The 56,821-nt window shown below is 65.8% G+C and carries 52 protein-coding genes, 1 tRNA gene and 1 pseudogene (1 of these 54 running past the window's edge); 29 read left to right on the top strand and 25 right to left on the bottom strand.

From position 1 onward, the window contains the following. The 3 genes in view from C489_RS15875 to C489_RS15865 are tightly spaced (at most 21 nt apart) and all read left to right on the top strand, a layout consistent with a single transcriptional unit that may run on beyond the window. Positions 1 to 1,120, top strand: the 3' portion of a protein-coding gene (locus tag C489_RS15875) for a long-chain fatty acid--CoA ligase (protein ID WP_006432340.1). The gene continues 551 nt to the left of window position 1, outside the view; 1,120 of the gene's 1,671 nt are visible here — the last part of the coding sequence; its start codon lies off the left edge, out of view; its stop codon occupies positions 1,118 to 1,120. Positions 1,121 to 1,141: 21 nt separating this feature from the next. Next, positions 1,142 to 2,410, top strand: coding sequence for an acyl-CoA dehydrogenase family protein (locus C489_RS15870; protein WP_049890946.1), 1,269 nt, complete (start codon positions 1,142 to 1,144; stop codon positions 2,408 to 2,410). 6 nt (positions 2,411 to 2,416) lie between these two features. Further along, complete coding sequence (locus tag C489_RS15865) at positions 2,417 to 3,823, top strand: amidase (RefSeq protein ID WP_006432338.1); 1,407 nt, start codon at positions 2,417 to 2,419, stop codon at positions 3,821 to 3,823. A 66-nt stretch (positions 3,824 to 3,889) separates the two neighbouring features. On the opposite strand, the gene C489_RS15860 is transcribed toward C489_RS15865, so the two are convergent. Further along, positions 3,890 to 4,675, bottom strand: coding sequence for an SDR family NAD(P)-dependent oxidoreductase (locus C489_RS15860; protein WP_006432337.1), 786 nt, complete (start codon positions 4,673 to 4,675; stop codon positions 3,890 to 3,892). Between the two features lie 161 nt (positions 4,676 to 4,836). Between C489_RS15860 and C489_RS15855 the strand changes: the two genes are divergently transcribed. The 4 genes from C489_RS15855 (at position 4,837) to C489_RS15840 (ending at position 8,596) form a co-directional block, all read left to right on the top strand. Further along, entirely contained in the window at positions 4,837 to 6,063 is a 1,227-nt protein-coding gene (locus C489_RS15855) for a thiolase family protein (protein ID WP_006432336.1), read from the top strand. A gap of 170 nt (positions 6,064 to 6,233) precedes the next feature. Beyond that, a complete protein-coding gene (locus C489_RS15850; protein ID WP_049890955.1) occupies positions 6,234 to 7,484 on the top strand; it encodes an acyl-CoA dehydrogenase family protein in 1,251 nt (416 codons plus the stop codon). A gap of 169 nt (positions 7,485 to 7,653) precedes the next feature. Further along, positions 7,654 to 7,935, top strand: coding sequence for a hypothetical protein (locus tag C489_RS15845; RefSeq protein ID WP_006432334.1), 282 nt, complete (start codon positions 7,654 to 7,656; stop codon positions 7,933 to 7,935). Positions 7,936 to 8,020: 85 nt separating this feature from the next. Further along, the gene (locus tag C489_RS15840; protein WP_006432333.1) at positions 8,021 to 8,596 is read left to right on the top strand and encodes an RDD family protein; all 576 of its coding nucleotides are present in this window, start codon (positions 8,021 to 8,023) and stop codon (positions 8,594 to 8,596) included. A gap of 15 nt (positions 8,597 to 8,611) precedes the next feature. Here the strand turns inward: C489_RS15840 and C489_RS15835 are convergent, their stop codons facing one another. The 7 genes from C489_RS15835 to C489_RS21930 all read right to left on the bottom strand — a co-directional run bounded on the left by C489_RS15835 (position 8,612) and on the right by C489_RS21930 (position 16,497). Next, positions 8,612 to 9,697, bottom strand: a complete 1,086-nt coding sequence (locus tag C489_RS15835) for an ABC transporter ATP-binding protein (RefSeq protein ID WP_006432332.1) — start codon at positions 9,695 to 9,697, stop codon at positions 8,612 to 8,614. 44 nt (positions 9,698 to 9,741) lie between these two features. Next, the gene (locus C489_RS15830; RefSeq protein ID WP_006432331.1) at positions 9,742 to 10,614 is read right to left on the bottom strand and encodes a carbohydrate ABC transporter permease; all 873 of its coding nucleotides are present in this window, start codon (positions 10,612 to 10,614) and stop codon (positions 9,742 to 9,744) included. Then, complete coding sequence (locus tag C489_RS15825) at positions 10,611 to 11,564, bottom strand: carbohydrate ABC transporter permease (RefSeq protein ID WP_006432330.1); 954 nt, start codon at positions 11,562 to 11,564, stop codon at positions 10,611 to 10,613. Before C489_RS15825 ends, C489_RS15830 begins: the two co-directional genes overlap by 4 nt. A gap of 103 nt (positions 11,565 to 11,667) precedes the next feature. Further along, positions 11,668 to 13,035 carry an ABC transporter substrate-binding protein gene (locus C489_RS15820; RefSeq protein ID WP_006432329.1) on the bottom strand — a complete coding sequence of 456 codons (1,368 nt, stop codon included), beginning with the start codon at positions 13,033 to 13,035 and terminating at the stop codon, positions 11,668 to 11,670. 302 nt (positions 13,036 to 13,337) lie between these two features. After that, on the bottom strand, positions 13,338 to 14,873 hold the full coding sequence (locus tag C489_RS15815; RefSeq protein ID WP_006432328.1) for a molybdopterin-dependent oxidoreductase: 1,536 nt from the start codon (positions 14,871 to 14,873) through the stop codon (positions 13,338 to 13,340). A gap of 73 nt (positions 14,874 to 14,946) precedes the next feature. Beyond that, entirely contained in the window at positions 14,947 to 16,251 is a 1,305-nt protein-coding gene (locus tag C489_RS15810) for an MFS transporter (RefSeq protein ID WP_006432327.1), read from the bottom strand. Between the two features lie 90 nt (positions 16,252 to 16,341). Next, positions 16,342 to 16,497 carry a hypothetical protein gene (locus tag C489_RS21930; RefSeq protein WP_006432326.1) on the bottom strand — a complete coding sequence of 52 codons (156 nt, stop codon included), beginning with the start codon at positions 16,495 to 16,497 and terminating at the stop codon, positions 16,342 to 16,344. Positions 16,498 to 16,787: 290 nt separating this feature from the next. On the opposite strand from C489_RS21930, the gene C489_RS15805 reads away from it, so the two are divergent. Next, the gene (locus tag C489_RS15805; RefSeq protein WP_006432325.1) at positions 16,788 to 17,804 is read left to right on the top strand and encodes an FAS1-like dehydratase domain-containing protein; all 1,017 of its coding nucleotides are present in this window, start codon (positions 16,788 to 16,790) and stop codon (positions 17,802 to 17,804) included. A gap of 18 nt (positions 17,805 to 17,822) precedes the next feature. On the opposite strand, the gene C489_RS15800 is transcribed toward C489_RS15805, so the two are convergent. Further along, positions 17,823 to 18,248 (bottom strand): Zn-ribbon domain-containing OB-fold protein, encoded by a 426-nt coding sequence (locus tag C489_RS15800; protein ID WP_006432324.1) that lies wholly within the window; start codon positions 18,246 to 18,248, stop codon positions 17,823 to 17,825. Next, the gene (locus C489_RS22660; RefSeq protein WP_239642064.1) at positions 18,245 to 18,748 is read right to left on the bottom strand and encodes a thiolase C-terminal domain-containing protein; all 504 of its coding nucleotides are present in this window, start codon (positions 18,746 to 18,748) and stop codon (positions 18,245 to 18,247) included. The genes C489_RS15800 and C489_RS22660 overlap by 4 nt, the downstream gene beginning before the upstream one ends. Positions 18,749 to 19,561: 813 nt before the next feature. On the opposite strand from C489_RS22660, the gene C489_RS15790 reads away from it, so the two are divergent. The 3 genes from C489_RS15790 (at position 19,562) to C489_RS15780 (ending at position 23,122) form a co-directional block, all read left to right on the top strand. Beyond that, positions 19,562 to 21,121, top strand: coding sequence for a class I adenylate-forming enzyme family protein (locus C489_RS15790; protein ID WP_006432321.1), 1,560 nt, complete (start codon positions 19,562 to 19,564; stop codon positions 21,119 to 21,121). A 3-nt stretch (positions 21,122 to 21,124) separates the two neighbouring features. Next, positions 21,125 to 22,063, top strand: coding sequence for a D-2-hydroxyacid dehydrogenase (locus tag C489_RS15785; RefSeq protein ID WP_006432320.1), 939 nt, complete (start codon positions 21,125 to 21,127; stop codon positions 22,061 to 22,063). 69 nt (positions 22,064 to 22,132) lie between these two features. Next, positions 22,133 to 23,122 (top strand): TIGR03617 family F420-dependent LLM class oxidoreductase, encoded by a 990-nt coding sequence (locus C489_RS15780; RefSeq protein WP_006432319.1) that lies wholly within the window; start codon positions 22,133 to 22,135, stop codon positions 23,120 to 23,122. On the opposite strand, the gene C489_RS15775 is transcribed toward C489_RS15780, so the two are convergent. Both C489_RS15775 and C489_RS15770 read right to left on the bottom strand, forming a co-directional pair. Further along, positions 23,095 to 24,090, bottom strand: a complete 996-nt coding sequence (locus tag C489_RS15775; protein WP_006432318.1) for an MBL fold metallo-hydrolase — start codon at positions 24,088 to 24,090, stop codon at positions 23,095 to 23,097. The two genes, C489_RS15780 and C489_RS15775, sit on opposite strands and share 28 nt — an antisense overlap. Positions 24,091 to 24,097: 7 nt before the next feature. Continuing rightward, the gene (locus tag C489_RS15770; RefSeq protein ID WP_006432317.1) at positions 24,098 to 25,294 is read right to left on the bottom strand and encodes an acyl-CoA dehydrogenase family protein; all 1,197 of its coding nucleotides are present in this window, start codon (positions 25,292 to 25,294) and stop codon (positions 24,098 to 24,100) included. 194 nt (positions 25,295 to 25,488) lie between these two features. Here C489_RS15770 and C489_RS15765 point away from each other — a divergent pair, with 194 nt between their 5' ends. After that, positions 25,489 to 26,262, top strand: a complete 774-nt coding sequence (locus C489_RS15765; RefSeq protein ID WP_006432316.1) for an IclR family transcriptional regulator — start codon at positions 25,489 to 25,491, stop codon at positions 26,260 to 26,262. Positions 26,263 to 26,873: 611 nt separating this feature from the next. On the opposite strand, the gene C489_RS15760 is transcribed toward C489_RS15765, so the two are convergent. After that, the gene (locus C489_RS15760; protein ID WP_006432315.1) at positions 26,874 to 28,256 is read right to left on the bottom strand and encodes an MATE family efflux transporter; all 1,383 of its coding nucleotides are present in this window, start codon (positions 28,254 to 28,256) and stop codon (positions 26,874 to 26,876) included. Positions 28,257 to 28,483: 227 nt separating this feature from the next. Between C489_RS15760 and C489_RS15755 the strand changes: the two genes are divergently transcribed. After that, the gene (locus tag C489_RS15755; RefSeq protein ID WP_006432314.1) at positions 28,484 to 29,242 is read left to right on the top strand and encodes an SDR family NAD(P)-dependent oxidoreductase; all 759 of its coding nucleotides are present in this window, start codon (positions 28,484 to 28,486) and stop codon (positions 29,240 to 29,242) included. A gap of 27 nt (positions 29,243 to 29,269) precedes the next feature. On the opposite strand, the gene C489_RS15750 is transcribed toward C489_RS15755, so the two are convergent. Continuing rightward, on the bottom strand, positions 29,270 to 30,241 hold the full coding sequence (locus C489_RS15750; RefSeq protein ID WP_006432313.1) for a succinylglutamate desuccinylase/aspartoacylase family protein: 972 nt from the start codon (positions 30,239 to 30,241) through the stop codon (positions 29,270 to 29,272). Between the two features lie 146 nt (positions 30,242 to 30,387). On the opposite strand from C489_RS15750, the gene C489_RS15745 reads away from it, so the two are divergent. The 5 genes from C489_RS15745 (at position 30,388) to C489_RS15725 (ending at position 33,357) form a co-directional block, all read left to right on the top strand. Continuing rightward, positions 30,388 to 30,906 carry a peptidylprolyl isomerase gene (locus tag C489_RS15745; RefSeq protein ID WP_006432312.1) on the top strand — a complete coding sequence of 173 codons (519 nt, stop codon included), beginning with the start codon at positions 30,388 to 30,390 and terminating at the stop codon, positions 30,904 to 30,906. 196 nt (positions 30,907 to 31,102) lie between these two features. Then, complete coding sequence (locus C489_RS15740) at positions 31,103 to 31,747, top strand: peptidylprolyl isomerase (RefSeq protein WP_006432311.1); 645 nt, start codon at positions 31,103 to 31,105, stop codon at positions 31,745 to 31,747. Positions 31,748 to 31,822: 75 nt separating this feature from the next. Further along, positions 31,823 to 32,812, top strand: coding sequence for an oxidoreductase (locus C489_RS15735; RefSeq protein WP_006432310.1), 990 nt, complete (start codon positions 31,823 to 31,825; stop codon positions 32,810 to 32,812). Between the two features lie 32 nt (positions 32,813 to 32,844). Beyond that, positions 32,845 to 33,186, top strand: coding sequence for a hypothetical protein (locus tag C489_RS15730; protein ID WP_006432309.1), 342 nt, complete (start codon positions 32,845 to 32,847; stop codon positions 33,184 to 33,186). A gap of 87 nt (positions 33,187 to 33,273) precedes the next feature. Next, positions 33,274 to 33,357: transfer RNA gene (locus C489_RS15725), tRNA-Leu, on the top strand. Positions 33,358 to 33,852: 495 nt separating this feature from the next. On the opposite strand, the gene C489_RS15715 is transcribed toward C489_RS15725, so the two are convergent. Both C489_RS15715 and C489_RS15710 read right to left on the bottom strand, forming a co-directional pair. Next, positions 33,853 to 34,290 (bottom strand): hypothetical protein, encoded by a 438-nt coding sequence (locus C489_RS15715; protein WP_006432308.1) that lies wholly within the window; start codon positions 34,288 to 34,290, stop codon positions 33,853 to 33,855. A gap of 108 nt (positions 34,291 to 34,398) precedes the next feature. Beyond that, complete coding sequence (locus C489_RS15710; RefSeq protein ID WP_006432307.1) at positions 34,399 to 35,139, bottom strand: DUF5806 family protein; 741 nt, start codon at positions 35,137 to 35,139, stop codon at positions 34,399 to 34,401. A 171-nt stretch (positions 35,140 to 35,310) separates the two neighbouring features. Between C489_RS15710 and C489_RS15705 the strand changes: the two genes are divergently transcribed. Beyond that, a complete protein-coding gene (locus C489_RS15705; protein WP_006432306.1) occupies positions 35,311 to 36,447 on the top strand; it encodes a thiolase family protein in 1,137 nt (378 codons plus the stop codon). A 197-nt stretch (positions 36,448 to 36,644) separates the two neighbouring features. Next, positions 36,645 to 36,962, top strand: a complete 318-nt coding sequence (locus C489_RS15700; RefSeq protein WP_006432305.1) for a hypothetical protein — start codon at positions 36,645 to 36,647, stop codon at positions 36,960 to 36,962. A 187-nt stretch (positions 36,963 to 37,149) separates the two neighbouring features. Here C489_RS15700 and C489_RS15695 read toward each other — a convergent pair whose 3' ends face one another. After that, positions 37,150 to 38,835, bottom strand: coding sequence for an aldehyde ferredoxin oxidoreductase family protein (locus tag C489_RS15695; RefSeq protein WP_006432304.1), 1,686 nt, complete (start codon positions 38,833 to 38,835; stop codon positions 37,150 to 37,152). A 233-nt stretch (positions 38,836 to 39,068) separates the two neighbouring features. Between C489_RS15695 and C489_RS15690 the strand changes: the two genes are divergently transcribed. Both C489_RS15690 and C489_RS20940 read left to right on the top strand, forming a co-directional pair. Then, complete coding sequence (locus C489_RS15690; protein WP_006432303.1) at positions 39,069 to 39,482, top strand: EamA family transporter; 414 nt, start codon at positions 39,069 to 39,071, stop codon at positions 39,480 to 39,482. Further along, positions 39,479 to 39,841, top strand: a pseudogene (locus C489_RS20940) (magnesium transporter); the annotation flags it as partial. The gene C489_RS15690 and the pseudogene C489_RS20940, both read left to right, overlap by 4 nt. Positions 39,842 to 39,890: 49 nt before the next feature. Here the strand turns inward: C489_RS20940 and C489_RS15680 are convergent. The 4 genes from C489_RS15680 to C489_RS15665 all read right to left on the bottom strand — a co-directional run bounded on the left by C489_RS15680 (position 39,891) and on the right by C489_RS15665 (position 46,095). Next, positions 39,891 to 41,780, bottom strand: coding sequence for a cation:proton antiporter domain-containing protein (locus tag C489_RS15680; protein ID WP_006432301.1), 1,890 nt, complete (start codon positions 41,778 to 41,780; stop codon positions 39,891 to 39,893). Between the two features lie 199 nt (positions 41,781 to 41,979). Continuing rightward, entirely contained in the window at positions 41,980 to 43,938 is a 1,959-nt protein-coding gene (locus tag C489_RS15675; RefSeq protein ID WP_006432300.1) for an AMP-dependent synthetase/ligase, read from the bottom strand. Between the two features lie 219 nt (positions 43,939 to 44,157). Beyond that, positions 44,158 to 45,078: an MBL fold metallo-hydrolase gene (locus C489_RS15670; RefSeq protein WP_006432299.1), complete on the bottom strand. Its 921-nt coding sequence runs from the start codon at positions 45,076 to 45,078 to the stop codon at positions 44,158 to 44,160. A gap of 102 nt (positions 45,079 to 45,180) precedes the next feature. Further along, the gene (locus C489_RS15665) at positions 45,181 to 46,095 is read right to left on the bottom strand and encodes a cation diffusion facilitator family transporter (protein WP_006432298.1); all 915 of its coding nucleotides are present in this window, start codon (positions 46,093 to 46,095) and stop codon (positions 45,181 to 45,183) included. 338 nt (positions 46,096 to 46,433) lie between these two features. On the opposite strand from C489_RS15665, the gene C489_RS15660 reads away from it, so the two are divergent. From C489_RS15660 to C489_RS15645, 4 genes are all read left to right on the top strand, one after another. Further along, positions 46,434 to 46,841: a CrcB family protein gene (locus tag C489_RS15660; protein WP_006432297.1), complete on the top strand. Its 408-nt coding sequence runs from the start codon at positions 46,434 to 46,436 to the stop codon at positions 46,839 to 46,841. Then, on the top strand, positions 46,838 to 47,257 hold the full coding sequence (gene crcB / locus C489_RS15655; RefSeq protein ID WP_006432296.1) for a fluoride efflux transporter CrcB: 420 nt from the start codon (positions 46,838 to 46,840) through the stop codon (positions 47,255 to 47,257). The genes C489_RS15660 and crcB overlap by 4 nt, the downstream gene beginning before the upstream one ends. A gap of 131 nt (positions 47,258 to 47,388) precedes the next feature. After that, entirely contained in the window at positions 47,389 to 47,964 is a 576-nt protein-coding gene (locus C489_RS15650) for a magnesium transporter (RefSeq protein ID WP_006432295.1), read from the top strand. Then, positions 47,964 to 48,545 carry a magnesium transporter gene (locus C489_RS15645; RefSeq protein ID WP_006432294.1) on the top strand — a complete coding sequence of 194 codons (582 nt, stop codon included), beginning with the start codon at positions 47,964 to 47,966 and terminating at the stop codon, positions 48,543 to 48,545. The genes C489_RS15650 and C489_RS15645 overlap by 1 nt, the downstream gene beginning before the upstream one ends. Positions 48,546 to 49,185: 640 nt before the next feature. On the opposite strand, the gene C489_RS15640 is transcribed toward C489_RS15645, so the two are convergent. Further along, complete coding sequence (locus C489_RS15640) at positions 49,186 to 50,394, bottom strand: potassium channel family protein (RefSeq protein ID WP_006432293.1); 1,209 nt, start codon at positions 50,392 to 50,394, stop codon at positions 49,186 to 49,188. A gap of 123 nt (positions 50,395 to 50,517) precedes the next feature. Between C489_RS15640 and serS the strand changes: the two genes are divergently transcribed. Then, on the top strand, positions 50,518 to 51,897 hold the full coding sequence (gene serS / locus C489_RS15635; RefSeq protein ID WP_006432292.1) for a serine--tRNA ligase: 1,380 nt from the start codon (positions 50,518 to 50,520) through the stop codon (positions 51,895 to 51,897). 76 nt (positions 51,898 to 51,973) lie between these two features. Then, entirely contained in the window at positions 51,974 to 52,120 is a 147-nt protein-coding gene (locus C489_RS22265; protein WP_006432291.1) for a hypothetical protein, read from the top strand. A gap of 137 nt (positions 52,121 to 52,257) precedes the next feature. Here C489_RS22265 and C489_RS15630 read toward each other — a convergent pair whose 3' ends face one another. Next, positions 52,258 to 54,444, bottom strand: coding sequence for an elongation factor EF-2 (locus tag C489_RS15630; protein ID WP_006432290.1), 2,187 nt, complete (start codon positions 54,442 to 54,444; stop codon positions 52,258 to 52,260). Positions 54,445 to 54,729: 285 nt separating this feature from the next. Here C489_RS15630 and C489_RS15625 point away from each other — a divergent pair, with 285 nt between their 5' ends. After that, a complete protein-coding gene (locus tag C489_RS15625) occupies positions 54,730 to 55,485 on the top strand; it encodes a DUF5781 family protein (RefSeq protein WP_006432289.1) in 756 nt (251 codons plus the stop codon). Between the two features lie 82 nt (positions 55,486 to 55,567). Here the strand turns inward: C489_RS15625 and C489_RS15620 are convergent, their stop codons facing one another. Then, positions 55,568 to 56,176: a 30S ribosomal protein S7 gene (locus tag C489_RS15620; protein WP_006432288.1), complete on the bottom strand. Its 609-nt coding sequence runs from the start codon at positions 56,174 to 56,176 to the stop codon at positions 55,568 to 55,570. 2 nt (positions 56,177 to 56,178) lie between these two features. Further along, complete coding sequence (locus C489_RS15615) at positions 56,179 to 56,607, bottom strand: 30S ribosomal protein S12 (protein WP_004267302.1); 429 nt, start codon at positions 56,605 to 56,607, stop codon at positions 56,179 to 56,181. Positions 56,608 to 56,821 lie beyond the last annotated feature (214 nt).

Raw genomic sequence — 56,821 nt, 5'->3', positions numbered from 1 at the left:
GCCGAAGGGGGTCCCCTACTCCCACCGGGCGATGTACCTCCACAGCATCATGGGCGGCCACGTCGACGCCAACGCGATCGGCGAGCGCGACACGGTCCTCCCCGTCGTCCCGATGTTCCACGCCAACGGCTGGGGAATTCCATACGGCGCGACGCTCGTGGGCGCGAAGCAGGTCTTCCCCTCGGTCCACACCGACCCCGAGTCGATCGCCCGCCTGATCGACGAGGAAGGCGTGACCTTCTCCGCGGCCGTGCCGACCATCTGGCTCGAGATGGCGGAGTTCTTGGACGAGAACCCCGAGGTCGACATCTCGAACATCGATCGACTGACCGTCGGCGGCTCCGCGCCGCCGGAATCGCTCATCCGGCGGTACGACGAGGAGTACGACGCGCCGATCATCCAGGGGTGGGGGATGACCGAGACCTCGCCGCTGGGCACGCTCAGTACCCTTCGCAAGGAAACCGCGCAACTGCCGAGCGACGAGCGATACGAGTACCGCGCGAAGGCCGGCCTCCCCGTCCCCGGGATGCAGACTCGTGTGGTCGGTGACGACGGGACGGAAGTCCCCGCTGACGGGGAGACGATGGGCGAACTGCAGGTCCGCAGCCCGTGGGTGACCGACGGCTATCACAACCGGCCCGAGGAGAACGAGCAGGCGTTTACCGAGGACGGGTTCCTGCGCACCGGCGACATCGCCACCCGCGACGAGATGGGCTATATCGACGTCGTCGACCGTGACAAGGACGTTATCAAGTCCGGCGGCGAGTGGATCTCCTCGGTCCAACTCGAGAACGAACTGATCGGCCACGAGGCCGTCACCGAGGCCACCGTTATCGCGGTCGACCACGAGCGCTGGCAGGAGCGGCCCATGGCGGTCGTGGTGCCGCGGGATGGCGCGACCGTCGACGCGGACGACCTCGAGGCCCACCTCGGCGAGACCTTCCCCTCGTGGTGGCTCCCCGACATCTACGAGATCGTCGACGAGATCCCCAAGACCTCGACCGGCAAGTTCGACAAGAAGACGCTTCGCGACCGGTTCGATATCGTCCTCGAGGCGGACGACGACGAGCCGGCGGTCGACGAGCAGACGACAGACGACGAGCAGGCACCCCAGCAGTAAGCGGTTTCACCGTATTTCATCATGGCAGCAAATACCACAGGCGGCGTGAGTTTCGACACCGACGAGGAGACCGAACTGATCCTCGAGAGTCTGGACGAGTTCGTCGCACGCGAGGTCGAGCCGATCGTCGAGGAGCTGGGCGACGTCTACACCAATCCCCGCAAGGGCCGCCGCGAGAACGGCCGCTGGACCGACGAGCTGCTCGAGGCCCGCGAGGAGATCAGGCGGAAGTCGGCCGAGGCCGGCTTCTACGCGATGAATCTGCCCGAAGAGGCGGGCGGCGACGGGATCTCGCCGGTGACGTGGTACCGGGCCAAAAAGCACCTCGCCACCCACGGCGGGGGCCTCGAGCGCTACGCGCTGGCCGGTCCCGAAGGCCCCAAGCCGCTGCTGTTGCAGGCCGAGGGCGAGCAGCGCGAGAAGTACCTCGAGCCCGTGGTCCGCGGCGAGAAGTCGACGGCGTTCGGCCAGACCGAGCCCGGCGTGGGATCGGACTCGCCGAACATGGAGACCACCGCGGAGAAGAGCGAGGCGCAACGCGCCTCGGAACGGAGCGGCGCAGCCGCGGAGAGAGACGGGGACGAATGGGTGCTGAACGGGCGCAAGCAGTGGATCACCAACGCGCCCTACGCGGACTTTGTCCAGCTCTTTGCGCGGACGACACCGCAGGAAGAAGCCGGCCGCTACGGCGGCATCACCTGCTTCATCGTCGAGGAAGACGAGTACGAACTCGGCTCGTACAACAACGCCGTCGGGGCCGTGGGCTCACAGGCCGAGATCGTACTTGACGGCGTGCGCGTCCCCGAGGACCGCGTCCTCGGCGAGGTCGACGAGGCGTTCTACGCCGCGATGGACTTCCTCTCGCTTGGCCGGCTCGAGTTGGGTGCCGAGGCGATCGGGTACAGCGAATACCTGCTCGAGGCGGCCACCGACTACGTCACCGAGCGCGAGGCCTTCGGCGAGCCAATCGGGAACTTCCAGCAGGTCTCGACCAAGATCGCGGAGGGGAAGGCCAAGACCTACGCGGCCGACGCGGCGGGGCTGAAACTCGCGTGGAAGATGGCCCAGGACGAGCGGACGGTGATGGACGCGTCGATACTGAAATGGTTCGCGACGAACGTCCTCTGGGAGGTCGCCGACGCGGCCGTCCAGGTCCACGGAGCCAACGGACTCGCCGAGGAGAACCCCTACATGGATCTGGTCCATCAGGCCCGGATCCTGCGGATCGTCGAGGGAACCGACGAAATCCAGCTCAATACGATCGCGAAGTCCATGGGGATCACGGACTGACCGCCCATGACCGCACCACCGACACACGCGACCGCCGCCGGGCTCGCGAGAGCGATCCGCGACGGCGAATATTCGCCGACTGAGGTCGTCGAGGCCACCCTCGAGCGAATCCACGACCGGAACGAGCGGACGAACGCTTTCGTCACGGTGACGGACGATCTGGCGCGCGAGATGGCCGCGGATGCGAAGCGGGCGATCGAGGAGGGCGAACCGCTCGGGCCATTACACGGCGTCCCGATTGCCATTAAGGATCTCGACGACGTCGAAGGGGTTCGGACGACCTCGGGATCGCTGCTCTTCGAGGATCGGGTCGCCGAGTCGGACTCACCGTTCGTTGCCCGGCTCAAAGAGGCGGGCGCGATCGTCGTCGGGAAGACCAACACGCCCGAGTTCGGGCTCGGCACGACGACGGACAACCGCGTCGCCGGGCCGACGGGGACGCCGTTCGACCCGGACCGGGTCTCCGGGGGCTCCTCCGGCGGGGCCGGCGCGGCGCTGGCCGACCGGCTCGTGCCGCTCGCGCCGGGCTCCGACGCCGGCGGCTCCGTCCGGATCCCGGCGAGCTTCTGCGGCGTCTACGGCCTCAAGCCCACGCAGGGCGTGATCCCGAACGTCAGTCGGCCGAACGCGTTCGCCAGTCACACCCCGTTCTCCACGAACGGGCCGCTGGCCCGCACCGTCGAAGACGCGGCGCTCTCGCTGGACGTGATGGCGGGGTCACATCCGCGCGATCCGTTCTCGATTCCGAAACAGGGCGAGTACCGTGCCGCCGCCGACCGGCCGATCGACGACCTGACGATCGCGTTCAGCCCGGACATGGGTGTCTATCCGATCGATCCCGCCGTCCGCGAGGTCCTCGAGGACGCCGTCTCGGCGCTCGAGAGCGCCGGCGCGACGGTCGATCGGGTCACCCCCGATCTGGGACACGACAACGAGGAGATACTCGAGGCCTATTACACCATGGCGACGGTGCGGTGGGGATCACTGCTCGAGAACCTCAGGGACGAGGGGTTCGACCCGCGCGGCGAGGACCGCGACCGCCTGCGGCCGTATCTCGTCGACCTCATTATGGACGCCGAGGAGCCGACCACGCGGGAGTACAAGCGCGCCGACGTGGTCCGGACGCACGTCCTCGACGGGTTGGCCGACCTGTTCGCGGAGTACGATCTCCTCGTGACGGCGACCGTCGGGACGACGCCGTTTCCCCACGACGAGGAACCCGAGGCGATCGACGGCGTCGAGATCGAACCGTATCGGGGCTGGGTGCTTACGCAGCCGTACAATCTCACCGGCCAGCCGGCGGCCTCGGTCCCGGCCGGGTTCGTCGACGGACTCCCCATCGGCATGCAGATCGCCGGAGAGCGCCACGACGACGACGCGGTCATCGCGGCCAGTGCCGCCCTCGAGCGATAGCGGCCGTGGCACGACGCGTATCCCGAGTGACGATCGGCGAGGGGCGCGGCCGGTCCCCACCCGCGATCAGAAACTGAACAGGTCGATTCCGCCGGTCACCCCGATCACCTGCCCGGTCACGTAGCTCGCCTGTTCCGAGCAGAGATACGTGACCATATTGGCGACGTCCTCCTCGGTCCCGAGGTGGCGCATCGGCGTTGCGTCGGCGATGCGGGCGTAGTACTCGTCGACGTTCTCCCGAAGTTCGTCGGGGCTCATGTCGGCCCAATCGCCGACGACGATGTTGGGTGCGATGACGTTGGACGTGACCCCGGACTGAGCCCCCTCGAGCGCCATCGTCCGGCCGACGCCGATCATGGCGGCCTTGGTCGCGGAGTACGAAAACTGGCCGAAGCCGCCGTACCAGCCGGCCATCGAGGACATGTTGACGATCCGGCCCCAGCCGCGCTCGCACATCCGCGGGAAGAGTTCTTTGCTGATGTTGTAGGTCCCGGTGAGGTTGATCTCGACGTCGCGGTCCCAGATGTCGTCGTCGTAGTCGCCGACGCGCGAGCGGGCGTCGACCATCGCGGCGTTGTTCACGAGAACGTCGACGCCGCCGAACGCGTCGCGGACCTCGGCCATCGAGTCGGCGACGTCCGCGCGGTCGGTGAGATCGCACTCGAGGGCCATCGCCTCGCCGCCCCCGGCGGTTTCGTTGATCTCCGCGGCGGTCTCCCCCGCGCCGTCGGCGTCCACGTCGAGGACGACGACGTTTGCGCCCTCGTCGGCGAGCAGTCGACAGTCTGCGCTTCCGATCCGTCCGGCCCCGCCGGTGACGACGGCGGTCCGGTCCTGAAGTCCCAAATCCATCGCCCGAGCGACTACTACACTATCTGATTTAGTCGTTGTGGAGAGATAGCAATCAACACACCGATTCGGAATCACGATCGGTCCGAAAAGAGTCCAGCACGGTCGATCACGAATTTATGCACAACTTCTATGATCGATCGTAGAATACTCGAATCCACGTCATGAACTCCGCAGTCATCGTCGACGCCGTCCGGACGCCGTTCGGCAAACGGGGCGGCTCGTTCCGCGACACGCACCCGCAGGATCTGGCCGCCGCACCGCTCGAGGCGCTGCGCGAGCGCAACGGCTTCGAGCCGGAGACGATCGAAGACGTGATCTACGGCTGTGTGACGCCGGTCGACGAGCAGGGGCTCAACATCGCCCGAATCGCGCCGATGGTCGCCGGCTGGGGCGATATCGTCCCCGGCGTCCAGTTGAACCGGATGTGTGGCTCCGGCCAGCAGGCGGCGAACTTCGCCGCGGCGAACGTCATGGCCGGCCAGCACGACGTGCTCGTCGCCGGTGGGGTCGAACACATGACCCGCGTTCCGATGGGGTCGGACGGCGCTGACGGAGCGGACAGCGCCGACAGCCTCACCGACACCTACTTCAAACACTTCGACGAGGTGACTCATCAGGGCGAGGGGGCCGAGCGGATCGCCGAGGAGTACGGCTTCTCGCGCTCGGAACTCGACGAGATCGCCGTTGACTCCCAACGCCGGTGGAAAGAGGCCTGGGACGAGGGTCGCTACGACGACCAGATCGTCCCCGTAGAAACCGAACTCGAGGGGGAGGAGAGCGAGTCGCGAAGCGACTCGGATAGTCGAACGGGGAGTGAAACGACCCGTGAGACGGTCGTCGTCGAGCAGGACGAACACCCGCGTCCCGGCACCGACGCCGAGACCCTCGCCGAACTGCCGCTGTCGTTCCGCGAGGAAGGCGAGGGCGTCCACCATCCGGGGAACGCCTCGGGGATCGTCGACGGCTCGAGCGCCCTGCTGATCGCGAGCGAGGAAGCCGCCGCGGAACACGGCTGGGACCCGATGGCCCGCATCGTCCAGACCGAGGTCGTCGGCGTCGACCCCGTGACGATGCTCAAGGGGCCGATCCCGGCGACCGAGAACGTCCTCGAGAAAGCCGACATGACGATCGGCGACATCGACCTCTTCGAGGTCAACGAGGCGTTCGCGGCGGTCCCGGCGGCCTGGCTCGAGGAGACCGGCGCGTCCTGGGAGGACGTCAACGTCAACGGCGGCGCGATCGCCCACGGCCATCCGCTGGGCGCGACCGGCGCGATGTTGCTGACCAAACTGGCCCACGAACTCGAACGCACCGGCCAGGACACCGCGCTGTCGACGATGTGTATCGGCTTCGGACAGGGCGTCGCGACGATCATCGAGCGGGTCTGAGCGGCCCGCTTCCCGGCAGACCCGACTCGAGAACCGGACCCGGCCGGCCGGAACGACGGCCCAACGCGGGGCCACCACGGAACCGAGGAGCCGATCGTCTCCCCGCCGGTTGCCAGTGTATGCGTTCTTCGACCTATAGCTTTACAATGCTGTGTGCAATGATGGGTGATATGGAATACCACGACTCCGAGAAAGCGAAGGAAGTTGCGGGCCGGGTAGAGAACTTCATGGACGAAGTCGTCATTCCGCGCGAGCGAGAGGCGCTGGCCACCGGCGAGGCGATCACGATGGACGAGATCGAGGAGATGTGGGAACTGGCCAAGGAGCGCGACCTGTTCGCGCCGCAGGTCCCCGAGGAGTACGGCGGACAGGGACTCGACTTCAGCGACATGCTCCCCTCGTTCGAACAGGTCGGGCGCTCGCTCATCGGCGCGCTCGCCATCCGGGCGAACGCACCCCAAGAGGGGAATATGCACACCTTAGAAATGGTCGGTACCGAGGAGCAAAAGGAGGAGTACCTCGAGCCCCTCGTGCAGGGTGAGATCTCCTCGGCCTTCGCGATGACCGAACCCAAACAGGGCGGCGGCTCGGACCCGAAGATGCTCCAGAGCACCGCCGTCAAGGACGGCGACGAGTGGGTCATCAACGGCCACAAGTGGTGGACCTCCGACGGCCTCAGCGCCGACTTCTACCTGGCGATGGTCCGAACGGATCTGGACGCTCACCCCTACGAGGGCACCTCGATCATCCTCGTCCCGCGCGAGGCCGACGGCGTCGAAGTCGTCCGGAACGTTCCCCACCTCGGCGGGCACGGCATCACCGAGCGCGAGGGCGGCCACGCCGAAGTGAAGTTCGACGACGTCCGCGTCCCCGTCGAGAACACGATCGGCGAGGAAAACGAGGGGTTCCAGATCGCCCAGATGCGACTCGGCGGCGGCCGGCTGACTCACTGCATGCGCTACTCCGGCATGGCCGAGCGCTCGCTGGACATCGCGAAGGCCTACCTGCAGGAACGGGAGGCCTTCGGCACGACACTCGAGGAAAAACAGGCGCTGCGCCATCGCATCGCGGATGCCGAGACGCGCCTGCACGCCGCGCGGTGTATGGTCCGTCACGCGGCGCGCGAACTCGACCGCAGCGATGCCCGCATCGAGGTCGCGATGTCGAAGATGTTCACCGCGAACGTCACCAACGAGACGATCGACCTCGCCTTGCAGTGTCTTGGCGGCAACGGGATCGGCAAGGACCTGCCGATCGCGCACTTCTACGAGAACGTCCGCGCGTTCCGCATCGTCGACGGGGCCGACGAGGTCCACCGCCGCTCGATCGCCCGCTGGGCCTTCGAGGACGTTGACGAGGCCGAAATCGAGAACGCCCTGGAGTTCGACGAGGACCTGCGCATCGACGCACTCGACGAGTAATCCCGGTTCGTCCGGGCTCCCTTCGGCCGCCGTTTTCGCTCCGGACTCGCGGTCGACGCTAATCCGTCACCGCGGAAGATCCGGGGGTCGATCTGCATCGCGACGGTGCGAAACGGCATGTGACTTCGTCCCATAGTTTTTTACGCGCAGACCGGGATATCCGGGACATATGAGCGGGGACACGTCACGCCGGAGTTCGGACAGTGCCGGGCTAGAAAATATCCGTGAGGCGTCGGACGCGGTAGAGCAGTCTACGGCAACGATCTTCGTCGAGAAGGTGCGCGAACGGTGGCGAATGGCCAGTGCCGTCATCGTGCTGGCGGTGACCACCGTCCTGCTGTTCCGCGTGGACGGCTACCTGTCCATCGACACGCAAGTGTTCGCCGGGATCACCGTCGTTCTCCTGCTCTACTTCCTCGCGACGCTCCGGACGGACATCAGGATGGAGTGACCGCGACCGTCGTCCTCCCGTCGAGGGGTAGATATTTCGTGCAGTCTGACGATACGTTCGCCATGAACGGCGGGACGGTGACACCGTGATCGACTGGAAACTGAACGGGTTCCTCCCGACCGAGCGACAACCAGCACCCATCCCGGAGAGCGCGGGCGATCGCGACGTGTTGCTCGCCCGCAGCGGAGCGGCGGTCATCGATTTGATTGTCTGCTACGTGCTGCTCGAACTCCCGGTCATCTACGTGTTGAGCCTGGTGTTCCGCGGGCCCTACGAGTCGCTTGGAGGGGCCGCCGTCGGCCTGTCGCTGCTCGGGCTCGTGCCGATTTACGCGAGCTACTCGTTCGTCTGTGAGTGGCGCTACGGGCGGACGCCCGGAAAGGTCAACCGCGGCCTGCTCGTCGTCATGGCCGACGGCAGTCGCTGCACCTATCGCGCCAGCGCCGTGCGGAACCTCCTGTTGTACGTCGATCTTCTCGGCGTCCCGCCGGTCGTGATCGGCCTCGTCTCGGCGCTCGTGACCGACGGCCGCCGCCTCGGCGACCACGCCGCCGGGACGATCGTCGTCCGCTCGACGGCCCCGGCGGACCGCGACCCGGCGGTCTCCGCAGACATCGACGCGAGTGCGGCCGCTCGAGCGGATGAGAACGGCAGAAACTGATTCCGGCTTAGTTTCTCAAGCGATCCGGACGCCGGAGTCGGCGTCGAACAGTTGGATGTACTCGTCCTGGAAGACGAGGCCGTACTGCTCGCCGTTGCCCTCGAAGTCCGGATCGGTGACGACGACGATCTCGCCGAACTCCGTGTCGAAGAAGCTGTGCGTCGCATCGCCCAGCGGTTCGTCGAGCAGATGCGTCGCCGGGATGCCGGCCGCGGGGTCGTCATTGACCCTGATGTACTGCGGGCGGAGGCCGACGCGGACGTCGTCGCCGGCCCATCCCTCGAGGCCGTCGCGGGCGAACTCGTAGTCGTAGCTGCCGACCGCCAGTTCGGCGGTTCCGTTGACGGCCCTGACGTTGCCATCGAAGAACTGCGTCGACGGCTGGCCGATGAACTGGCTGACGAACTGCGACTCCGGTTCGTCGTAGATCTCCTTCGGCGGCGCGACCTGCTCGAGTTTACCGTCGTTGATGACCGCGACGCGGTCCGACATCGTCATCGCCTCCTCCTGATCGTGGGTCACGTACAGCGTCGGGCAGCCGATCTCGTCGGTGACCTTCTCGATGACCGGGCGCAACTCGGCTTTGAGCTTGGCGTCTAAGTCCGACATCGGCTCGTCGAACAGGAAGACTTCCGGGTCCCGCACGAGCGAGCGGCCGAGCGCGACGCGCTGTTGCTGCCCGCCCGAGAGGTCCGCGGGCATCTTCTCGAGCTGGTCGGTGATCTGGAGCAACTCCGCGGCCTCCTCGACGCGGGCGACGCGTTCTTCCCGCGAGAAGCCGGAGATCTTGAGGCCGTAGGCCATATTCTCCAAGACGCTCATGTGCGGGTACAGCGCGATGTCTTGGAAGAGCAATGCGATGTTTCGCTCCTGGACCGGTTTCTCCGTCACGTCGCGGTCGCCGAACGTGATCGTTCCGCTGGTCGGCTTGTTCAGCCCTGCGACACAGCGGAGCGTCGTCGTCTTCCCACAGCCCGAGGGGCCGACGAGCGTGACGAACTCGTCGTCTTCGATGGTCAGGTCGACATCGTCGACGGCGACGATTCTGTTCCCCGATTCCTCGTATACCTTCGTCAGGTTCCGGATTTCGATGTCTGGCATCTGTCGTTGTGTTTCGTGAATGGTGATTGGCAGTCGATACGCGCTCACAGCGCCCTGACCTGGAATCCCTTGAGCAGATAGCTCTGCATGAAGTAGGCAAAGAGCAGCGGCGGTAACGTCATGGCCAGCGAGATCGCCATCAGGTAGGCGTCCGGCAGGAACTGGGCCTGCCCCATCGCACGGAGGATGCCGGGCGCGAACGTCGTGGTGTCGGTCTGGGGCAGGAGGATCTGCGCGAACGTGAAGTCGTTCCAGGCGAGCGCGAAGGCGAACAGGGCCGCGGCGATGATCGCCGGCCGGCACTGTGGAATGATGACATCACGGAAGCCCCGCCAGCGCGAGGCCCCGTCGACCCATGCGGCCTCCTCGTGGGCCTCCGGAATCGTCATGATGTACTTCCACATCAGCCACACCGCGAAGGGCATCGAAATCGCCGACAGGGCGATGATGAGCCCAAATCGGGTCCCGAGCAGCCCGATGTTCTGCCAGATCTGGTAGAGCGGGATCCCGATGACAATGGGGCTGAAGAGGTAGCCGACCAGCAGGATGCGTGCGAAGTTCTCCTTTTGTGGGAACTCGAGGCGCGCGAGGCCGTACCCGGCGAGCAACGAGACGAGGACGACCGTCACGATCGTGCCGATCGCGACCACGACGGTGTTGAACATGTAGGTGTACATCTCCGGCTGTGTCAACACCGTGAAATTACCGAGCGTGAAGATGTCGGGCGTCGGGAAGGCGGTGACGGAGTCCTCGACCGCCTCGTACTCGGTAAAGGCTAACTGGGTCATCCAGTAGATCGGCCAGGCACCGACGAGGACGATGATCGCGGTGCTGATCAGTTTCAACGCTTCGATGACTCGCGTTTCGCCGTCGTATGAGAGGCCGAAGACGCCTCCCGGTGGTTCGCTTTGGCTCATGTCGTCGTCTCCACCTCCTCGCTGGGGTTGAAGAGCTTGAAGTAGATGATCGCCGACGCCAGCAGGAACAGGAACATGACCACGGAGATCGCGTTGGCGAGCCCGTAGGCCTGATCCGTGTAGACGGTCTTGTAGGCCAGGACGGGCAGCGTCGTCGTCGCGTTACCGGGGCCGCCCTCCGTGAGCTGCCAGATGATGTCGAACTTGTTGAACATGAAGACCGACCGGAGCAGGACGACGACCAGGACGATCCCCATGAGACGCGGCAGCGTGATGTCGCGGAACATCTGCCACCGGTTCGCGCCGCAGACCTTCGCCGCCTCGTAGAATCGATCGGGAATTGCGCGCAACTGCGCGAGCGTGAAGATGGTGACGAAGACGGCGAACTTCCAGGTCCCGATGAGGATCAGCAGCCGCATGGCCCAATCGCGCGAGCCAAGCGGCGCAGTCTGGGCTCCCCACAGGCCGAACCACTCGGCACCCATCATCTGGAACACGCCCCCGAGCGGGTCGAACACCCGCAGCGCGACCAGCGAGACGATGATCGTCGGGATCAGATAGGCCGTGAAGACGACCGCGGTGAGCAGTTTCTGCCCGCGAGTGATGCGGTTGAGCACGAGCGCCATCCAGAGCCCGACGCCGAGCTGGAGGAGCGTGCTGCCGACCATGTAGACGATCCCCCGCCACAGCGAGCCCCAGAACGTGGAGATGTTCAGGACCTCCCGGTAGTTCGCGAGGCCGGCCCACTGCCACTCGGGGTTGAGCGTGTGAATCTCGTGTAACGATGCCCAGAACGCGAACGCGATCGGGAGCACCGCGATGAGTACGTACAGGACGATGACGGGCAGGACGGTGCCGATACCGGCGACCGTCTCCCGCTTTACCGGCAGGTCGTCCCACGGAATGTACGCCCTTCCGGGCCGTATCGACTCTCCAGTTTCACTAGCCATCTCTCGGTCTCCTCTTCATATGTGTGTCAATAACACGGTCGATCATAAAGATTCGCTCCGTATCAAACGTGGGTACCGACGACCGGACCGCACGCGATACTGACTATCCAAACTGCTCCTGTGCGTCCGCGAAGGCCTCCTCGAGTTGCCCGTAGCCCCAGTCGTAGGCTTCTTGGACGGACATCGAATCGGTGACGACGCGGTTGACCATCTCGCCGTAGAACCACTGCCGTTGCATGTACAGCGACTCGGGCGAGGAGGTGTTGGCCTCGTCGACGCTCCCGTAGTGGTTCCCCCAGATTTCGTCCTGAACGTACTCGAGTTTCTCGAGCAGGTGGGGATGGGCCTGGAAGATGTCCTGGTTCTGGAACGCGTCCGAGTCGATCACGTCGGCGTAGGTCGGCAGGAACCGACCGGGATCCGTCTCGTAGAAACTCGCGGTCTGCTCCATGCTGTCGGCGTAGAGCCACTCGAACCACTGCTTGGCGTCGCCCGGTCTGTCACCGTTCGCGAAGATGTGGTAGCCGTCGGGGGCCGGAGCGGAGAGCCAGTTCTCGTCCGGGTCGACGCCGTCCATCATCGGATACGGGATGATCTCCGTGTTCTCGGCGACGAAGCGGAGGTCGTCGTTGTCGTTCGCCTCGGCCGTTTGCGCCGTGACGCCGATCGGCCAGGCGTTGAGGTGATAACACTGGGCGTACTGGCCCTGGACCCACTGACTGAGCGACTCGGCCCAGCCGATGCTGGTCGGGTCGGGCGAGTACTGAGAGAGGTCCTTGACGTACTGCAAGACCTCGGTGACCACGTCCTCGGGCCAGTGGATCTCGAGTTCCTCGCGGGTGTCCGGATCGCTCCAGCGGAGGCCGATCCCGGAGATGCCGGCGCTCGCCAGCATGACAAGGATTTCGTCCTGACTCTTGCCCGTCGGCGCGCCGGCGAGCCCGTAGCCGCGGGCGTCTACTTCGTCCGACTCGTCGATGATCCGGGCGTTCTCCAGAACATCACTGAAGGTCTCGGGGACGTCCAGACCGAGCGTCTCGTAGATGTCCGCCCGATACTGGAAGTTCGAGACGTACAGCCCGTGAGGGATCTGGTAGAGTTCGTCGCCCTCTCCGAGGAACGCATCGGTGTTTATCTCCCCGTTGACCTCCTCGATCGACGAGACGACGTCGTTGACGGTCTCGAGTTGGTCGGTCTCCCAGATATCGGCCACCTGATCGAACGTGGACGTGTTGGCGTCCGGCGGATCTCCCGACTGGATCAGTTGCGCGAGCCGCCCCTCCTGGGTCCCGGACATCCCGCCCTCCTCGATGTTCATCGGGATGTCGGTCTCGTCCTCGAACGACGACTCGAGGTCGTCCCAGAGGGGCTGCCACGCGTCGTTGTAGTAGTCCGTAATAAAGTGGACGTCGTCGTCGCCACCACCGCCACCGAGACAGCCCGCCATCGCCCCCGCGAGTCCGACACCCATTCCCGAAAGTACCCGGCGTCTGTTGATAGTGTTCCGTGTCATCTGTGATCAAGCCACGTTTGCACAACGGTAACAGCCATGGGCAGTCATATAAATCTTCACTATTAATTCACATATATCTCCGGCCGATTATTTCCGATCGGGACCGGAAGTTATCAAACGAGCGGTCATTCTGACACGGCAAAAGCGACAGTAACGGCCCCCGAACCCCGCTGAGGCTCGGAGACGATCGCGTCGACCCAGGAGGCGTGGTCGCCTGCCGGCGGTGGACATTGCAGTTCGGCTCGAGCATCGCGTTCCACTCATTGCGGCCTCACGGTCTTCGTGACCCAGCCGGTCGCCCCGTCCGGCTTCGGGCCGTCCTCCTCGGGGATCTGGAGGTTCCCGTCGCCGTCGCGGGCCCGAACGATCACGTCGTGTGTGCCGGCCGCGCCGTACTCGTAGCGCCACTGCCGCCAGACGTCATCGCCCGGGAGGGGGTCGGACAGTTCGGCCTCGACCCAGGTGTCGCCGTCGTCAGTAGATACCTCGACGGCATCGATGCCCCGCGTCCCGGCATACGCGTGGCCGGCGACCTCGATGCGGCCGCCGCCGAGGTGGTTGACCTGCCAGAGCTTGGCGACCGTCTCGACCGGGCCGGTCCCGTGCCAGCCGCGGTGCTCCCAGTAGCCCCTGGTGTCCTCGTCGCGAACCTCGATCTCGGTCACCCACTTCACGTTGATCTCGCCCCAGTGGCCCGGGACGAGGACGCGCGCCGGCGCGCCGTGGGCCCGCGGCAGCGGCCGGCCGTTCATCCGGGAGGCCAACAGCCCCGGCCACAGCGCCTCGATCGGGAACTCGTTGTAGTACGAGTCCGCCCCGTGCAAGACGACTCGGTCGCCCTGGGGATTCGCGTCCTCGAGGAGCGCCGCGACGGGGACACCGCTCCAGAGCGCGGTGTCCATCTGTCGGCCGTTGAGCTGGTCGCCGACACAGCGCAGCGTGACGAACCGATCTTCGACGTCCATGGCCTCGATGTCCGCGATATCGTACTCCTGCTCAGCCTCGACGGCACCCGTGATCGAGAGCGTCCACGCCTCGCGGTCGACGGCCGGGTTCACGTTGGCGATGTCGACCTCGTAGAAGTCGGTGCTGACCAGCGGCTCGAGGCCCTCGACGGCGAGCGACTGGTCTTTCGCCCGCGTGAGCAACTCCCGAACGTCGGGCCGGGAGTCCTCGGGAACGTCGAAGGCCGACGGAACGGAGTCCTCGCCGGTTCCGCGGACGAAGACCCCGAGTGCGCTCAGGCCGATCGCGGAGCCGACGGCACCGAGGACGCGCCGCCGACCGAACGAACCGGGAGCGGTGTCTCCGTCGGCGGCGAAGACCGTCGTTACGGCCACCACCAGTACGACAAGACCGGCACCGGCAGCCGCGGCGATGCTCGAGACCGGCGACCTCGTCAACCCGAAGGCGACCAGCCCCGGCAGGACCGTCCCGGCGACGACGCCGGCGAGCGTGCTGGCGCGGATACTCGACGGACCGAGAGCGGGTCCGCGGTCCCAAAGGAGCAACACGCCCGGCAGGGCCGCCAGTCCGAACAGGACACAGGTCAGTGCGATGGCCGTCAGGAAGGCCAACTGGTGGCCGAGCGTCCCGAGTTCGGTGATCGCGAATGCGACGAGCGCGTCGGGGCTGGCGACGATGACGAACCGATCGATCGGCGTCGCGACGAACCCCGGTCGTCGGCCGACGGACAGGTACGAGCCCCCCACGGCGGCGAGGCCCGCAGCGAGCGCCACGGCGATCGGCGGCAGCCACGGGCGCAGCCGAGCGAGCGCACCCCTGATGCGTGACATTACCTACCAATACGGTCGGGTCGGATATGAAAGCTTCGCGAACGCCGCCGGCGGCTCGACCCGGAGACGACGCTCAGTCCGCTTTTACCTTCGTCCGGGAGACCTCGGGGTTGCGCAACAGCGGCAGCGAGACGACCGTGAGACAGCTCAGTACGAGCGCGGCACAGAGCACGTACGTCACCCGGTAGCCGAACCAGAGATCGACGGCCGGGATCGCGACCAGTGGACCGAGACTGAGCCCGATATCACCCATCACCTGATAGACGCCGCCCATCCGGCCGAGTTCGTCGCCCGGGGTCAGATCGCCCATAATCGCCAGCATCGCGGGCGCGGCCGCACCCATGCCGCCGCCGACGAGTACGATCGCCCCGAGCAGCGCCTCGATCGTCGGGACGTACGCGATGATCAGAAATCCGATCCCCATCGACAGGAACGCCGGAATCGTCAGCAGGGTCCGATCGCTGACCATGTCCGACACCCAGCCGGTGATGACCGTCGTCGATCCCGACGTGAGGACGCCGAGTCCCATCACGATCCCGCTGATACCCGCCGCACCGAGCGCAGAGAGCTCGAGCCCGTAGTCGCTGGCGTACCGAGCGAGCGTCGAGAGGATGATGCCGCCCCAGAGAAAGCGGACGGCGAAGTTGCCGTAGCCGATCAGGACGACGGTCGGGTTGGCTGCGAGCAAGGCGGGGACCTCCCGGAGTTTGGCGGCTCTGCCCTCGTCGGTACCGCCGTGAACGTCGGGCAGGACGAGCGTCGCGACGGTGCCGGCGATCAACGCGAGGACACCGGCGGTAACAAACGCCGTTTGCATGCTGGCGAGATCGGTCAGGAGGCCGCCGAGGACGAGTCCGGTCGGGAACCCGAGCGACTGGCCGCCGCGCATGTAGCCGACCCACCGGCCGCGGTTGTCAGCCGTCGTGACGTAGGTGATAGTCGCGAACGCGCCGAGGAAGACGAACGCGCTGCCGATCCCCCAGAACAGCCGCGCCGTGACGAAAACGACGCCCGGCAGTGACACCTCGCCGAGCACCGGCACCGCACCCAGATCGGTCGGGGGCGTGTGCAGGCCGACGACGTAGCCGAAGGGGGCCAGCGCCTGGGTGAACAGCCCGAAAATCATCGGTTTGCGCGCGCCGACCCGATCGATGAGCGTCCCGGCGGGCGTGTTCATGACCAGCCGCGCGATTCGGTTGGCCGAGAGGATCACGCTCAGCATGACTGCGCTGATCACGAGCCGCTCGTCGAGCAGCGGGAGCGTCGGGAAGGCCACGCCGGTCGCCACCCCGCCGAAGAAGATGCCGGCGATGACCGCGAGCGCTATCGTCCGGATCTCCCCGTTCGAGTACGCGGAGCCGTCGCTCTCGTCAGTCATCGGCCGTCGCGAGCGACCGCCGAGAGCCGTCTCGAGCCGAGGGCCATCGCACTCCGACCGGTGGTTCCTCGAGAGATCGATCGGGTCCCGTCACGATTGTCTCCCGTGTGCCTTGATGCAGTCGTCTCGCGGGTCCGTCTCGCGGAGCTTCCCGCTGCCGCGCTTCGGGAGGTCGCGACGGACCTCGACGATCCGCGGGTGTGTGTCAGGAGCGAGTGCGCCGAGGACGGCCGTCTCGGTCGTCATTCTTGCCCCTCCACGACGGCGATACCGGTTACTGACCGTTCTCTCGAGTCGAGTGTGCGATTCGCTGCCATTCCTGGTTACGGATTCATCGACCGCCGGTATAAGCGATTCGACCGGTTGATCCGTAGCGTAGCCCCACGCGGTGCCGACCGCGTTCCGCGAGGGGTACTGTTATAGCGGTCCTCGGTAAACCGTGGTGGCAATGAGGCGCGGACAGCACGGAGACGGAACGCAACGCGGCGCAACCGAACGGCGGACGGCGGCCAATACCGTCGACACGGAGGGACGCGATGCCGAATAAACCGATCGAGGAACTCGAGGCGATGGTCGGCGACACCACGGTCACGGCCGAGGAGTTCCGCATCGAACCGGGCAAGGTCGAGGAGTTCGCACGGGCGATCACCGCCGACGACCCCGTCTTCCGCGACGAGGGGGTCGCCGCCGAACGGGGCCACGACCGCGTCCCCGCGCCGCTGACCTACTCGCAGGTCGCTCGCTTCCCGCGGTACACCCCCGACGACGTCGACGGCAAGGGGTTCGACCTCGCCTTCCAGCCCGAGTACGTCATCCACGGCGAGCAGGCCCACGAGTACGAACGCCCCGTCTACGTCGGCGACATCCTCGAGGGGACGACCACGCTCGCGGACGTGTTCCAACGCGAGGGCGGCCGGGCGGGGACGATGACTTTCGCCGTCCTCGAGACCGAGTACCGAACCCCGAACGGCGAACTCGTCCTGACCGACCGCTCGACCGCGATCGAAACGGAGGGGGCGATCGACGACGGCGACGAGAGCACGGCCGAGGGCGACGCTGAGAGCGACGGCGAGCCGACCGAGGCCGACGGCGGCACGACCGAAGCGGCGACGGCCCCCGGGGAAACGATCGACGAGTTCGAGCGTGTCCGCAGCGTCGACGGGCTCGAATCCGGTGACACCGGGCCCACCGTCGTCGTTGAGGACCTCGAGCGTCAGCACTTCGTGAAGTACGCCGGCGCGAGCGGCGACTTCAACCCGATCCACTACGACGAACCCTACGCGACGGCGGCGGGCAACGAGAGCGTCTTCGGCCAGGGGATGTTCACCGCCGGCGTCACTTCGCGGGTCGTCGCCAACTGGTTCGACCTGCGGGACGTGATGAGCTTCGGCGTGCGGTTCCAGTCCCGGGTCTTCCCCGGCGACACCGTCGTCGCGAGCGGCGAAGTCGCCGAGATCGACGCGGACGCGGGCACGGTGGACGCGGAACTCGAGGCCCGGACGACCGACGGCGAGACGCTGCTGACCGGGACGGCGACGGCCGACCTCGAGTAAAAGAAGACGCGTTCGTTTTTATTCCGGCACGAACACCGGAATCGCAGCTTTTTCTGAGACCTGCCAGAACGTGACCCCGACCGCCGTGCCGATCTCGAGGTCGTCGGGATCGGCGTCGAGCAGGGTGAGCAGGCGCGGCCCCTCGGCGAGGTCGATCGCGCCGACGACGTAGGGCACTCGGTCGCCGAAGCCGGGCTCGCCGGGGACGTGGCAGACGGTGTAGGTGTAGATCGTGCCGACGCCCTCGCTCGCTTCGAACGGCGGGTCCTCGGCCCCGCAGGCGGTACAGACCGCCCGCGGGTACAGCTGGCGGTGACCGCACTCGCATTCCTGATAGCGCAGTTCGCCCTCGAGGGTGCCCGCCCAGAAGGGGACCGTCGCGCCGGTCGGGACGGGCACCGGTCCCTCCCACTCCTCGCGGCGGTCTTCGACGCGCCCGGTCATGATTCCCTCCGGAGGACGACGGTGCTGCTCGAGGAGAGTAAGCCCCCGGTACCGTGGGCGACCGCGACCTCGGCGTCGGCGACCTGTCGGTCGCCCTCGTAGTCGCCCCGGAGCTGTCGCGCGGCCTCGATGAGGACGAAGACCCCGAAGTGACCGGGGTGACAGTACGAGAGCCCACCGCCCTGGGTGTTCATCGGTAACTCGCCGCCCGGCGCGGTGGTGCCGCCCGAGACGAACTCGCCGCCCTCGCCCTTCTCGCAGAACCCGAGGTCCTCGAGCGTGACCAGAGCGGTGTAGGTAAACGAGTCGTAAATCTCGGCGACGTCGACGTCGTCGTGGGTAATCCCGGCTTGGTCGAAGGCCTTCGGCCCCGTGACCGCGGCCCCGGTCGTGGTCATGTCGGGCATCTCGCTGATGTCCTGGCGGTGGGTGCTCGTCGAGGCGACCCCCGCGACAGCGATCTCCGGCACGCCGAGTTCGGCCGCCTTCTCCTCGCTCACGAGCACGACCGCGCCCCCGCCGTCCGAGACGAGACAGCAGTCCAGCAGGTTGAACGGCTCGGCGATCTCGCGGGACTCGAGGACATCCTNGGCTCCCGGTGGGCCGCCTTAGGGTTCATCGACGCCCACTCGCGGGTCGCGACGGCGACCGCCGCGAGCTGTTCCTCGGTGGTGCCGTACTCGTGCATGTGCCGGCGCGCGGCCATCGCGTAGGCCCCCGGCGGCCTGAAAAGGCCCGTTGGCCGAACGAAGCCGTCGATCGGGTGGGCCTCCTCGAGCGACCGCTCGTCGCCGGGGCCCGTCTTTCGGGTGGAACCGTAGGCGACGACCACCACGTCGGCCTCGTCGCGGGCCATTGCGTCCCGGACGTGGCCACAGAAGTGCTCGAACGACGAGCCGCCGATCTCGGTCCCCTCGAGGAAGGACGGCTCGTCGAGGTCGAGGTACTCCGAGAGCACCAGCGCGGGCATGTAGTCGTCGCCGCCGGCGACCGCGACGCCGTCGACCTCCTCGAGGGTACAGCCGGCATCCTCGAGAGCCCGAACCGTCGCGATGGCGGCGTTGTCCAGCCAGTTCCGGTCGGGCGTCTCGCCGAGGTCGCTCTCGGCGACGCCCGCCAGGATCGGTTCAGCCACGGGTGTCCCTCCGTCGGACCGGTCGTATCATCGTCTCCCGATATCTCGACCGAGCCCAAATATGTTGTGGTGGAAGCTAACATGGGACAGGAAATATCGAGCCGCGCGCTTGAGGACGACCAGCGCCCGTCGGGTCCCGAGAGGTACTATTTTATATCATTCCGTGATACCGTGACTCATGGATTTGGCAAGTGTTACCGAAGACGCCAGGGAGGGGAACGTCGCGCGACTCCACGACGAGACGGCCCGCCACCACGGCGATGCGCAGGCCATCGAGTACCATGGCCGGACGCTGACTCACGACGAGTTGCGGGCCGCGAGTTCGCGGTTCGCCGGCGGGTTAGCCGACCTCGGGCTCGAGCCGGGCGATATCATGCTCCAGTACCTGCCGAACTGTCCGCCGTACCTGATCGGCGCGCTCGGCGCGTTCAAGGCCGGCATCGTCGTCTCGCCGGTCAACCCCCAGTACCGCAAGCGCGAGCTGACCTACCAGCTCGAGGATACCGGGGCCGAAGCCGTCCTCACTCACGAAGCCCTCGAACCACATCTTGAGGAGGCCCTCGAGGCGATCGACTGGGACCCGGTCGTGATCTCGGTCGATAGCGACGCCGACGGCGTCCTCGCCTTCGACGACATCCGCGGCGAGGAGCGGTTCGTCGAGCGGGCCGACGACGACGTGGCGCTGCTGCCGTACACCTCGGGGACGACCGGGAAACCGAAGGGCGTGCAACTGACCCACCGCAACTTCCGGGCCCAGACGTTCTCGATCCTCTCCCAGGAGCAGGCGCTCGAGGACGAGGCCGTCAAGAGCCTCGTCTGGCTGCCGCTCTATCACATCACCGGCTTCACGCACACCGCTTGGCAGCCGCTGGTCCGCGGTGGCAGCGTCTACCTCCGCAGCGCGGCCAACTGGGACGGCGATGCCGCGATGCGGTTGATCGAAGAGGAGGGGATCACCCACTACGTCGGCGTCACCGCGATGTACGTCGACATGATCAACAGCGACGACTTCGGCGAGTACGACCTGACCAGCCTCGAGTCGGCCGGCGAGGGCGGCGCGAAGATGTCCGTCGCGGTCCAGGAGCAGTTCGAGGAGACCGCCGGCGTCGAGATGGCCGAGGGGTACGGGCTCACCGAGACCAACGGCGCGACCCACTCCCAGCGCAACTCGACGTTCGGCCTGCGCCACGGCACGATCGGCCAGCCGACCCGGATGACCGAGGCCAAGATCGTCGACTCGAGCGGCGAGACGGTCGGTATCGGCGAGAAAGGCGAACTCCTCGTTCGCGGCCCGCAGGTGATGAAGGGGTATCACGGAATGCCCGAGGCGACCGAAGAGGCATTTACGGAGGACAGCTGGTTCCGCACCGGCGACATCGCCCGCCGCGACGCGGACAATTACTACGAGATCGTCGACCGGAAGAAGCACATGATCAACTCGGCGGGGTACAACATCTACCCCAGCGAACTCGAGGAACTCTTAGCCGAACACGAGGCCGTCGCCGAGGGCGCAGTCGTCGGGATTCCGGACGACCGGCGCAACGAGGTACCCAAGGCGTTCGTCGTCACCGCGCCGGGCGTCGAACCCGGCGAGGACATCACAGCCGAGGCGATTACGGAGTACTTCCTCGACAACGTCGCCTCCTACAAACACCCCCGCGAGGTCGAGTTCATCGACGAGTTGCCGCGGACTACGTCGGGGAAAATTCAGAAGTACAAGCTCGAGGAGGAGCCCTGAGTCGTGCGAGTCGTCGTCTCCCCGCACGTCCTCGCGGGTGGCGGGCCGCTCGTCACCGACGAGATCCTAAAGCGCCGACCGGGGATCGACCTCGAGCACGTCGCGGACGAGGCCGACCTCCCGGCGGCGGTCGCCGACGCCGAGATCCTGATCACCCACCGGCTCCCCGAGGAGGTGCTCGAGGCGGCCACCGACCTCGAGTGGGTGCAGGCGCTCAGCGCCGGGACCGACCGCTTCGATCACGAGGCGCTGGCCGACCGCGGCGTGGCGCTGACGAACGTCTCGGGGATCCACGCGAAGCCGATCGGCCAGCAGGTCCTGGGCTATCTGCTGCACTTCGAGCGCGGCTTCGATCGCGCGGTCGCCCAGGGGCGCGACCGCGAGTGGCAGCGCTACACGGGCGGCGAACTCGGCGATCGGACCGTCGGGATCGTCGGCGTCGGCGCGATCGGCTCCAAGGTGGCCGACTATTGCCAACCCTTCGACGCCCGCGTGATCGGGACGAAGCGGGACCCGACCGACGCGCCCGAGGGCGTCGACGAGATCTACGGCGCGGACGGGCTCGCGTCCGTCCTCGCTGAGAGCGACTACCTTGTCGTCGCCTGTCCGCTGACCGAGGAGACGCGGGGGCTGCTCGACGCCGAGGCGCTCGCGACGTTGCCCGACGACGCCGTGCTGGTCAACATCGCCCGCGGCGATATCGTCGATCAGTCAGCGCTCGTCGACGCGCTCGAGGCCGGTGACCTCGGCGGCGCGGCGTTGGACGTCTTCGAGGAGGAACCGCTGCCCGAGTCATCGCCGCTGTGGGACCGCGACAACGTACTGGTGACGCCGCATATGGCCGGCAGCACGCCACACTACTGGGAGCGCTGTGCCGACATCTTTCTCCGGAACTACGATCGGTTCCGCGACGGCGAGGACCTCGAGAACCGCGTCGTCTGAGCGCCTGCAGTGGCGCTCGAGGACGAGACCCGTCCATAGATTGAAGGGTCGAGCCGTCGACCATCGGGTATGTCAGATCTTCGCATCGACGCGATGGTACCGGGGCTGTCGAACAACGCGGGCGGGGCCGCCGCTCGGGCCGAGGAGTTGGGATTCGACGGCGTCTGGACGCCCGAGATGGACAACGACGCCTTCCTTCCCCATCCCGTGATCGCGGATCGGACCGAAGAGATCCAGCAGGGGACACGGATCGCGCTCGCGTTTACCCGCAGTCCGATGGCACTGGCCTACACCGTCTGGGACCTCGCCCAATACACCGACGGCCGGTTCGTCCTCGGGCTCGGCACGCAGGTCAAGGGCCACAACGAGCGCCGCTTTAGCGTCGACTGGGAGTCGCCCGGCCCGCGACTGCGCGAGGTCGTGGAATCGCTTCGCCACATCTTCGACGTGTTCCAGGGCGAGGCCGACCTCGAGTACGAGGGCGAGCACTACTCGTTCTCGCTGATGACGGACAACTTCAATCCGGGGCCGATCGACCATCCAGACGTTCCGATCTACATCGCCGGCGTCAACGAGTACAACCTCCGGCTCGCGGGCGAGCTCTGCGACGGGCTGGCGATGCACGCGTTCAACACGCCCGAGTACACGGACGAGGTCATCGCCCCGACCGTCGCCGAGGGAGCCGACCGCGGAGAGCGATCGCTCGAGGACGTGTCGCTCTCCGCGAGCCCGTTCGTCGTAACTGGCGAGACCGAAGAGGAGCGCGAGCGATCGCGGGCGGAAGTCCGCCAGCGTATCGCCTTCTACGGCAGCACCCGGACCTATCACGATGTCCTCGAACACCACGGCTGGACGTCCGTCGGCGAGGAGCTACACGAACTCTCCAAAGACGAGAAGTGGGAAGCGATGGCCGATCTCGTGACCGACGAGATGATCGCGACGTTCGCGATCGAAGCGCCGCCCGAAGAGTTACTCACGGAGGCGCGGGCGGTCTACGGTGGGATCGCCGACCGCGTCGTCCTCCCGCTCGATCACGGCGAAGCCTTCCTGAACGAGTAGTAGCGAGCGCCGTCGCGGACCTCGTATTCGATTCTGTCTCGCCCCTCGAGCGTACCCAGCGCCCCGAGCGTATCGAGCAACTGGGCGGGATGGCGGACCTCGCCGGTCCGGTGCCGGGTGATCTCCAGGGGTGTCGCCGGCCCGACGCTACTGACCGCCTCGAGAGTCTCGGCCGTGAGCGACTCCAGGGCCGACCGCGTGCTCTCGATCGTCCCGTCGTAGTCGGTAAAGACCGGGCCGTGTCCGGGGAATACCCGGTCAACGGCGCGGCCCTCGAGCCGGTCCATCGCGCGGTGGAAGTCGTCGACGGCGTCGTAGGCACCGTAATCGAGACCGACGTTGATCGCGCCGGGCCGGAACGGCTCGATGAGCGCGTCCCCCGAGAAGAGGACGCGCTCGCCGTCCAGATCCGTCGCCAGGCCGGCGTGGTGTACCTGGTGGCCGGGCGTGTGGATCGGGTCGAACGCCCGGCCCGCGACGGTGAACGGGTCGCCGAACTCGAAGGGGACGGCTTCCTCGGGTGCGAGCAGCCGGCGGTTGCGCTCGAGCGACGATGTCGCGCGTTCGGTCTCGCGCTCGATGGCCTCGCCGCGGTACCCCGCCGACCGGCCGATTTCGCGGATCCCCGCCGCGAGGTCGGCCGGCTCGCGCTCGAGTTGCTCGAGGACGGGCCGGGGCGCGTGGACGGTTGCGCCGGCCTCGCGCAACAGCGGAACCTGCCCGATGTGATCGCTGTGGGGATGAGTAACGATGACCGCCGCGATGTCCTCGAGGTCGTAGCCCCGCGCCGTCAGCCCCTCGCGGATCGTCGTCTCGGCCCGGTCCTCCGGGTCGCCGGTGTCGATCAGGATCGGCGTGGGCTCCTCGACGAGATAGGCCGCGGCGTGTTTCGGCGGCCATTCGATGTCGAAGTCGATGCGCGAGACGGCCGTCTCCTCCGTGGCTCCCCGCTCCGACTGTTCCTCCATCGTCGGTTCAGATGAGCTCGCGGGCGATCGTCCGTTTCTGGATCTCGTCGGTTCCCTCGAAGATGCGGAAGACGCGGGCCGAGCGGTAGTTGCGCTCGATGGGGAGGTCCTTCATGAAGCCGGCACCGCCGTGGACCTGCATCGCGATGTCGGCGGCGTCGTTGGCCAGTTTCGCGCCGCGGAGCTTCGCCATCGACTCCTCCTTGCGGGCGCGCTCGCCGTTGTCCATCTTCCAGGCGGCGTAGCGGTAGAGCTGGCGGACCTGTTCGATGTCGGTGGCGAGTTCGGCCAGCTGGAATGAGATCCCCTGCCGGTGGCCGATCGGTTTCCCGAACGTCTCCCGATCGCGGGCGTACTCCACGGAGAGGTCCAGCAGGAACTCGGCCGTGCCGACCGCGCCGGCGGCGATGTTGATGCGGCCGCCGCCGATCCAGTCCATCGCGGACTGGAACCCCTTGTCGACCTCGCCCAGCACCTGGTCCTCGCCGACGCGGCAGTCGTCGAGGTGGATCTCGGCGTGGGTGCCGGGCGTCATCCCCATCGCGCGGTGGATCGTCCCGATCTCGAAACCGGGGGTGTCCTCGTCGACGAGGAAGCAGGTGATCCCGCCGAGATCGCCGTCCTCGCCGCTCGTTCGGGCGAAGACCATCGCGAAGTCGGCGTAGGGCGCGTTCGTGATGTAGACCTTCTGCCCGTTGATGACCCACTCGTCTCCCTCTTTCTCGGCGCGGGTGTCCATGTGGTGGGCATCGCTACCGTGACCCGGCTCCGTCAGCGCGAAACAGGTCGTGATCTCGCCGTCCATCAGCGGCTCGAGGTACGCCTCGCGCTGGCGCTCGTCGCAGTTCAGCAGGATCGGCGTCGGCCCGCCCGCCCCGCCGAAGATGGCGCTGTGAAAGCCCGGCGGCCGGTTGGACATGTGTTCGCCGACGATGGCGCGGGTCAGAATGTCGACGTCGCCGCCGCCGACCTCCTCGGGCATCGTCATCCCGTAAAAGCCCGCCTCGACCGACTTCTGCCGGATCTTCTCGACGATGTTACGGTACTCGGGGACCTGTCGGTGCTCGTCGTCGACGATCTCCTTCTCGTAGTCCGGGCCGAGGAACTCGTCGTACTCGGTCTCGAGCGGGGCGACTTCCTGGTCGATGAACTCGTCGAGCGCTTTCTTGATCTGGACTGCTTCGGACGGTTCGCTGAAGTCCATAACCAGAATTACATAACGTCCCACTTAAGCATTACCACGGTGATAGTTTTCAATTGGTATAGTGATTCCCAGACGGCCCACGACGGCAGAATTAGCGGCTGGGACGGACGTGTACACGTCGAATCGATTTTTTCGCACGTAACTGGTGTTCAGCAGAGCGGAACAGTTTTGTTCCTCATCGTTGATCGTGTAGTATGGCAACATCAGACACGAACGAGGGAAATCGCGTCGCGGCAGTGGTCAAGACCCTGGACATCCTCGAGGCGCTGTGGCAGGCGGAGGGTGCCGGCGTTACGGCGCTCACCGAGCGAACGGGGCTCGCAAAGAGTACGGTTCACGCCCATCTGACGACGCTCCGATCGAAGGGGTATGTCGTCCAGGAGGGCGACGAGTACCGGCTGAGCCTCCGATTTCTCTCCTTCGGGGAGCACGTCAAACACGCCGAGCCGCTGTACGCGGCCTCCGACGGCCCGATCACGGAACTCTCGGAGCGGGTCGGCGAGCGAGTGCTCTGTTCGACACACCAGAACGGGCTCGGCACGATCATTAACGTCAGCGAGGGAACGCGCGCGTTCACGAGCGACATCGATATCGGGACCCACACCTACCTTCATAGCTCGGCCGCCGGGAAGGTGATTCTCGCTCACTTCGCCGAGGAGCGCATCGACGAGATCATCGCGGAGTGGGGGCTCCCCGCGTTCACCGACGAGACGATTACCGATCGAGAGACGCTCTTCGAGGAACTCGCCGCGGTTCGCGAGGAGGGCGTGGCGTACAACCACGGCGAGTATCTGCCGGGAATCAGCGCGATCGCCGCGCCGATACTCGACAACGACGGGACCGTCTACGGGGCAGTCTCCGTCACCGGACCACAGCATCGACTCGAGAACGAGTGGGAGGAAAACGAGCTCCGGACCCAGTTGTTGTCGACGGCGAACACGATCGAAGTGAACGTGATGTTCTCGTAGCCGTTCAGTCAGGTCGAACACCACTGCGATACCCCGAACCGTCTCAGTTGCCGGCCACCGAGAATCCGATCGGCATTCCGTCCGCTGCTAGGAATTACAATTGTATGTCTGTAATCCAGAGGGAGCCAGGTTACCGACCGCAGCGCTCGTCCGATAGCGGTGTTCGTGGCCGGATTGGTCGGGCCGAGGCTCGAGCGATATCGAAGATAGTACCAGTTATAGAAGTATACCAACATACTGGTGGAATGAGAAGGATGACGACCACGTTTCGTCCTTCATTATCCCGTCGCAATCCCGACGGCGGTAGCAACTGACGAGAAACGATGTAAATACTCATCCATCTATTCGGCGCTTTCCGCGTACTACTCCACTTTTAGTAGCGGAATCCGTCTCGAGTTGATCGATTACGCGGCTACTGACGATTCACGTATCAGACATTCTCGGTCGGATCCCGTGATAATAACTATCTAGAACAGATTCCGGGATCAGTCAGCTATCACATAGTGTACTAGATGTTTCTATAGAACCATCAATTTCCAATCATTATATCACGCTCCAGTTCCGATTGTCGACTCGCCGCTGGTCGCAGTCAGTTGGGCAACCGGTGGCGACTAGTCGGCTTCGTCCGCCCGTTCGGCCATCATCGTCGCGGCCGTCGCCGCCCAGTCGCCCCAGACGAATCCGATCGCGACGACGAGCGCCCACCACGCGTAGCTGAGTACGATCCCGATGTAGACACCGGTAAGTCCGTACTCGAGGGTGATTCCCGCGAGATACGAAAAGCCGAGCAGGAAGCCGGCGGTGCCGGTGAATCGAGCATAGAAGGGTGTGCGCGTATCGCCCGCGCCGCGGAGACTTCCCGACAGCGGGAAGAAGAGGCCGAAGAAGAACATCGAGACGCCGAAGACGCGAGCGAAGGTCGCGGCGTACTCGAGGGTGGCCGGATCGGACGTAAAGATGCGGGCGATCGGGGTCGCACCGACGAGCAGGACGATGCCGGCGAGGCCGAGCGTGAGGACGCTCAGCGCCGTAATCGCCAGTCCCGCGAACCGCGCGTCGTCGGGCTGGCCCTCGCCGAGGGTCTGTCCGACGATGATGCTCGCGGCGACGCTGTAGGAGCGATACAGCGGGCCGCTGAACTGCTGATAGATCCGCCGTCCGATGTGGTAGGCCGCCGTCACTTCGGTGCCGAAGGTGAGCAAGAGCGCGTTAAACGGGAAGTTCGCGACCGAGGTGCTCATCCCCTCCGCGACGTTCGGCAGGCTCACCGCGACGAGTTGGCGCGTGATCGTGAGGCTCCGCGGCCGGGCAAAGGAGAGATCCGTGCGATCGATCGCGATTGCGGCCGTGATCGCGACGGCCTCGACCGTGCGTCCGATCGCCGTCGCCAGCCCGACGCCGACGATTCCCAGTGCCGGGAGTCCGCCGAGACCGAGCCCTAACCCGGCCGTCGCGCCGATGTTGATCACGTTCGCGGTGCCGTTGACCACCATCGGCGTCCGCGTATCGCCGGTGCCCTGCAGCGAGCGCGCGCCGACGATGCCGACGATACGCATCGGCGCGGCAGCGAAGACCAGCCCGAGATAGCGTCCACCGGTCTCGGCCACGTCGGGGTCGGCACCCAGCAAGGCGATCAGCGGCCGGGACAGAAAGAGCCCGACGAGCACGAGCGGCAGTCCCAGCAGAAAGCCGATGAGAACCGCCTGCGTGATCGCCCGGTCTCGAGTCGCCGCCGCACCCCGGCCGGTGTCCTGACTCGAGAGGGTGATCGCGCCGGTTCCGAGGCCGAGTCCGATCCGCAGCGGGAGCTGGGCGTAGAGGTCCGCGAGCCCGACTGCGGCGACGGCGGTCGGCGAGAACAGGCCGGTGACGATGATATCGACCGTCCGCATCAGCGTGTTGAGCGTCTGCTGGACCGCGATCGGCCACGAGAGGGAGAACGTCCGTCGCCAGACGCGCCGGACGCGCTGGACCCAGTTCCCGTGTTCGGCCATACAGCGGCTAGGACGGACAACCGGCGGATCAACGTGTTGATCCCGATAGGGGTCGACACCGCGCTCGGCGGCCGACGTTGGCGGGTAGTTCGAGAGACGTGCGGTAAGTCGATGCCGCACCCCTATTTTACCATTGTTAAATGCAGATGCCGTTTCCTGGAACAGTCGGGGGGTTGTATCGGATAACCATGAACGAATTTATGCGTCAGCCGACCAATGCTGTGTGCATGCGACTCGAAAATCAGACGGTAGTTATCACGGGTGCAGCGTCGGGAATCGGGCAGGCAACGGCTGAGCGCTGCGCCGAGGAGGGCGCACGCGTCATCGTCACGGACGTCGACACCGACGGCGGCGAGGCGGTCGCGCAGGCCATCGAAGAGGACGGCGGCGACGCGGCGTTCTACGAACTCGACGTCACCGACAGCGACCGGTTCCACGCGGTCATCGACGAGGTCGCCGAGACCCACGGCCTCGACGTGATGATCAACAACGCCGGCACCGGCCATCCGGGCGGCAGCCTCGAGACCCTCGAGGACGACATCCGGGACTTCGTCATCGACATCAATATCAAGGGCGTCTGGAACGGCTGTCACGCGGCGCTTCCCCACCTCAAAGAGCAGGGCCACGGTGCGATCGTCAACGTCGGCTCGCTGGCGAGTATTCTCGGGCTCCCCAAGCAATCGGCCTACTCGATGAGCAAGGGCGCGGTGTTGAACATGACCAAAGCCGTCGCCGCCGAGGCCGGCCCCCACGGCGTCCGCGCGAACACGGTCTGTCCCGGCTTCACCGAGACCTCGCTGCTCGATCAGTACCTCGAGGAGCAAGAAGACCCCGAGGCGGCCCGCAAGCAGATGATCGAACAGTACCCGCTCAAGCGACTGGCCGAACCCGAAGAAATCGCGGACGCGATCCTGTTTCTGGCGAGCGAGGAGTCCTCGTTCGTCAACGGCCACGGACTGGTCGTCGACGGCGGCTTTTCGGCCTGAACTGAGCGGCCGCGACCGCCCTTTTTCTCACTCCTCGCGGACCAGCGCGACGCTCGCGAGTTGGTCGCCCGCGGTCACGGTCGCCTCGCGGGTAAGGGTGTAGAGCACGCCGTCCCGGTCCGCGCGGGCCTCGTGGAGCGACTCGTAGGTCGTCGGGTGATAGACTGTCCCGATCGGCGTCCCCTCCGTGATCGACGCTCCGACCTCGAGTCCCGGCTCGGGCCGGAAGAGCCCGGAGTCGTCGGCGGTGACTTGCCCGAGGTGGTTCCGTGCGACGATCGGATCGCGGTCGGGAACGTCGCCCGGAAGCAGCTCGAGGTACCGGCAGACGTCGAGCAGCCCCTCGACCCCCTCCGCGACGACCTCCTCGAGGATCTGTTTGTTGTGGGCGAGTTCGGGCGTGATCGACGGGATTCCCTCCTCGGCGGCAGTGACCCGGAGCTTCCCCGCGAAGCCGCGGCGATGCCACTCGTCGGGGGCCTCCTCGTCGGCCTGCTCGGACAGCAAGAGGTCGGTTCCGAAGGCATCGGCGAGGCCGCGCGAGCGCTCGTCGCCCTCGCGGTAGACGACGTGGGGAAGCATGTTCGGGCTGCCCGTGTGGAGGTCGACGAGGGCGTCGGCGGCCGTGACGTACTCCCAGAGACGAGCGGCCATGCGCTGGTGGAGGCTGCCCTCGTCGTCGCCCGGCCAGATCCGGTTCATGTTGGGGTTGACGCTGTCGAGTTGCTCCGGAGTGGTGTAGGAGACGCGATCGAAGGTCAGCGGGTTCGCGACGGGGACGGCGATCACGGTTCCCGACAGCGACTCGAGGGGAAGCCGCTCGTGAAATCGCCGCAGGACTTCCGTCCCGTTGATCTCGCGGCCGTGCTGGGCCGCCTGCACGTACAGGGTCGGACCCGGTTCGTCGCCGCGATAGGTGTGGACCGTCGTCGTCAGTTCCATGCCCGACGGCAACCGGGCGAGCGTCACTCGTTCCGCCGTGTGCGTGCCCTCACTCATGCTCGGGCATTCCACGTCCCGCGGTATGTACCTGCGGCCGGCCGTCGATGTTCGATACCGCAGGACCGGGTCGAGTCGGCAAGCGGCCGTCGGGTTCGCAACTCGAGACCACTAGCGTTTTCACTCGTCCCGCCGTTCCGATGGGTATGGGAGACGTTACTGCGACGCTGCACACCAACAAGGGCGATATCGATGTCGAACTCTACGACGAGCGCGCGCCGCGGACCGTCGACAACTTCGTCGGACTCGCGACCGGCGGCAAGACCTGGGAAGACCCCGAGACGGGCGAGGAGGTCGAGGGCGAGCCGCTGTACGACGACGTGGCCTTCCACCGCGTCATCGAGGACTTCATGATTCAGGGCGGCGACCCGACCGAGACCGGTCGCGGCGGCCCCGGCTATCAGTTCGACGACGAGTTCCACGACGAACTCCGCCACGACGACGCGGGGGTTCTGAGCATGGCTAACTCCGGCCCCGACACGAACGGCTCGCAGTTCTTCATCACGCTCGACGCCCAGCCCCACCTCGACGACCGCCACGCCGTCTTCGGCAAGGTCACCGACGGGATGGACGTCGTCCGCGAAATCGGCACCGTCGACACGAACGCGAACGACCAGCCGAAAGAAGAGGTCGTCCTCGAGTCGGTCTCCGTCGACTACGAGTAATCGCCGGCCGAACACGGCTTTTTTTGATCGGTTTCGCGGTGGCTCGCGCGCTCAGCCAGTCGGCTCGAGCGCGACCGGCCCACCGGCCCCGATCGCGACCCGAATCCGATACCGTTAGGTCGACTCCGCGCCCACGAGCGGTATCACTCGCTATCGACGACCGCTACTGGCCGGCATCGCCTCGAGTCTCGGGCTCGTGCTCGCGGGCTGTGCGAGCGACAGTGGGGACGACGCTGACGGAGAGACGACTCCCGACGCCGATGAGACGAACGAAGAAACGGGTCCCGACACGGACGAGCCCGCGACGACGACGACCGCTGTGGACGGCACCCACACGGCGACGCTACACACCAGCGAGGGCGACATCGGGATCGAACTCTACGGCGACCGCGTCCCCCGAACGGTCGAGAACTTCGTCGGCCTCGCGACGGGCGAACGCGCGTGGATCGACCCCGAAACGGACGAAAAAGCCGAGGGCGAACCGCTGTACGACGACGTGGCGTTCCACCGCGTCATCGAGGACTTCATGATCCAGACCGGCGATCCGACCGGCACCGGTCGCGGCGGTCCCGGCTACCGGTTCGACGACGAATTCCACGAGGACCTGCGCCACGACGACGCGGGGGTTCTGAGCATGGCTAACTCCGGCCCCGACACCAACGGTTCGCAGTTTTTCATCACGCTCGCCCCCCAACCACACCTCGACGGTCGCCACGCCGTCTTCGGGCGAGTCGTCGACGGAATGGCTACCGTCCGCGACATCGGCGGCGTCGAGACCGATGGCAAGGACCGGCCGACGGAAGCCGTCGTGCTCGAGTCGGTTGCCGTCGACGAGACGTGAGCGGCTGGCTGACCCGTCCCGTCAGTCGCCTCACCGGCACGTACGTTAAGGGTACTCGTCGCCCCTAGGGAACGTATGGGCTGGACAGCAGACGAGATTCCCGACCAGAGCGGACGCACGATCGTCGTGACGGGCGCGAACAGCGGCATCGGCCTCGAGGCGACCCGCGAACTCGCACGCAACGGCGCGACGGTGATCATGGCCACGCGGAGCACCGAGCGCGGCGAAGCCGCAGCCGACGAGATCCGCGAGGACATCCCCGCCGCCGACCTCCGCGTCGAGGAGTGTGACCTCGCCGACCTCGAGTCGGTTCGGTCCTTCGCGGACCGACTCGCGGACGAGACGATCGACGTACTGATCAACAACGCGGGGGTCATGGCGATCCCGCGGTCGGAGACCGAAGACGGCTTCGAGACCCAGTTCGGCGTCAACCACCTCGGCCACTTCGCGCTGACCGGACTACTGCTCGAGAACCTGGCGACCGACGAGGGGGAGCCGGCGCGGGTCGTCACCGTCTCGAGCGGGGTCCACGAGAACGGTGAGATCGATTTCGACGACCTCCAGCACGAGGAGTCCTACGACAAGTGGGACGCCTACGCCCAGTCGAAACTGGCGAACGTGCTTTTCGCATACGAACTCGAGCGCCGGTTCCTCACCGCCGAGCTGAACGCGGAGAGCATGGCGGTGCATCCGGGCTACGCGAACACGCAGCTACAGATCCGCGGCCCCGAGCAGAGCGGGAGTCGGCTCCGTATGGCGGCGATGAAACTGATGAACACGGTCGTCGCCCAATCGGCCGAGATGGGTGCGCTACCGACGCTGTACGCCGCAACCGCGCCCGAGTCCGAGGGTGGCGCGTACTACGGCCCCGGCGGGCTCATGAACATGCGCGGGGCCCCCGAGCGACAGGCCTCGTCGGATCGCTCCTACGACGAGGAGGCCGCCCGCCGGCTGTGGGCGGTCTCGGAGGAGTTGACCGGTGTCACGTACGACCTCCCGGAGCCGAAAGCGAGGTCGCGGCGTAGGCTGGGGCTCCGCGCTCGTCGCCACTCGCGGCAACCGTAACGCGAAAGACGATACAGTCGAAGGGCTACGTAATGAGCGACGACGACGGCATTCAACGCGCGAGCGACGTCGGCTCGGCCGACGAGCCGCCGATCGAGGAGAAACCGTACAAGATCATCTTCGAGGCGAACAAGTGCTTCGGCGCGGGCAAGTGCGCCGAGGTCAGCACCAACTGGGAGATGTCCATCGCCTCAGGCATGGCCCAACCCGATGAGTACTTCTTCGGCGAAGAGGACCTCGAGCACAACGTCCGCGCCGCGGAGGTCTGCCCCGCGAAGAAAGACGAGGGCTGCATCCACGTCGTTGACCGGCGAACCGACGAGGAGATCGCACCGGACCCCCACGGCGACGGCACGCTGAGCGTCGACTGGTAGGGCTCGTCTCGAGGCACAGTGCTGCCCGCTCGGAGACACACCGAAACGCACATCCCCACCCCGGAACAACGATCGATTGCATTCTGTGCGAGGGTAGCCAAGCAGGCCAACGGCGGTGGGCTTAAGACCCGCTCCCGTAGGGGTCCTTGGGTTCAAATCCCAACCCTCGCATGTCGCCGCGAACACATCGTGAGCGGCGACTGCGCTCTTGGATTTGAACGAGAGAAGTCCCAGCCCGGACGTGAGCGAACGCGAACGTCCCGGAACGTCTTCGCGTTGTTCAAATCCCAACCCTCGCGAGCGAAGGTCAAAAGAACATTCCGCCGTGCAGGAGCGCGCAGGTACAACCGTTTCATCCGATCGGGTGGGAGTCGCCAGCGTTCGATGAGCGATCGGAACACCGCGAATCGAGACACGGCGAGGGGTCACGGATCGCGACGAATCGAGCGGCGGCCGCTATCGCCGTCGGATCGCTGCTGGCCGCGGGCGCGATCGCCTTGCTCGCCCGGCGCGGCTTGTTCGAGTTCCTCGTCGCTCGCGGGATCGCCGTGGATGCGCTGCCGATGTATCTGCTGTTCGTGGCTCTCGTGCTCTGGCTCGTGATCTGGAGTTGGGGGCGGCTGATGTCGCTCCTTCAGTAAGAATCGTCGAAAGCTGCCGCCGCCGTTACGCGTAGCGACGGGGGAGCAACACCGCGAGCGGGGCGTAGATCGCCGCCGTGATGACGAGCGTCGCGAGGACGCCGAAGCGAAGGTTTTCGGAGACGAGCCGCCACGTGAGCAGCAGCATACCCGCGGGTGGAAGCGCGAGACCAGCCGCGGTTCGGTGGAACTGGCGGAGGCGGCGTCCCGCTTCCACCGACGTAAGCGGCGGGTCGCTGTGCTCGTCGTCATCGTCGTCTGCCATGAAGGCGGGCATGGAGAGATACATCCCGAGTCCGACGACGAGCCCGACGAACGCGCCGAAGACCGGATCGCCGAAGAGCTCGAGACCGACGTAGGCAAAGACCGGCACGTCGAGGGCTCCGACGGCGACCCCGATCAGTCCGGGTGACAGCTGTCCCTCCGTAGCTGACTCCGACTGCTGACGACCTGACCCGCTCATTACGTCGACCGATTCACCCCAGCCATATGACGTTGCTGTCACGCGAGTCACCCGGCGGCGGTCGTATGCGCCACCGCGGGTCGCGACTCGATTTGGCCGGTCGTCGGCTCAGTCGTCGCCGTCGACCACGTCCTCAGCGCGGAGTTCCTCGCTCGCTTCTCGGACCTCCCGCATGACACTCGAGATGCGCTCCTCGGCCTCGAGTTCGTCCTCGACGGAGAGGTCGACGCCCTCGACCTCGAGGAGGAACTTGGCGACCTCGGTGGCCTCGTACATCACGTCGTCGAGTTCCTCGGCGGTGAAGAAGTCACACATCGCGCCGTAGAGGAAGGTCGCGCCGGCGGTGCGGACCTTGTCCTCGAACGAGGAGCGGGCCTGATTGACCGCCTGCGGCGTGTACGTGTCGGTCATGAAGGGGACCAGATCGGGCAGGTTCTCGCCGATCTTGGTCATCTCGACGCCGGTCTCGGTCCGGAAGTCCGAACAGAGGCGGGCGATGGCCCACTCGCGGGCGGTGATGTAGGTCCGATCCCGCAGGAACTCGTTGACCCGATCGTACTGCGCCCCGTCCATCTTCGTAAAGCGGGCGTACTTCTGGACGTCCTCGGGGACGTCGTTTGCTTCGGGTTCGGGATCCGGAACGCCCGGCATGGAGCCCTCGCCATCAGTTGCGGACGCCTGTTCGTCGCTCTCGCCGACATCGCCCGTCGCGGACGACTCACTGCCAGCCATCGGCTCGTCAGTCGTCGCAGCGTCTGTGCCACTCGAGTCCTCGTCGGCTCCGGCCGACCCGTCGGATCGTTCCGGGCGGTCGGAATCGGGCCGATCGACCGTCTCGTTGCCGTCCATGGAGGGCCATTACCAAACGGCGGGCAAAAGGATTCCCCTCCCCCGTGGCGGTCCACGACGGGATCGGATCGCCGGCAGCGGGCGCTCAGACGCCAGCCGGCGGTCATAAACACGTTGCCCGTCCTCGAGAGTTCGACCGGATTTAAGGTCGTGAGGGACCTTCGGTAGTATATGTCACAGACGCCAGTCGTGGTCGAGGCAGTCCGGACGCCACAGGGGAAAGAAGACGGCGTGTACGCCGACGTTCGCAGCGAGGACCTCTCGGTGCCGCTGATCGACGAGATCCTGGCCGAGACCGGCCTCTCCGGCGAGGAGGTCGACGATCTGATGTGGGGCTGTGCGCAGCAGCGCGGCGAGCAGGACAACAACCTCGCCCGAGTCATCGCCCTCCTGTCGGAACTCGGAGAGAACGTGCCCGCGACGACGATCAACCGCTGGTGTGCCTCCTCGATGCAGTCGGTGATCTCCGCCTCCGACGCCATCGCGGCCGGCAACCGCGACGCCATCATCGCCGGCGGCGTCGAGAGCATGAGCCGCGTCCCGATGGGCGAGGGGTACGGACACATCCACCCGCGACTGGCCGAACTCTACGACCTCGGCGATCTCCAGATGGGAATGACCGCCGAGAAGGTCGCCGAAGAGCACGGTATCAGCCGCGAGGAACAGGACGAGTACGCCGCCCGCAGCCAGCAGCGAGCCGTCGAGGCCACCGAAGACGGCCGCTTCGACGACGAGATCGTCCCGATCGAGACCGAGGACGGCACCGTCGAGGAAGACGAGGGCCTCCGCCCCGGCACGACCCCCGAGAAACTCGCCGAACTGCCGACCGTCTTCAAGGACGACGGCTCCGTCACGCCCGGCAACGCCTCCCAGATCTCCGACGGCGCCTCGGCCCTGCTGATCACGAGCGAGGCCTTCGCCGAGGAACACGACCTCGAGATCATGGCCGAGGTCGGCAAGAACAACGTCGCCGGCGTCGATCCGACTGTCATGGGCATCGGCCCGGTCCCGGCGACGAGGGGCCTGCTCGAGCGCAACGGGCGCGACATCGACGAGTACGACCTCGTCGAACTCAACGAGGCCTTCGCGAGCCAGTCGATCTACTCCCGTGATGAACTCGGCATCGACCCCGAAATCTTCAACGTCAACGGCGGTGCGATCGCCATCGGTCACCCGCTGGGTGCCTCCGGCGCTCGTCTCCCGGTGACGCTGATCAACGAACTCCAGAAACGCGGCGGCGGCCTCGGACTGGCGACGCTCTGTGTCGGCTTCGGCCAGGGCGCGGCGATCGAGTTCGACGTCAACTAAACAGCGGCTACTGGCCCTTTTGGTCCAGATTTTACGAGGGAGGCTGTGTCGCAGCCGACCGAGATAAAAGGTGGTCGCGTCAGGGCGCGGCGATCGAATTCGACATCGACTGAAGCGCGGGTCGCGGTCCGATGGACCCCCGAACCGCGACCGCACGGTGGCTGGCCGTTTTATACTCTCGAGTCGTACGCTCGCGCATGCAAACGGGCCTCCTCGCGATCATCGTCGGGATCCCGCTCGCGTGGCACCTCGGGCTCACCGCACTCGCCTACTGGGACGCCGGCCGGGTCGGGCTCGAGCCGCCGCGGAAGTGGGCGGCGATCACCTTCTGCATCCCGCTGATCGGCTTTTTCATCTACCTCTTCGAGCGCAGCGAACTGTCCTACGATCCGGAGACCGACCCGTATCGAGGGAACAACGTCAACATCCATCCCTCCCGTGCCGACGACACCTCGCTGCCCTCGCGGGGTGACGACCGACTGTCAGTGGAAGACGACCGAGACGAGGGAGAATAGCCGACCCCCGCCAACGGTCGCGACGATGTCGGACTGAGCCTTGAACCGAGGAGGGGTGATCGAAAACAGTCTCGAGCCGGACGAATCGGCGTCAGATCGGCCGCTCATACGGTCTGCTGTAAGTCATTTCCGGCGCGACCGCGATTCGGCCTGCGGTCGCGCCGGTAAATCGGTACAGTAAACCGTATCAGTCGTCGGCCGGCGCGCCGTGACCGCCGTCGAACTGCGCGTCGGGAACCGTCCCGTCGTCGTTCCAGTCGCGTTCGTCGTAGTACTCCGCGAGCCCCTGCTCGAAGTCCGGAATCTCGTAGGGGAGCCGGTCGTCGGCCCGGTCGAAGCCGCGCTGGTTGTTGAAGTGGCGCTCGAGGCTGACGATCTCGCCGCCGAGTGCGAGCAGGTCCTCGTAGTCGGCGTCGAGCAGGCCTTCGAAGCGCTCCTCGGTGATGAAGTCCCGCGAGAACTTACAGAGGACGGCGCTGTCCTTGATGACGTTGATGTTCTCGAGTTCGACGACCTTCGGCGGTTTCCCCTCGAGACCGGACTTGTCGAAGGCGTCGTCGGCGTCGACAAGCGGGTACTCGTAGGGGTAGAACTCGGCGTACATGTGGTCGGCACCGCGGTTCGAGGTGGCGAAGGCCAGTCCCTGTCCGTTCAGGGTGCGGCCGTCGTGGGCGGCGAACTCCATGCCCTTGACCGACCAGTTCTCGACGCCGAGGTCGTCGTGGATACGGTCGATACCCTCCGCGAGCTGGTCGCCGACGCCCTCGCGGTAGGCGATCTTCTCGACGAGGTCGTGGATCAGGTCGACGTTGCCGAACTCGTCTTCGCTGGCGAGGTAGGCCGCGATGGTGTCGCCGGCCGAGATCGTGTCCAGTCCGTACTCGTCGCAGAGCTTGTTCGACTGCATCACGTCGACAATGTCGTCGACGCCCGAGTTCGGGCCGAAGGCCATGAGCGTCTCGTACTCGGGGCCCTCGGTCTCGAGGCCGGACTCCTCGTCGCGGGTCGGCAGTTTGCAGGCGAAGGCACACGACGAGCAGGTGCCTTTCTTGTACTTCTTCTCCTCGACGCGGTCGCCGTTGACCCCCTCGATGCCCTCGAAGGAGAGCTCCGAGAAGTAGTAACTCGGCAGGGCCTCGACCATGTTCGCGTACTCCGTGACGGAGGTGGTCCCCTGATCCCGCATCGGGCTGTCGGAGTTCGCGGCCTCGCCGTGGATCTCCATCTGCAGCGACGGGATGTCGACCTCGCGGGTCGAGTCGCCGTCGAAGGTGATCGCCTTGACGTTCTTCGATCCCAGCACGGCACCGAGTCCGCCGCGGCCGAAGGCCCGCTCCTCGGAGGTCATGATCGAGGCGTACCGGACCTGGTTCTCGCCGGCCGGTCCGATGACCGTGGTGTGTTCCGAGCCGAGGCCGTGTTCGTCCTCGATGTACTCGCAGGTCTCGGGGACGGTGGCCTCTTCGAGTTCCGGGACGGGCTCGAACTCGACGCCCTCGTCGGTGACGTGGACGATGACGAGTTCGTCGCTCGCGCCGGTGATCTCGACGGCGCTGTACCCCGTTCCGGTGAAGTTTCGCGAGAGGAACCCGCCGGCGTTCGAGGACAACAGCCCGTCGGTCAGCGGCGAGACGCCGGTCGCCGACATCCGGCCGGTAAAGCTCATCATCGAGTGCTGGAGCGGCCCCGTCGCGAAGAACAGCCGGTTTTCGGGCCCCAGCGGGTCGGCGTCGAACGGGATCCGGTCGTGGGCGAGTTTCGTCCCGAGCGCCCGCCCGCCGATGGACGACTCGAGGAGGTCGTCGATGTCCTCGGTCTCGGTTGTGTGCTCGCCGACATCGATCGAATACAGCGGTCCCCGTACGTGTCTCATAGTCTCACAGTGGTGGTCACGGCCGCAAAACGGTATCGGTTTTCGGGATCGCGACGCGGTTCGACCCGGCGTCGGGGCGTGTCGCAGGCGGTTGTCGGCGGCGTTGGAGCGGCAAGCGACCTGCCGGTTCGTCCGCGGATCGGTGACACTGAACGCCCCTATCCCGCCTCTCACTTCCACGTTCACTCTCGCTCGAGCAGAACGTTTATCCGAATACCGGCGAAGCCGCCCGCATGGTCAGCACGGCGATTCTCTTCGCGCTCGGTGCATTGCTCTTGTACGGCGGGTGGGCGGTTGCCGGCGGCGTCGCGACGCGGTCGCTCTCACCCGTGAACGCGGTGTTTCTCTCCTACGTGGCGAGCATCGTCATCGCCGGCGGCTACGTGCTCTCGCTGCGCCGCCCCATCTCCGGGACCCGCGTCGACATCGCCTTCGCGCTCGTCTCCGGGACGTTCCTCGCGGCCGCGTCGATCTGCTTCTACGCCGGTCTCGCCCGCGGGAACATGGCGATCGTCTCGGCCATTTCAGCCCTCTACTTCGTGATTCCGGCCGTCGTCGGCGTCCTCTACTTCGAGGCACAGCTCTCCCCGACGAACGTCGCCGGGTTGGCGCTCGCGGTCATCGCCGTCGGCCTCGTCGCGACCTGATTCGGGACCCGCTCGGCGCGCGGCTCTCGAGCGGCCTCCGTCAGGGCGTGATCGAACCCCGCCTCGAGCGGACCGGGCAACTGCGAAACGCGATTGTGGCCTCCTTCGTGAACGGAATGATCGTCTCGGTCTTCATCGCCGTCCTCGCGTGGGGGATCGGCCGCGTCCTCGGCGGGACGCTCGGACTCGGGCGGCTCATGGTAATCACGGTCGTCAGCGGGATGCTGCTCGCGGTCTGGGTCGTCATCGTCAGTTCCGTCTCCGTCTACGCCTCCTATCGACTCGGCTACGACCCCGACGACACGACGATCCCGGTGGTGACGAACGTCTGTGACATCACCGGCGTGCTCATTCTCTTTCCGTCGTCGGGCTCGTGCTGTAAATCGGCTGCCAGTGGCGCAGTAGAGCCTATACCGGCGTTCCGCACTGCTCGATGGTCTCGCGGACCGCCTCGGTCCGGCCGATGAGCGTGATGTGATCGCCCTGCTGGAGTTCGACGTCGGGCGTCGGCACCTCGCTCGTCCCGTCCCGGCTCACGAGCGCGATGAGGACGCCGTTAGGGAGCTCCCCGCCGATGTCGGCGATCCGCTTGCCGATGAGGTCGTCGCTGGTGACTTCGATCTCTTGGACGTCGCCCGAGCGGCCGAGTTCGGACATCCAGTTCGAGAGCGCGGGCCGTTCGATCTGGTTGTCGATCGCCCACGCGGTCGACTCGGCCGCCGAGATGGTCTGGACGCCGAGGTCCTCGAACGCCGACGCGTTCGACGGCTCGTTCGCTCGAGCGATCACGTTCTCGACATCGAAATTCGACTGTGCGAGCTGTGCCACGAGGAGGTTCGCGTCGTCGTCACCGGTCGCCGCGACGACGGTCTTGGCGTTTTCGGCACCCGACTCGCGCAACACCTCGACGTCGGTCCCGTCGCCCTGCCGAGCGGTGAAGCCGTCGTTGCGAAGTCCCTCGAGGGTCGCGACATCCTCCTCGATCAGCACTACGTTTTCACCGCGCGCTTCGAGCCGTTGTGCCAGCGAGCGACCGACGCGGCCGCCGCCGATGATGAGTACACGCATTGGAATCACGTCGAGTGTCTCCGCGATCTGTCGGGCGAGTCCGCCCTCGAGGACGACCGTGATGAGGATGACGAGGAAGACCGTGCCGACGAGCAGGTCCGCACCGGCCGGGTTCGTTGGAGCGGTCTCGGTCTGCAGCCGGATCGCGAACAGCGTCGCGACCGACGCGGGGATGATGCCCCGCGGGCCGACGAAGCTCATGAACAGCGTCTCCCGGAGCGTAAACCGATCTCCCCGGGTCGTCAGGAAGACCAAGAGCGGTCGCAAGACGAACATCACGACGAAGACGACGGCCAGACCGCCGAGCCCGAGCGCGAACAACTGGTCGAACTCGAGCAGCGCCGCGAGCGTGATGAAGACGAAAGAGAGGACGATCAGCGTAATATCGCCTTTGAACGCCTCGATCTCCTCTTCGTAGGGGAGCCCGGCGTTCCCGAGGATCAGTCCGGCCGTGGCCGCGGCCGCCACGCCCGCCTCCGAGAAAACGTAATCGGCCGCTCCGAAGGCAATGATCGCTCCCGCGAGCGTGAGCAAGCGGGCGTTTTGTGGCGCGTTATCCGGCGAGAGGTCGACGTACTGGAGCACCGCCCAGACGACCGCGGCGACAACGACGCCGACGAGAAGCCCCGTCCCGAGCCGTTCGGCGAACAGTTGGAGGTAGAGTTCGGTAGTCAGCGTCTCCTCCCCGACGGTCATCGCCTTGAACAGCACGACCGCGAGGATCGCCGCCGTCACGTCGTTGACGATCCCCTCCGTCTCGAGGGTAGCGGCGACCCGGTCGCGGACTGGAACGACCTTCAGAATCGGCGTGACGACCGTCGGCCCCGTCGCGATCAGGAGCGCGCCGATCAACAACGCGATGTCCCAGTCGGCCCCGAGGAAGAACCGTACCGCGCCGGCAGTGCCGAGAAACGCGATCAGCGCGCCGATCGTGGTCAGCCGTAACACGGCCCTCGGCGCTTCTTTGATCTTGTCGATCTTGAGGTGGAACGCGCCCTCGAAGACGATGACGGCAACGGAGAGGCCGACGATCGTCGAGAGCCCGCTCTCGCCGAAGGAATCGATGGTCAACACGCCGAGCCCTTCGGGGCCGATCGCGACTCCGGACGCGATCAGAAAGAGGACACTCGGCACGCGGAACCGGGCCGAGAGGAGCTGTGAGAAGACCCCGAGGCCAACGATCGACGCGACCAACAGGAGCAGATCGGCACCGCCTTCCGCCCCGGTCATGGTCGTCGCCGTCGCCCCGCGAGCGGGTGGCGTACCGCTACTGCTTGTCCGTCCATTCGCGTGACTCCACTCGGTCCAATCGGTTAACTCCTGTGAGAGACGGCCGTAATTCCGCCGAGACGGGTTCCTCGGGCGTCACACCGAGCGAGCGGCGAGGGCGTGGGAACGACCGGCCGTCACCGCGGCGAGAACGGAGCGGTCAGTCGTCCGCGTAGATCCGGTCGACACGGTCCTCGAACTGCTCGAGGATGACGCGGCGCTTCTTCTTCATCGTCGGGGTCAGCATGTCGTTTTCCTCGGTGAACTCCAGGGGCACGAGTTCGAACTGCTTGATCGTCTCGTGTTTCTCGAAGTTCTCGTTGACCCGGTCGACCTCCTGCTGGATGTACTCGCGGACCCGCTCGTCGTCACACATCGCCTCGGGGTCCTCGGGCAAGTCGATCCCCTCCTCGTCGGCCCACGTGCGGACGTGGTTCGTGTTCGGGACGAGCAACGCGCCGATGAACTTCTCGCCGTCGCCGACGACCATCGCTTGCTCGACGATCTCGCTGGCCGCGAAGGCGTCCTCGAGCGGGCCCGGCGCGACGTTTTTCCCCGTCGAGAGGACGATGATCTGTTTGAGTCGGTCGCGGAACTCGAGGTAGCCGTCGGGCCGCAGATGGATGATATCGCCGGTCCGGAACCACTGCGTGCCGTCCTCCGCTTCCGTGAACGCCCCCCGGGTCGCGCCGGGCCTGTTCCAGTAGCCCTCGGTGACGTTCGGGCCGTTGACGAGGAGTTCGCCGACCTCGCCGGGGTCGTCCGCGAAGGCCTCCTGATCGGCAACGGTTTCGTCGACTTTCACGTCGACGTTGGCCAGGGGTGGGCCGATCGTCCCGACCTTGACCGCGTCTTGGGGATTCGTCGACACGACCGGCGAGGTCTCGGTCAGCCCGTACCCCTCGAAGATGGGTAGCCCCATCGCGTGATAGAGCCGACAGAGCTCCGGCGAGAGGCTCCCGCCGCCGCTGATGAGCAGGTCGATCTCGCCGCCCAACGCCTCCCGGACCGACGAGAAGACGAGTTTGTCCGCGACCGCCTGCTTGGCCGACAGGATCGGTCCGGGCGAGTCGGCCAGTTGGTACTCGACGCCGACATCGGTGGCCCACTCGAAGATCCGTTCGGAGACCGCCGAGCCGCTGGCCTCCTCGCGGATGCTGTCGTAAATCTTCTCGTAGACGCGGGGTACGCTCGTGGCCGTCGTCGGCTCGACGAGGCTGAAGTCCTCCTGGAGCGTGTCCGGACTCTCCGCGTAGGCGACGCAGGCACCGCTTGCAAAGAGCACGAAGTGGCCGGCCGTCCGCTCGAAGACGTGGGCCAGCGGCAGGTACGACATCGCCACTGACTCCTCGTCTAACACCGGTACGTCGTCGTCCTTGTCCGGCCGCGGCGCGAACCGCTTCCGGATGCCGTTGACGTTCGACCGGAAGTTGCGGTGGCTCAACTGGACCCCCTTCGGCTGGCCCGTCGTCCCGCTGGTGTAGATCAGGCTCGCCAGATCGTCCAGCTCCGTCTCCGCGATCCGCTCCTCGTAGGCCTCAAGGTCGAAGGTCTCCTCGCCGCGGGCGTAGACCTCCCCGAGTGTCAGGATGTCGTCCCGGTCGTCGTAGCCGTCGATCTCGTCGATCGAGACGATGAACTCGAGGTCGAGGTCGTCCTCCACCTCGAGGACATCCTCGAGCAGTTCCTCGTTTTCGACGACGACACCGTCGGCGTCGGGGTCGTCGAGCAGGTAGCGGACCTGATCGGGCGAGGAACTCGTGTAGACGGTGGTGACGACCGCGCCGGCCGAAAGCAACGCGAAATCCGACTGCGCCCACTCCATGCGCGTATTCGAAAAGAGGCCGACCCGATCACCCGTCTCGACGCCTAGTTCGCGAAAGCCGGCCGAGAGCGTGCGGACGATGTCGCGCATCTCGGCGTAGGAAATCGTCCGGAACTCACCGGGCGTCGCGGCGGGGAGGACCGACTCGGTCAGCGATCGCTCGTAGATGCCGCCCTTGTACTGCTGTGCCGGTCGGTTCGCGTTCCGCTCGGCCGAGTCCTCGAACAGCCGCGCGAGGGTCGTCTCGCCGATTACCTCGTCTTCGTACTCTCGTTCGGCGTCCCGCCAGTCCATATACCTATGGGAGTATCTCCCGTACGATAAAACGTGATGAAACGGATTGCATCGCCGGCTGCGTTTCTCGTGCCCTCTCGAGCTCTCAAGACCCGACCGAACGGCCGATCATCGGCCGTTCCGCGGAACCGAAGCAACTGATAGATCGAGCGATGGGAGTCGGTCAGCGCTGCCGGCAGCCGCCCGCCGGTTGTGGGCCACGACTCACCGCTCGAGCACTTACTCTCGGTGCTCGAGATAGCCAAGCACGCCCCGCGTGTTCAGCTTCGCTTCCTCGCTGGCTTTCTCCTCGCCCCAGACGTCGGTCATCTCGGTCGCGTCGGCGAAGTGGTCGACGACCGCCTCGGTGCCGTCAAGCGCCGCCCGCTGCTCCGCGACCGCCTCGACCCACTCCTCGAGGACGGCCGCGTACTCCTCGAGTGCCCGGTCGACATCGCCGTCGACGGACCGCGGCCCGAAGTGCGGGTAGCAGAATACGTCCGGGTCGATCGCCGACAGCGTCTCGAGGTCCGCGAGACACTGCTCGAGGTCGAAGTTCGAAGGCGGCGAAGTCTCCCGAATCGTCTCGATCTCGGGGACCCAGATGCCGGCGGCGTCGGCGACGAAGACCGCGTCGTTTTCCGGGTCCTCGAAGACCACCTGATGGGGTGCGTGGCCGGGTGCCGCGTGGACGCGCAGTTCGTGGGCACCGAGGTCGATGGCGTCGCCGTCCTCGATCGTGACGATTCGGTCCTCGGGAATCGGTTCGGGGTCGACGTAGTACTCCCACTGGTCGCCGACGGCGTTTTTCGTCCCCGCGACCAGCCGCGAGGGATCGGCCAGATGATCGACGCCGATGGGGTGGACGTAGACGTCGGCGTTCGGGTAGTCCGCAGCGAGAAAGCCCGCGCCGCCGGCGTGATCGAGGTGGATGTGCGTCAGCGCGATGACCTCGAGGTCGTCCTCGCCGATGCCGACCTCGGCGAGGGCCTCGCGGAGCAGGTCGTAGTTGGTGCCGATGCCGGTGTCGACGACGGCGGGGCGCTCGTCGTCGAGAATGTAGACGGCCCCGTACTCGTTCGTGTCGTACATCCCCGTATCGAGGTAGTAGAGGTCCGAACAGTCGCCGGTAGTGACTTCGCGGACGTCTCCGACTTCCATATCGGTAGCCCGTCGTCGGACGGGATAAAAGCTCGCGTCGCGGCGACACGAAGCGACTGGGGTCGGACTCGGCCGTCACTGCTCCTTGAGCAGCGGGCCGGCTCAGCGCTCGTCGACCGATTCCTTCCACTCGCCGATCCCGGAGGGATCGAGGTGGACGTGTGCGTCGCCGACGTCCTCGACGTTCCGCAGCCGATCGACCAGTTCCGACTCGATGTCGTGGGCCTCCCGGAACGGCATGTCGCCGTCGACCTCGACGTGGACCTCGACCTCGAGGACGGTGCCGTCGTAGAAAACGGTCAGGTCGTGGACGCCCTCGACGGCCGCGTGGCTTCGCAGGCGGTCGGTGATCTCGATGCGTTTCTCGGGACCGGGCGCGGCACCGATGAGGTAATCGACGTTCTCCCTGCCGATCTCGACGCCCTGATAGACGACGAGCAGGCTGACGAGGCCGCCGGCGATGGGGTCGAGGATCGGGTAGCTAACCAGCACGCCGAGGACGCCGACGATGGCGGCGACCGAGGTGTAGATATCGTTTAGACAGTCCTTGGCCAGCGCCGCGAGAGCGGTCGACTGCAGTCGCTCGTTGATCCCGACCGTGTAGCGATAGACCAGATACATATCCGCGATCGAAAAGCCGAGCGCCGCGAGGAGCAGGACGCTGAACTCGATGTCGGGTTCGGCAACGAGTCCCTGAACGGACCGATAGAGCAGGTTCAGCCCGAGCAACGCGATGATGGAGCCGACGAACAGCGCCGTCAGAGGTTCGATCCGGGCATGGCCGTGTGGGTGGGTGTCGTCCGGTTCGTCGAACGCGCTCCGACCCCAGACGAGGACGACGACGCTGGCGACGAGATCGGCCAGCGAGTGGGCCGCGTCCGCGAGCAACGCGACGCTCCCGAAGGCCACCCCCGCGCCGCCCTCGGCGACGATCTTCGCGACGTTGCCGAGGACGTTCGCCCACGACGCCCGCGCGAACGCGCGCCGCCCGCCGTCCGCGCCACCCTCTTCGGACATGGCTCGGTTTAGAGCCAGTCTAACCTTGGGTCTTTTCCTTCCCGCCCTCGAGCCGAAAGTGCGCCCGAACGGCTTTCGCAACGCTCATTTCGATCTGTCTCTTATACACATCTCTGAGNGTTTAGAGCCAGTCTAACCTTGGGTCTTTTCCTTCCCGCCCTCGAGCCGAAAGTGCGCCCGAACGGCTTTCGCAACGCTCATTTCGATCCTGCGAGAACCGCCAGTATCCGGGCGATGGGGCCCGCCTGATCCAACCGCCGGAGAAACGCCGACCCGCTGGCATCGCCGCCGGCAGGGTCGAGCGTCGGTCGGCTGACGGTCCCTGCGACCAGCCAGCCATGACAGACGCTCACCCGCTCGTTCGACTCGAGACGCTCGCACTGATCGCCGTCGGCGGCTTCGCCGGCTCGAACCTTCGGTTCTTCGCGATGGGGGCGCTCCCGGACGTACCGTCGATCGTCCTCGTCAACGCCGTCGGAAGCGCCGCGCTCGCTTTTCTGGTCTACGAGGCCGAATACGCAGGGTACGTTGGACCACGGGCCCGACTCGTCTTCACGACCGGCTTTCTCTCCTCGCTGACGACCTACAGCACGTTCGCGCTGCAGGCCGCGCTCGTGTCGGCTCCGCTCGCCCTGCTCGGCATCGTCGCCGCCAACTACGGGCTCGGAGCCGTCGGCGTGCTCGTGGGGCGAGCGCTCGCTCGCCGGATCGGCGAGCCTCGCTCTACCGGGGGTGAGGCCGCATGAGCCCGACGCCGTTCGACCCGCTCGTCGGTGCGCTCGTCGCGATCGATCCCGAACCGGCCCACGTCGTCGGCACGGGTGGCGCGATCGGCGCGATCCTCCGGTACTGGGTCTCCGAGTGGGTTTCCGCTCGGGCCTCGAGCGATCGGCTACCGCTCTCGACGTTCGCGGTCAACGTCGTCGGCAGTTTCGTCTTCGGGCTCGCGGTCTTTGCGGGCGCGGGCGAGTCGACGCTGTCGCTCGTCGGAACCGGGGTCTGCGGGTCGTTTACGACCTTCTCTTCGTTCTCGGTCGAGACGCTCCAGTTGTACGAACGCGGCGACCGGGCCCTCGCGGCCGGCAACGCCGCGGCCAATCTCGCGTGTTCGCTCGCGGCGATCGGCCTCGCGTGGGCGCTCGTCGCCGTCGGCCCCGTCTGAGGCCGGACCGGCGATCCCGGTCGGGACCCGTTAGCGATCGGTCACGTACGGTAGTGATTCCCACTCACTCGAGCGATCGCCTCGCGTTCGATCCGTGGTAGGTTTATGGTCGGGGCGCGTGAAGCGACGCTATGGAGGCTCGCCAAGAGGCGTGGCGCATCTACCGCGAGTCACTCCCGATTCTCGCGGTCAGCCTCGCCGGCGGGATCTTCGCGGGCTCGGTCCTCGGATCGGAAGGGATGACGGACGGATTCGAACGATTTCCCGGACTGCTCTTATTACTTCCCGCCTTCCTCGCGACTCGAGGGAACGTCTACGGCGCGATGGGGGCGCGGATCTCGAGCGGACTCCATCAGGGGATGATCGATCCGTCGTTTTCCTGGGATCGGCGGCTGGTCAACGCGGTCGTCGCCTCGTTTATCAACGGCATCGGTATCTCGGTGTTCATTGCCGTCCTCTCGTGGGGAATCTTACATCTGTTGGGACGCGAGTCCGCGAGACTCGTCGAACTCGTCGGCATCATGCTTGTTTCGGGCGTGCTCACCTCCGTCACGTTGATCTTCGGGCTGCTGGCGCTGGTGTTTGCCAGTTACGAGTACGGGCTCGATCCCGACAACCTGATCGGCCCGATCGTCACCACGCTCGGCGACATCTTCGGCGTCGTCTTCCTCTTCGTCGCGATCACCGTCGTCGGGGGGATCTTCTGATGGCGGCGACCGACCCTGAGGACTCGCTTGACTCGTGGTCGATCCGCACCATCGTCGCCACGATGTTCCCCATTCTGATCGCGCTCTCGATCCTCGAAATGGGGTCGGGCTACGTCCTCGAGGAACTCGAGGAGACCTACCTCGCCAATCCGACGCTGCTGGTGCTCGTCCCCGTGATGATCGGGATGGGCGGGAACCTCGGTGCGATCCTCTCCTCGCGGCTCTCGACGCGGCTCCATCTGGGGCTACTCGAGTTCGATCCGCGGGACGAGGTGCTGTGGACGAACGTGATCGCGATTATGGGCCTCGCGATCACGATCTTCTCGGCGCTCGGGCTCATCGCGTGGGTCGTCGGCCAAACCATCGCCGCACCGATGGCGCTCGCCGATCTCATGCTCATCTCGGTCGTCAGCGGCATGCTACTCGCCGCGATCGCGACCGTTCTCAGCATCGCCGCGACGTACATCTCCTACACGCAGGGACTCGATCCCGACGACACGACGATCCCGGTGGTGACGAACGTCTGTGACATCCTCGGCGTGGTCGTCCTCTCGGTCGTCGCGATCGTCGTCCTGAACTAACAGCGGATCGTCGCGTGATTTCGGGCTGCAGACCGACCACGAAACTGATCCGGGTCTCGATGCGGTAACTGCGTCTGCGAACTGAGCACTGGCCGGTCTCTCAGGACTGGGAGTTATATGACAGACCGAATTCACCGAAACGTATTATTGAATTGATCAGTATTATGTCGCATGGATGGAAGCCCAGTCATTCCGCTCGACGAGTCGAGTAAGGGTGCGGATAGCCCCTGGTTGCTAGTGACATTCCTACTCATATTTCTCGCGTTTATAGTGCTTATTTATTTCACGTTTTACATGTGATCCGCGGTAAAAGCGAAAGCCCAGCGGAGTACGCAGCGGAAAATCGCGAGACTCGCGTCTCGTCGGTCGGGACGGAGCGACTCGAGAAGGCGACGTCCTCCCGTCGTATCTACATCTTGTGACCAGAGTGACTTAAAGAGATATCCGGCGTGACCCGGGTTGCCGAACGGACCACTGGTGACGCTGCGGCGACCATCGATGTGACTGGGGGATCTGAGTACTCGAGAACGGCCAGCCTCCCGTCATAGCTCTATCTTGTGACCAGAACCACTTAAAGAACGAGCGGGGAGGCGGCGGGTTGTGGTGACTGGAAATCCGCCCAGCAGACGAACGCCGGCGGCTACGCCGATGCGAGGTCCCGGAACGCCGCCGCGGCCGTCCGGGTCCCCTTCGAGATGAGCACGTCGCCGCCGCGGAGTTCGGCGTCGGCGTCCGCGACCAGCAGCCATCCTTCGCCGGGCCGGCGGATCGCGATCACCGACATCGTCGACTCGGCGTCGGGAACGCCGGCGGTCACCGCGGTCCCGTCGAGGTCGCTCCCCTCCTCGACCTCGACGCGGGCGATTATCTCGTCGCTCTCTTGGACCGCCACCTGGACGACCGGGTGGACGTCGATGTCCCGGAGAACCCCCTCGCTGATCTCGATCGCGGCGTCGCTGATCCGCTCCGTACAGTTGCCGAGTTGGATCAGCCCGCGCAGGACGACCGGATCGGCCGCATCCGCGGCCGCCCGAAGCGTCCACGCCTCGAACCGCGACTGCATCGCGTCGACCTCGACCTCGAGGTTGCGGACCTCCTCGGCCAACTCTTCGCTGTCGAAGAGCACGCTGCTGTAAGCCAGATCGACCGCCAGTTCGGAGAAGTCTTTCATGTGGACGATCGTGTCCACCGCTCGCTCGAGGTCGTCGATATCGGGCGTCTCGGCGCTCGGGGCCTCGTAGGCGGTGCCGGTCAGCGCCTCGCAGACGTCGCCGATCGCCGACTCGGGCCCTCGAAGGAGCGCGACGTCGTCGGCCTCGACGCGGGTCGTCGGCCCCGGGTTGAGCAGCCAGTCGCTCCCCCGCCGGAGCGCGATCACCCGCACGCCCGTCTCGGACTCGAGGTCGATGTCCTGTAGCGTGCGCCCGGCGTAGGAGGACTCCGCCGCGACGACGCCCCGCAGGAGCGCTTCGGCGGCGTCGGGCAGCGCCGCTCGCATCGCCTCGGGCAGGCCCATGTCCTCGAGGACGATCTTCGCGATGTCGCCCGCGGCGTCGCTGATGCCGTCGGCCGCTCCGACGATTCCCAGGACGGGCGCGAGCTGTTCCGCGTCGGCCGGCTTTCGGGCGGCCATCAAGAGGCTCATCCGCGCGCGAAGCTCGAGGACGTCCATCCGCTCTTCGAGTCGGAGCACCTCCGTCGCGAGCTCCTCGCTCTGGTGGAGCACGGCCGAGTACGAGAGGTCGATCAACAGCTCGGCGGTGTCTTTCATCTCCACCAGCACGTCCTTGACGCTGACGGGCTCGTACTCGATCGGGGTCGACGACGTCTCGCCCTCGAGCGGATCCATACCTCGAGAGTGGTTGCCCCACGGAAAAAGGGTTTCCCGCTCGAGTAGGGCCGGTCGAGCGATCAGCCGACGCAGCCTTCCGACACGGTTTTGGCCGGGCGCAAAGAACGCACACCAATACCAATGCTCGACCGGACCTATCTGCGCGAGAACCCCGACGAGGTACGCGACGCCCTCGACGACCGCGGTGCCGACGTCGATCTCGACGAGCTACTCGAACTCGACGAACGCTGGCGGGAGCTGAAAGCCCGCGGTGACGACCTGCGCAACGACCGCAACCAGATCACCGAGAAGATCGGCGAACTCGTCGCCGAAGGCAAAGACGAGGAACGGGAGGAGGCCATCGAGCGGTCGCGGGAACTCAAAGCCGAAATCGAGGACGTCGAGGACGAGGCCGTCGAACTGCAGGAGAAACTGCAGGAACGAATGCTCGAGGTCCCGCAGGTGCCCCACGAGAGCGTCCCACTGGGGGTCGACGAACGCCACAACGAGGAGGACCGGCGCTGGGGCTTCGACGACCTGCGCGACCTGCCCGACGAGGTCACACCCCACTACGACCTCGGCGAGGAGCTGGACATCATCGACGAGGAACGCGCCGCCAAGACGACCGGGTCCGGCTTCTACTTCCTCAAGGGCGAGGGCGCACAGCTCGAGCACGCCCTGATCCAGTTCATGATGGATCTCCACCGCGACCAGGGTTACGTCGACCTCTTCCCGCCGGTACCAGTCAAGAGTGCCTCGATGCGCGGCACCGGCCAGCTCCCGAAGTTCGCCGACGACGCCTACCGACTGGGCGGCAGCAACGAGGAGGAGTACGAGGACGACGACCTCTGGCTCTGTCCCACCGCGGAGGTGCCGGTCACCAACATGTACGCCGGCGAGATCCTGTTGGACGACGACCTCCCGCTCAAACATCAGGCCTATACGCCGAACTTCCGACGCGAGGCCGGCGAACACGGGACCGAGACCCGCGGAATCGTCCGCGTCCACCAGTTCAACAAGGTCGAACTCGTCAACTTCGTCGAGCCCGAGGAAAGCTACGACCGCCTCGAGAACCTCCTCGGGGAAGCCGCGGACGTCCTCGAACGGCTTGGACTCCCCTACCGCATCCTCGATCTCTGTACCGGTGACCTGACCTTCGCCAGCGCCAAGACCTACGACATCGAGGTCTGGGCCCCCGGCGACGACATGGACGACGGCCCCGAGGAAGGCGGGCGCTGGCTCGAGGTCTCGAGCGCGTCGAACTTCGAGGACTTCCAGGCCCGCCGCGCCGGCCTGCGCTACCGGCCCGAACGCCACGAATCGGCCGAGTACCTGCACACCCTGAACGCCTCGGGACTGGCGATTCCGCGGGTCATGGTCGCCATCCTCGAGTACTACCAGAACGAGGACGGCACCGTCACGATCCCCGAACCGCTGCAGCCGTACATGGGCGGCAAAGCGGTCATCGAGGGGCACGAAAAGGTCGGCGAGAGCGCGCTCGGTGCAGGCGAGCGAGAATAGAGCAGATCGACATTTCGCGGCTCGTCCGTTTTCTGTCAACGAGAACGATTATAGTGGTGAAATCGGATCTACGGGTATGTACATCGATCTCCATCAGAAGGTCGTTGCCTCGGTTATCGGCGTGCTGTTTGTCGTCGGGGCGTTCGTTCTGGCCACGTGGTGGCTCGCATTGGTCGTCTTCTTCGTCATGGCTCCCTTCTTCCTGAAGGTCCTGACGGCGTGAGGACGTACCGACGCGACCCACCGCTCTTGACGATCGAAAGAAGACGGAAAGCGTCTCGCGACGCGTTCGCGAGACAGTTGTTCTCCAAGCAGTGCGCGGCAGCGAGCGCACCCGAAGAAAACCGGTGAGAACGGCGTTTAGATGTAGTCGATACTCGGCGGCAGCTCGAGTTTCATGCCCTTGCGCTCGCGGATCTCCATGATCTTGTCACGCTGGAGCGAGTCGGACATGACCTCGAAGCCGGCGTTCTCCGTGTTCCAGGAGGCACGACCCTCGGTCGCGGAGCGGATGTCGCTCGCGAAGCCGATCATCTCGCCGACGGGCGCGATGCCCTCGACGACCATCAGATCGCCTTCCTGGTACATATCGTCGACGCGGCCACGACGGCCCTGAATCTCGCCGGAGGCAGCGCCCATGTGGTCGTTGGGCACGTCGATACGGACGTCCTGCATCGGCTCGAGCATCTTGATCTTGCCGTCGATCAGCGACTTGTGGACGGCCTCGCGGGTCGCGGGGATGACCTGTGCCGGACCGCGGTGGATGGTGTCCTCGTGGAGTCGCGCGTCGTGCAGACGGATAAGCGATCCCTGGACCGGCTCGTTGGCCAGCGGACCGTTATCGAGGGCTTCCTCGAGGCCCTCGATGACGAGTTCCATCGTCTCATTGAGGTGCTGGATACCCTTCGTGTCGTCGATGAGGATGTTGGTCCCGTGGATGTGCTCGACTTCCTGGGAATCGTCCTTGTCCATGCCGGCCTCTTGCAGGGCCTCACGGCGGTCCTGCTCGGGCATGTCCATCGAGGCCTCGCCTCGCTGGATCGTCTCCACGAGCTCGTCGTTCATCGGCTCGATGGAGATGTAGAAACGGTTGTGGCGGTTCGGCGAGATGCCCTCGACCTGATCGCTCGCCTGCTGGGGCTGCTCGCGGTAGACGACGATCGGTTCGCCGGTGTTGACCGGAATGCCCTGGTTCTTCTCGATACGCTGGGTGATGACCTCGAGGTGGAGCTCACCCTGCCCGGAGATCAGGTGCTCGCCGGTGTCCTCGTTGATGTTGATCTGGATCGTCGGGTCCTCCTTGGAGACTTGTCGAAGCGTCTCGATCAGCTTCGGCAGGTCGTCCATGTTCTGGGCCTCGACGGACTTCGTAATGACCGGCTCGGAGATGTGCTCGATCGTCTCGAAGGGCGTCATCTCGACGCCGGAGACGGTCGAGCCGGCGATCGCGTCCTTGAGACCGGTGACGGCGGCGATGTTCCCGGCGGGAACCTCGTCGACTTCCTCGCGCTCGCCGCCCATGTAGACGCCGACGGACTGAACGCGGTTCTTGCCCGCGGTCCCGGAGACGTACAGCTCCTGGCCCTTCTCGAGGGTGCCCGAGAAGACGCGGCCGGAGGCGACTTCGCCCGCGTGGGGGTCCATCGCGATGTCGGTGACCATCAGGACGACTTCGCCGTCCTCGTCGACCAGACGCATCTGTTCGGCGATCTCGGACTGGTCGTCGCCACGCCAGACGCGTGGGATACGTCGGGGCTGGGCGTCGATCGGGTTCGGGAAGTGCTCACAGACCATGTCGAGCACGACATCCGACAGCGGGGTTCGCTCGTGGAGCTCCTGGCGCTTGTCGGCGCGCTCGAGTTCCATGATCTCGGCGAAGTCCATGCCGGTGCGCTGCATCGAGGGCATGGAGACGCCCCACTTGTAGAGGGCAGAACCGAAGCCGACGGTCCCCTCTTCGACGGAGACCGTCCAGTCCTCGATATCGTCCATGTCCTCGGTCATCCCGCGGATGAGCTCGTTGACGTCGCGGATGACCGAAAGGAGTCGCTCCTGCATCTCCTCGGCTCCTTCCTGGAGTTCGGAGATGAGGCGGTCGACCTTGTTGATGAACAGGGTCGGCTTGACGCCCTCGCGCAGGGCCTGTCGCAGCACCGTCTCGGTCTGGGGCATGGCCCCTTCGACGGCGTCGACGACGACGAGCGCGCCGTCGACGGCGCGCATCGCTCGCGTGACGTCGCCACCGAAGTCGACGTGGCCCGGCGTGTCGATGAGGTTGATCAGGTGGTTCTGATCCTCGTACTCGTGGGTCATCGAAACGTTAGCCGCGTCGATGGTGATCCCGCGTTCCTGTTCGTCCTCTTCGGTGTCCATCGCGAGCTGCTCGCCGGCAGTCTCGTCGGAGATCATGCCGGCACCAGCCAGGAGGTTGTCCGTAAGGGTCGTTTTTCCGTGGTCAACGTGAGCGGCGATGGCGATGTTCCGGATGTTCTCCGGGTCGTCCATCAGCCGTTCACACTCTTGGACGATCTTCTTGCGTCGGCCCATATATCCCCCAATACCGCCAGCGGGGTCAAAAGGGTAGTGTTTCGTCGCCGCCGGATTTCGTCGTTCTTTCCGGTCCGAGCGTTTGAATATCCAGTTTGAGTGAGTGAACGGTTCTCATCATTCCGCGGGCCGTGGCAACGCCGAGTCCACGGCTGGGCCGTCACCCGGCTGGGAACCGGTCCGCGCTGACGACCGGGGACGATCCGTCGGCGGGCAGAGGGCGGTTCGGTTCCGTGCAACCGCACAAAAGAGTCAAATCCCGTCGGACTCTTGGTACAGTCACACATGAATATTCGAGTACAGGGCCCGGGACCGACTTCTCCATTCCTCAGCGCCCGCGACCGCTTCGAAACCGAACAGGACCTCTCGCTGCCGGTCCACATCCGCCTGCGGGACGACCCCGACGAGCGGACGTGGGCCGCCCACTACGACGACCGCCACGTGCTGAACATCTCGAGGCAGGCCGCCTCCTCGGCGATGGCTCCCGAACTCGCCCTCCACGAGTTCGCTCACATGGCCCGCCACGAACAGCAACACCCCTCCCACACCCAGTCCACAGAGGAGGTGCTCTACCTCGCACTGGCCGGCAAGAGCGTCGAACGGCGCAAGCTTTCACACTGCTACCAGATCGCAAACCACATGAAAGACATCTACGCCGACGACATCACGCTCTCGGTCGGTCCCGGCGAGAAACTGCTCTCCTTCCTCGAGTCGAGTCTCGCGGCGGCCGTCGCCGACCGGCCCGAAACGCCGTCCAGACCCGGCTTCGAACGACTCTCCGCGAGCGCAGATCCCGAGATCACGGCGGTGAACGCGGCCTTCGCGCTCGCGCTCGCGGAGCGACACGATCTGGTCGACGAGGACCACCGGCTGTACGACCTCGCGCACGCGGCCGCGATGGACGCCCCAGAGATCGACTTCGACGGGTTCAAACGCCGCTTTCGGGAACTCGCGCGGGAACCGGACACGAGCGCGTACCGACAGGTGCTCGTCGACGCGACGCGGTCCTACGTCGGCAGTGAAAGTCACGCCGCGGACTGAGTCAGCCGTGGATCGACCTGATGGTTAGAACTGTCGATAGCGACCTGCAGCCTCGAGAGAAAACAGCCGAAAGACGGGCCGCTTAGCGGGCGGCAGCCGCGACGCGTTCTTTCTCCTCTTTCTGACTGACCGCGTAGGTCTGGACGTCGTAGTTGGCCGCGCCGATGAGCTGGCGGGCGATGGCCTCTTCGACGTCAGTCGTCGTCTTGAACGAGTCGTTGTAGACGCCCTCCGCGAGGAACTTCAGCGCCTGATCGACGCGGCGCTGGGGAGCGACGTCGACGGCCTTCGGGACCGAGATGCCACCGTATTTCAGGCGGACGGTCTCCTCCCGCGGGGCCGCGTTCTCGACTGCCGTGACGAGCACCTGAATGGGGTTGTCCTCGGTGCGCTCGTTGATGATGTCGAAGGCATCACGGACGTAGTTGAGTGACTGCTGTTTCTTGCCCGTGTTCTCCTCGGTCTGCATCAAGCGGTTGATGAAGCGCTCGACGATCGAGATCTCGGACTTCTTGAACTGCTTGCTGGCGTGACGACCCGCGGTGTGAGCGACGGGCGACACCGTGATGTAGCGCTCGGTCGAGGGGTCTGCGTACTCGATCTCGACGAGGTCCCACGTGCCGAAGAGCTTTGCCGAAACGTCTGCACCACCGGCCGGCGCGTCCGGATCTGGTTGATCTTCTGCAGCCATGATTATCGCACCGGTTTCTCCGCGTTCCCGCGAACGAGTTCCTTCAGCGCGACGCCGTTGACCTTGTCGACCTTGTAGTTGACACCGGAGAGGTCACCCATCGCACGACCCTTCGCCCCACCGATCCCGGCGATGGTGACTTCGTCGTGTTCGTCGATGAACGAGATCGCACCGTCACCGGGACAGAACGCGGTGACCTGTTTCCCGTTTTTGATCAGCTGGACTCGGACGCACTTTCGGATCGCCGAGTTGGGCTGTTTGGCTTCGATGCCGACCTTTTCGAGTACGATACCGCGAGCCTGAGGTGCGCCCTCGAGCGGGTCGGACTTCTCGCGAAGTCCACGGGCGCGGCGCGCGTAGTCCGAGTCGGACCACCGCTGATTCTGGCGGTCCTTCTTGAGCTTGCGCGCGGCGTATTTGCCGTTTGCCATAGGGGCCGCTATCCGTCGAAGGCACTTAAGCGACCTGTTTCGATCCGGCGTTACGGCTCCAGATCGCTTTAGGAACAGTGCTCGCCGAATCTGTGGGCGTTTCGTTGACTCGAGTTACCGAACGAGCGCGGGTTAGCGACCCTCGGCAGGCGAGAGGTGTCCGAACGGCGGCCGGCTGCGACGAGCAGTCGCTGTCGAAGCGACCGATCTCGAA

Origin of the sequence: Natrinema versiforme JCM 10478 (assembly GCF_000337195.1) — an archaeon.
Classification (GTDB): domain Archaea; phylum Halobacteriota; class Halobacteria; order Halobacteriales; family Natrialbaceae; genus Natrinema; species Natrinema versiforme.
The sequence above is the reverse complement of the archived record's forward strand: the minus strand, read 5'-3'. Positions and strand labels throughout refer to the sequence as shown.

Coding starts and splice junctions, on each gene's coding strand:
- C489_RS15870 (WP_049890946.1), top strand. CDS start 1,142: ATGGCAGCAAATACCACAGGCGGCGTGAGTTTCGACACCGACGAGGAG.
- C489_RS15865 (WP_006432338.1), top strand. CDS start 2,417: ATGACCGCACCACCGACACACGCGACCGCCGCCGGGCTCGCGAGAGCG.
- C489_RS15860 (WP_006432337.1), bottom strand. CDS start 4,675: ATGGATTTGGGACTTCAGGACCGGACCGCCGTCGTCACCGGCGGGGCC.
- C489_RS15855 (WP_006432336.1), top strand. CDS start 4,837: ATGAACTCCGCAGTCATCGTCGACGCCGTCCGGACGCCGTTCGGCAAA.
- C489_RS15850 (WP_049890955.1), top strand. CDS start 6,234: ATGGAATACCACGACTCCGAGAAAGCGAAGGAAGTTGCGGGCCGGGTA.
- C489_RS15845 (WP_006432334.1), top strand. CDS start 7,654: ATGAGCGGGGACACGTCACGCCGGAGTTCGGACAGTGCCGGGCTAGAA.
- C489_RS15835 (WP_006432332.1), bottom strand. CDS start 9,697: ATGCCAGACATCGAAATCCGGAACCTGACGAAGGTATACGAGGAATCG.
- C489_RS15830 (WP_006432331.1), bottom strand. CDS start 10,614: ATGAGCCAAAGCGAACCACCGGGAGGCGTCTTCGGCCTCTCATACGAC.
- C489_RS15825 (WP_006432330.1), bottom strand. CDS start 11,564: ATGGCTAGTGAAACTGGAGAGTCGATACGGCCCGGAAGGGCGTACATT.
- C489_RS15820 (WP_006432329.1), bottom strand. CDS start 13,035: ATGGGTGTCGGACTCGCGGGGGCGATGGCGGGCTGTCTCGGTGGCGGT.
- C489_RS15815 (WP_006432328.1), bottom strand. CDS start 14,873: ATGTCACGCATCAGGGGTGCGCTCGCTCGGCTGCGCCCGTGGCTGCCG.
- C489_RS15810 (WP_006432327.1), bottom strand. CDS start 16,251: ATGACTGACGAGAGCGACGGCTCCGCGTACTCGAACGGGGAGATCCGG.
- C489_RS21930 (WP_006432326.1), bottom strand. CDS start 16,497: ATGACGACCGAGACGGCCGTCCTCGGCGCACTCGCTCCTGACACACAC.
- C489_RS15805 (WP_006432325.1), top strand. CDS start 16,788: ATGCCGAATAAACCGATCGAGGAACTCGAGGCGATGGTCGGCGACACC.
- C489_RS15800 (WP_006432324.1), bottom strand. CDS start 18,248: ATGACCGGGCGCGTCGAAGACCGCCGCGAGGAGTGGGAGGGACCGGTG.
- C489_RS15790 (WP_006432321.1), top strand. CDS start 19,562: ATGGATTTGGCAAGTGTTACCGAAGACGCCAGGGAGGGGAACGTCGCG.
- C489_RS15780 (WP_006432319.1), top strand. CDS start 22,133: ATGTCAGATCTTCGCATCGACGCGATGGTACCGGGGCTGTCGAACAAC.
- C489_RS15775 (WP_006432318.1), bottom strand. CDS start 24,090: ATGGAGGAACAGTCGGAGCGGGGAGCCACGGAGGAGACGGCCGTCTCG.
- C489_RS15770 (WP_006432317.1), bottom strand. CDS start 25,294: ATGGACTTCAGCGAACCGTCCGAAGCAGTCCAGATCAAGAAAGCGCTC.
- C489_RS15765 (WP_006432316.1), top strand. CDS start 25,489: ATGGCAACATCAGACACGAACGAGGGAAATCGCGTCGCGGCAGTGGTC.
- C489_RS15760 (WP_006432315.1), bottom strand. CDS start 28,256: ATGGCCGAACACGGGAACTGGGTCCAGCGCGTCCGGCGCGTCTGGCGA.
- C489_RS15755 (WP_006432314.1), top strand. CDS start 28,484: ATGCGACTCGAAAATCAGACGGTAGTTATCACGGGTGCAGCGTCGGGA.
- C489_RS15750 (WP_006432313.1), bottom strand. CDS start 30,241: ATGAGTGAGGGCACGCACACGGCGGAACGAGTGACGCTCGCCCGGTTG.
- C489_RS15745 (WP_006432312.1), top strand. CDS start 30,388: ATGGGAGACGTTACTGCGACGCTGCACACCAACAAGGGCGATATCGAT.
- C489_RS15735 (WP_006432310.1), top strand. CDS start 31,823: ATGGGCTGGACAGCAGACGAGATTCCCGACCAGAGCGGACGCACGATC.
- C489_RS15730 (WP_006432309.1), top strand. CDS start 32,845: ATGAGCGACGACGACGGCATTCAACGCGCGAGCGACGTCGGCTCGGCC.
- C489_RS15715 (WP_006432308.1), bottom strand. CDS start 34,290: ATGAGCGGGTCAGGTCGTCAGCAGTCGGAGTCAGCTACGGAGGGACAG.
- C489_RS15710 (WP_006432307.1), bottom strand. CDS start 35,139: ATGGACGGCAACGAGACGGTCGATCGGCCCGATTCCGACCGCCCGGAA.
- C489_RS15705 (WP_006432306.1), top strand. CDS start 35,311: ATGTCACAGACGCCAGTCGTGGTCGAGGCAGTCCGGACGCCACAGGGG.
- C489_RS15700 (WP_006432305.1), top strand. CDS start 36,645: ATGCAAACGGGCCTCCTCGCGATCATCGTCGGGATCCCGCTCGCGTGG.
- C489_RS15695 (WP_006432304.1), bottom strand. CDS start 38,835: ATGAGACACGTACGGGGACCGCTGTATTCGATCGATGTCGGCGAGCAC.
- C489_RS15690 (WP_006432303.1), top strand. CDS start 39,069: ATGGTCAGCACGGCGATTCTCTTCGCGCTCGGTGCATTGCTCTTGTAC.
- C489_RS15680 (WP_006432301.1), bottom strand. CDS start 41,780: ATGACCGGGGCGGAAGGCGGTGCCGATCTGCTCCTGTTGGTCGCGTCG.
- C489_RS15675 (WP_006432300.1), bottom strand. CDS start 43,938: ATGGACTGGCGGGACGCCGAACGAGAGTACGAAGACGAGGTAATCGGC.
- C489_RS15670 (WP_006432299.1), bottom strand. CDS start 45,078: ATGGAAGTCGGAGACGTCCGCGAAGTCACTACCGGCGACTGTTCGGAC.
- C489_RS15665 (WP_006432298.1), bottom strand. CDS start 46,095: ATGTCCGAAGAGGGTGGCGCGGACGGCGGGCGGCGCGCGTTCGCGCGG.
- C489_RS15660 (WP_006432297.1), top strand. CDS start 46,434: ATGACAGACGCTCACCCGCTCGTTCGACTCGAGACGCTCGCACTGATC.
- crcB (WP_006432296.1), top strand. CDS start 46,838: ATGAGCCCGACGCCGTTCGACCCGCTCGTCGGTGCGCTCGTCGCGATC.
- C489_RS15650 (WP_006432295.1), top strand. CDS start 47,389: ATGGAGGCTCGCCAAGAGGCGTGGCGCATCTACCGCGAGTCACTCCCG.
- C489_RS15645 (WP_006432294.1), top strand. CDS start 47,964: ATGGCGGCGACCGACCCTGAGGACTCGCTTGACTCGTGGTCGATCCGC.
- C489_RS15640 (WP_006432293.1), bottom strand. CDS start 50,394: ATGGATCCGCTCGAGGGCGAGACGTCGTCGACCCCGATCGAGTACGAG.
- serS (WP_006432292.1), top strand. CDS start 50,518: ATGCTCGACCGGACCTATCTGCGCGAGAACCCCGACGAGGTACGCGAC.
- C489_RS22265 (WP_006432291.1), top strand. CDS start 51,974: ATGTACATCGATCTCCATCAGAAGGTCGTTGCCTCGGTTATCGGCGTG.
- C489_RS15630 (WP_006432290.1), bottom strand. CDS start 54,444: ATGGGCCGACGCAAGAAGATCGTCCAAGAGTGTGAACGGCTGATGGAC.
- C489_RS15625 (WP_006432289.1), top strand. CDS start 54,730: ATGAATATTCGAGTACAGGGCCCGGGACCGACTTCTCCATTCCTCAGC.
- C489_RS15620 (WP_006432288.1), bottom strand. CDS start 56,176: ATGGCTGCAGAAGATCAACCAGATCCGGACGCGCCGGCCGGTGGTGCA.
- C489_RS15615 (WP_004267302.1), bottom strand. CDS start 56,607: ATGGCAAACGGCAAATACGCCGCGCGCAAGCTCAAGAAGGACCGCCAG.